The following is a 57,671-nucleotide window of genomic DNA, read 5'->3' on the forward strand; positions in this document are numbered from 1 at the left end:
CTGCTCATCCACACACCATGTATAAAAATAATCGGTCTCCCCTCGCCCTTTTCTTCATAAAACAACCGAACGCCTTCTTCCACCTCAACAAATGCCATTCTAGCCCTCCTTCTCGATATTTTCACCATCCATTCCCCATTATTAATACATTTATTCTATTAACATTCCTTTCTATAAAAAAATATTGTCAAACCCGATTTTAGAGTTGATAATGAAGTATATTTTTATCGATATCTTCATCCTGAAAGGACGGAATTTAAATGAAGAGCTTCATCAAAAACTATCGAACCTCTTTAATACTGCTCACTGCCATCATTATCGGTGGGATAGCGGGCGTGGTTTTCGGGGAGAAAACCTCGGTCATACAGCCGCTAGGGGACTTATTCTTAAATCTGATGTTCACGATCATCGTGCCATTGGTATTTTTCAGCATTGCTTCAGCGATTGCCAATATGAGCGGAATGAAGCGCCTCGGAAAAATCATGGGAAGTATCGTTCTCGTTTTCCTGACAACAGCCGCTTTAGCTGCCGTCATTGGATTTATTGGGACAACCATCGTCAATCCGTTGGAGGGCACAGATACGACAGCCATTAAAGAACTGATGGAAAACAGTTCCCCTGAAGAGACCATCGAAGAAGTTTCTTTCTTCAGTCAACTGGTCAGCACTGTAACCGTTTCCGACTTTCCAGAACTGTTCTCCAGAAGCAATATGCTTCAGCTTATCGTTTTCTCAGTATTAATCGGACTTTCCACTGCACTGGTCGGTGAGAAAGCAAGACCGATTACTGAATTTTTGACAGCAGGTACAGCTGTCATGATGAAGGTCGTCAAAATTGTCATGTACTATGCGCCAATTGGACTTGGTGCTTATTTTGCGGCGATTATCGGGCAGCTTGGGCCGCAGATTTTAGAAGGCTATGCTCGCACTTTCATTCTTTATCTAGCCTTGGCCTTGATTTATTATTTCGGCTTCTTCACTTTGTATGCCTTTATCGCCGGCGGGAAAGATGGAGTTAAACTATTTTGGAAAAATGCCCTGACACCATCCATTACAGCCATCGCAACTTGTTCAAGTGCCGCGTCCATTCCAGTCAATCTGGAAGCAGTCAAGAAAATGGGCGTGCCTAAGGATATAGCGGAGACTGTCATCCCACTCGGAGCCAATACTCATAAAGATGGTTCGGTTTTCGGCGGTGTATTGAAAATCGTTTTCCTATTCAGCTTATTTGGAAAGGATATGACAAGCATTTCAAGCATTTTAAGTATACTTGCTGTTGCCTTTTTGGTTGGAGCTGTTATGGGTGCCATTCCTGGGGGCGGCATGATTGGGGAAATGTTGATTCTTAGTGTATTCGGCTTCCCTGTGGAAGTCCTGCCCATCATTGCCGTTATATCAACGATCATCGATGCTCCCGCTACATTGCTTAACTCCACAGGAAACACGGTTTGTGCCATGCTCGTCACAAGGCTTGTTGAGGGAAAAAACTGGTTAAAACTGGCTTTCGTTAAAGAAGACTCAGCCGTATAACCTGACTGGCTCCTAGTTAAAACAGGAGCCAGTTTTTTTCATTTTCACTACTTTCTTTCAAACAGTTCTTTCATTGACAAGGGGTTCCTTCCCCTTACATAGAATTAAAGAGTGAAGGAGGGAATGGAATGTTAATAAAGTGCCTACCTGCCGCGATCCTTATCACGGGACTATCCTATATTTTTCTTATACCGGAAGAGCCTTTAATCATCAAAATACTGTTCAAGGTAATCCCCATGTTATTGATTTTTCTCTACGCCCGCACAAATGTGGGAATACGCGATCGTTACCAATCCTTGATCCTTCTTGGTTTATTCTTTTGCATGCTTGGAGATGGTTTGTTGATTTGGTTCGTCATCGGGCTTTCCGCCTTCTTGATCGGCCACCTTTTCTATATTTCAGCATTCTTTGGACGATGGAACTTTTCATGGCTCCGATTTGCGACGATTCTTCCGATCAGCATTTACTCCACTTGGATTAGCCGTGAAATTGTACATTCGTTAATCGAAAAAGGTGAACATAACCTCATCATCCCTGTGATTTGTTATGTAACGGTCATCTCCCTTATGGGCTGGGCAGCATTTATGACCGGCAATGCGGCCACAATCATCGGCGGGCTCCTCTTCATGATTTCCGACTCCATTTTATCTTGGAACAAGTTTATCGATGATGTTGCCTTTTCAGGTCCACTGATCATGCTTACCTACTATGCAGCGCAGTTTTGCATCGCTAACAGCATTCGCAGGAAACCTTCCTTTCATGTATCGAGAGGTTTGAAAAGTGAACGGCCTATCCAATGAATCTAATGTCCAATCGTTCCACATGAAACATTTACATTATAAAAAAGGCATTCACAGTTCTGCTTGAACTGTGGACGCCTTTTCTTATCCTTTAATTTTCTTAATGAAGACTACTTTTAAATAATTCCCTTCCTTATACTCAGGAATTGTTTTAAAATCAGCCGGCAATGAGAATTGTTCCATGATTTCATACTTTCCATTCATTTCCCTGAAAGCAACATCAATGAAGTTCTTGAATTTTTTCATGTCGAACGTACTGCAATTAGTAGAGGCGATAATGACCCCGTTGTCTTCCGTAATGGAAATGGTATCCTTCAGTAGATTCGTATAGTCTTTTCCGGCACTGAAAGTAAACTTCTTCGATTTGGCAAAGCTAGGCGGATCAAGGATGACCATTTCAAATTTCAAGGCTTTCTTCACCGCATATTTAAAATACTTGAAAACATCCATAACCACGATATTGTGAGCTTCAGGATCTATGCCGTTCACACTGAACTGCTCGATCGTCTTTGGTAAACTTCGATTCGCCAGGTCGACACTCGTTGTTTTAACAGCACCGCCTAAAGTGGCAAACACGGAGAATGCCCCCGTATAGGAGAACATATTCAACACCGTTTTCCCTTTTGCGTATTCATCGCGGATTTTCCTTCTGACATCGCGTTGATCAAGAAAGACACCGACCATTGCGCCATCATTCAGATAAACAGCAAAACGGACTCCATTTTCCTTTACAAGAAGCGGAAATTCCGGTTGTTCGCCCATGACAAAATCGTCTTCCTCCACGTACTGCCCCTTTGTATCAAAGCGTTTCTTCTGATAAATCGATTTGACCTCGACCGCTTCCTGCAATGCCTTAATGATGTAGTCCTTAAAGGAATATATTCCTTTGCTATACCAGCTAATGACATAATGGCCATCATAATGATCAATGATTAACCCGCCAATTCCATCACCTTCCCCATTGAACATGCGGAAAGCTGTAGTCTCCCCATCTTCAAAAAAAGACTTTCGGAATTCATACGCTGCCTGGATTTTTCCGTTAAAGAAGGATTGATCGATCTTTTCATTCTCTCTTCGGGTCAATATCCAGCCGTAGCCCTTATTCTGTATACCATAATATCCTTTTGCCAGAAAGCGGTTGTTCTCATCCACCAAGCGCACCAAGGACCCCTCTTCCTTAAGGTCATTAAGATTGGCTATCGACTCTTTAACAATCAAGGGAAAACCCTTGCTGATTTTACTCACGAACTTAGCTTTCACTTTTATATCAATTTCTTTTCCCATCTATATCATCCTATCTATGCAAATGCTTTCCTCCCCATTTTACCCTAATCCCCTTATAAATAAAAACCAGCCCGGTCCTTAACCTGGCTGGTTTCCAAGAAAACTTTGATTATGAAACTTCCAAATGAAGATCGCCCGGCTTAACTTTACCCATCATTTTCAATACGCGATGTAAGGCAAGCGTGATCACAGCTGGCAATACCATCCCCACTGCCACATAAACCAAGAATGTGTATAACCCCTGACCTGTTATGATGGCAATCGGGGCAATCATTGAACTTAACCCCATGCCGCCAAGCTCATACGGCACTTGAAAATCGAATGCCAAGGTAGCGATAGGTGCACAGATGATTGCTGCCACAAAAGGCGGAACTACATATAATGGTTTTTTGATCAAATTAGGAAATTGAACTTTTGGCGTTACGACCATCTGTGCCAGGAACCCGCCCATATCATTATCTTTATAAGACATGACAGTGAACCCGACAAACTGAACCGTACATCCGATTAGGGCTGCAGCACTGGAAACTGGATCTAATTGCAGGGCGATCGCAAGGGCCGCGGAAGACGCCGGTGTCATCAATAAAATGCTCCATACCAAGGCTATGACCATGGAACCGATTAAGGGAGAACCCTCGACCGCAGCGGTAGTTTGACTGCTTATCCATGTTAGGAGCGGAGTGGTGACAAGAGCCAGGCCATATCCCGAAACTCCACCGACAAGAACGGCACCCATAGGTATGGCCATGATGTCCAACTTCGTTTTGCCCATTATGCGCTTACCTATATATGTTGCAATCACCGCTGCCAATACAGCACTTAGCGGCTGGCCCGTAACAATCGTGAAGGCACCCTCAGCCGTTTTGTGAATGGCAGCACCTCCAACAGCACTTGAAGCCATGGCGCTAAAGATAATTAATGAATTTCCTCCTAGCTGATAGGCGATTCCTGCTCCTAAAGCTGGTGCCAGCAAGACCTTTGCGGCCCCGCCTATTGCCAGAAAGACCTCCCAGCCTAAATAGCCCCCTATGGACTCAAACAATAACCCGATCCCTAATGTAACCAAGACAGCGTTGGCTATCCCTGTTGATGCCTTGTACATTCGATCGCTGATGTATTCTTTCCTGCTCACTTTATCTCCACTCCTTGTTAATTATCAGAATATTCAATTTAACAGAATCAAAAAAAAAATAAAGGTCTTCATTTAAAAGCCTATTAAGTATAGCGTACCACTACCTGAATGTCTGTTAATGTCTGTTCGTATAATAACATGAATTTTCTGATAATGTAAGGGATGATTTTATTCTAATAAAATAAAAGCGCTTTCAAAAATAAAGGTTTAATACATTACTATCAAATAAAAGCTAATAATTTATTATTCTAAAATAAATTACCCCTTTTAAGGATGTACTACATGGAGATACTTCCGTACTTTTGCGACAAAAAAAAGAACCCGATTAAGGATTCTCTCATTAGCTGGATATATGACTTTTCTAATAGATATCATCCTATTTTTGAAATCCTTCCAATTTGGCAAAAGTGTCCTTCAAATATTGGTAGAACAATTTCTCCGTCGGCATCAGTTCCCTATCAGTCGGAACGATGACCCCTACAGCCCTGGTTACAGATGGATTCTCCAGCGGCAATTTAACAGTAAAACGCGGCAAACTGTCAATCAAGGAAATCTCAGGAATCAAGGTTATACCCAGACCTGCTGCCACCAGCCCTTTTATGGCATCAGTATCTTTCCCTTCAAATGCAACTTCCGGTTCAAAGCCATGCAATTTGCAGGCGTTCATGACGAGATCCCTTAAAACATAACCCTTTGGAGATAAAATGAACGGATTCCCTTGAAGCTCATTCAAGGATAGTGATATCTTCAGGGCCAAAGGATGGCTTTCTGGCAAAAGGGCAACTAAGTTCTCAATAAACAGCGTTTCCCCTTTGATTTTCTTTTCATTCACCGGCAGCGGGCCGATCAAGGCCATGTTAATGTTACCTTTAATCACGGAATCTATCAGGTAGCGATAGGAACCTTGTTTCAATGTGAATTTCGCCTGCGGGTAACTTTCCCTGAAGTCGGAAATGACCCTTGGCAATACATAAGAAGCCAAACTGCTGGGAAAGCCGATGCGGATTGTCCCTTTTTCCGGTTCCAGACTTTCAGCCATCTCACGCCTGGCACGATTGATTATATCCATAGCTTGTTCCATATGAGCTAAAAATGTATGTCCTATAGGCGTCAATCTAATCTTTCGGCCTTCCCTGATAAATAAGGGCACACCCAGCTCTTCTTCTAAATTGTAAATTTGGCGACTGACTGCAGACTGGGCAACATGCAAATCCACTGCTGCTTCCGTCATATGTTCACGTTTTGCCACTTCAATGAAATATTCGATTTGCCTTAATTCCAATCTAAGCTCCCTCTTTCATATCAAAACAGCATGTTATTTATCTAATATTCAGATTGTTCGTTTCATTTTTAAATTATATCATGAAAGTATCATATAAAAATCGATAGACTTACCCTATTTAATATTTTATGACTTTAACTAAAGGAGAGAGAACAATGACCACTTCACAGGAAGTCGAGCATGAGGAATCGCAGGTTGCCAGAGAGTTCGTAAGTCAAGTATACGCGCAGGTAAAGGAACGTAATCCTCACGAAAGTGAATTCCATCAAGCCGTAAAGGAGATATTCCTTTCATTGGTCCCGGTGTTTGCAAAACATCCAGAATATATGAAAAGCGGGATATTGGAAAGGCTGGTAGAACCCGAGAGAATGATCACCTTCCGTGTCTCTTGGGTTGATGACCTGGGCAATGTTCAAGTAAACCGTGGTTTCCGGGTGCAATTCAACAGTGCAATCGGACCATTCAAAGGCGGTCTCCGTTTCCACCCCACTGTCAATTCCAGCATCATAAAGTTTCTTGGTTTCGAGCAAATCTTTAAAAATTCGCTTACTGGCCAGCCGATCGGTGGGGGTAAAGGCGGTTCGGACTTCGATCCAAAAGGAAAATCGGACGCGGAAATCATGCGTTTCTGCCAAAGCTTCATGTCGGAACTAGCTCGCTATATCGGCCCTGATACAGACGTACCGGCTGGTGATATCGGAGTCGGTGCAAGGGAGATCGGTTACTTGTTCGGTCAGTATAAAAAGATGCAAGGCGGCTACCATGCCGGTGTTTTAACCGGTAAAGGCATAAGTTATGGCGGAAGCCTGGCCCGTACAGAGGCGACTGGATATGGGACGGTTTACTTTGTCGAAGAAATGCTAAAAGACAAAGGGCTTCAATTCCATGGCAGCACTGTCGTTATCTCAGGGTCTGGCAATGTATCCATTTATGCCATTGAAAAAGCTACACAGCTAGGCGCTAAAGTTGTTGCATGCAGCGACTCCAATGGCTACATATATGATGAAAATGGCCTGAATCTTGATACAGTTAGACGTCTTAAAGAAGTGGAACGAAAACGTTTAAGCGAGTATGTCGATGCGCACCCGGAGGCTGTATACCATGAAGGAAGCTATGGCATCTGGTCTGTACCATGCGACATCGCCCTGCCTTGTGCCACTCAAAATGAAATCGATGAAGAAGCAGCAAAATTACTGGTCAAAAATAATGTGAAGGCAGTGGGTGAGGGCGCTAATATGCCTTCAACACTTGAAGCCATTGATGTATTCCTTAATAACGGCATCCTTTTTGGACCAGCAAAAGCAGCCAATGCAGGCGGCGTAGCCGTGTCTGCACTCGAAATGGCCCAAAACAGTGCCAGGATGCCTTGGACTTTCGAAGAAGTCGATGCCAAGCTGCATGAAATCATGAAAAATATCTATAAAAACAGCATAGAGGCCGCCGAAGCATATGGTGCGCCTGGCAATTTAGTTGTCGGTGCCAATATTGCCGGATTCCTTAAAGTGGCGGATGCGATGCTGACTCAAGGTGTACTCTAGCAGTCAATAGATGTAGGGCGGTTCCGACACGTGGCCGCCTTAAAAGAATGAATTCACTTTTCTATCTCCTCTTTTTCATATCAATTCAAGCTGAATATCAACTCTTAGATAACATCAATGAGATCGAAACATTTCTGTCTCCCAAACAAAAAAGAGTGTCGGAAGATTTCCGTCACTCTTTTTGTTTGGGAGACAATCACTCTTTGGTGACCAATTTCAATGGAACGGATATTGTGTCATCCACTTTGTCGCCTTTTAAGATCTTTTCAGCCGCATTAACCGCTTCTTCACCGATAAGTGCCGGTTGTTGGGCGATTGTGGCTTTTAGTTCACCGTTTTCAACTGCTTTCAATGCATCATCGTTTCCGTCAAAACCAACGACGATGATGTCTTTTCCAGCTGCCTTGATTGCTTCAATGGCTCCTAGTGCCATTTCATCATTATGGGCGAAAACCGCTTGGATGTCTTTATCGCCTTGCAGGATATTTTCCATGACGTTAAGCCCCTTTGTCCGGTCGAATTCCGCCGTTTGGCTTGTCAGGACCTCTAACTGCTTGTCCGCAATATTGTGGAAACCTTTCCCGCGTTCACGAGTTGCAGATGCTCCGGATACCCCTTCAAGTTCCACTACTTTCGCTTTTTCGCCAAGCTCTTTAACTAAAAATTCTGCAGCCATTTCCCCGCCAGCCACATTGTCGGAAGCGATGAACGTTTCAATGTCTCCTTCGTCTGAAGAGCGGTCAATCGTGATAACGGGAATGCCCGCTTCATTAGCTGATTGAACGGCTGAAGATATTGCCGAAGAGTCAGTAGGATTCACAAGAAGGACATCAACCTTTTGAAGGATTAGATCTTCAATTCCGCTGATTTGTTTTGCCGTATCATCTTGGGCGTCAACAACTGTGACTTTCATGCCCTTTTCTTTTGCCTCTTTTTCAATACCATCTTTTAAGGAAACGAAGAATGGGTTGTTTAAAGTAGAGATGCTGACCCCGACTTTCACGTCTTTCATCGAGTCTTTCTTTTCTTTTTTATCATCTGTTAGACCAGAATCCATTGAACAGGCAGCCAAGACCATTAAAGAAAGAACCATGATGATCGATACTATTTTTTTCATTGATTACACCTCTTCTTATGATTTTTTACGGTCAAGTAAGACCGCGATTAATATAACTGCACCTTTTACCACTTGCTGGTAGAAAGAAGATACACCAAGTAAATTCATGCCGTTATTCAAGGTACCGATGATCAGGACACCGACCAGCGTACCGAACAAGCGCCCTTTACCGCCTGAAAGGCTCGTTCCGCCCAGCACCACGGCTGCGATGGCATCCATTTCATAGGATTGCCCTGCCGTCGGCTGTGCCGAATTCAGACGGGATGTCAAAATGGCACCGGCAATGGCCGCCATCGTACCGGCCAGACCATAGATGGCCACCTTGACCCGGTCAACTTTAATCCCAGAAATACGGGAAGCCCTTTCATTTCCGCCGATTGCATAAGTTTTACGGCCAAAGGATGTTTTATGAAGCAGGAACCATAGAATTAAGAAAGCGATGATCATCACAACCGCCGGTACTGGCACTCCAAGGAAGTAACCTCTCCCAAGCATCTGGAACGTAACGGAATCGCCAATTCCGGTAATCGGCTTTCCATCCGTATACACAAGCGTTAATCCCCGGAAAATCGTCATGGTGGCCAGTGTCACGATGAAAGGGGCCATCTTACCCTTTGAAACGAGTATCCCATTGATTACACCCATTATTGCACCTAGTAGAATGCCTACCAATATTGCTAAAATCGGATCCAATCCCGAGACCATCATACCAGCCATGAGTGCGCTGGATAGAGCTAAAATGGAACCGACGGATAAGTCGATGCCGCCTGTCAATATGATAAAGGTCATTCCAAATGCGATAAGTGCATTGATGGAGGTTTGACGCAATAAATTCAAAATATTATTCGGTTCCATGAATGATGGATTTAAAACGGTTATTACGATAAATAAAAGTACCAGGGCGAGTAACGGACCGAATTTCTGCCAAATCCCGCTTTTCCCTGCAGCCTCAAGTTTCATCCTAGTTCCCTCCTGTCGCCAATGCCATAATTTTTTCTTGCGTTGCTTCCTGCTTTAACAATTCCCCAGCAATCTCACCTTCGTGAACGACAAGGATTCTATCACTCATTCCAATAATTTCCGGAAGCTCTGACGAAACCATGATGATGGCGATGCCTCGCTCCGTCAATTCATTCATCAATTCGTAAATTTCACGTTTTGCACCAACATCTATCCCCCGGGTCGGTTCATCCATAATTAGAACTTTAGGGGAAGTGCCGATCCATTTGGCGATTACCACTTTCTGTTGATTTCCTCCGGAAAGGTTGCCGATGACCGTCTCAGCAGAAGATGTCTTTACATGAAGTCGCTTAATCATCATTTCGGCAAAGTTCATCTCATCTTCCGTTTTCACGATTCCGTTAGGAGCAAAACTCTTGAGATTCGGCAAGCCGATATTTTCCCTTACAGAAAAGTCCAGGATCAATCCCTCTTCTTTACGATTTTCCGTAATGAAAGCCAGGCCGTGCCGAACTGCATCCGTTGGTTTTCGTATGGAAACTTTCTTGCCTTCAATGGTGATTTCACCCCTGTCTATTTGGTCGACACCAAAAAGGGCGCGCATTATTTCCGTTCTGCCTGCTCCCATCAATCCGGCGACACCGACAATCTCACCTTGGCGAACCGCGAAATGGATATCTTCAAAAAGCCCCTTTCTGGTTAAACCTTTCACATCAAGGACTATGTCGCCAGCATTCGCTTCACGATGAGGAAAACGATCCTCCAGCTCCCGCCCTACCATCTTTTGAACGACTTCATCGAAATTTGTATCTGCAATTCTTTTCGTATCGACTGTCTTTCCGTCACGCATTACGGTGATCCGGTCACAAATGGCGAATATTTCTTCCATCCGGTGAGAAATATAAACTAGGGATACACCCTTTTTGGTGAGTCCCTTCATCACTTCAAAGAGCTTCTCTATTTCCCTCTCAGTTAAAGCGGCCGTTGGCTCATCCATGATGATGACTTCGGCATCCGTCATGAGCGTCTTGGCAATTTCAATCATTTGCTGTTCCCCGACAGAACACAATCCAGCTTCCTTATCATAAGGAAGGGAAATATTAAGTGTTTTAAAAATCTCGTTTGCACGCGCTTTCATTTGTTTCGTCTTCAGGACACCGAAGCCATTGACCATTTCCCTGCCGATAAATAGATTCTCCAGCACGGTCATTTCGGGCCAAATATTCAATTCCTGACGAATAAAGGCCATTCCCGCCTCTTCGGCCTCCTTTGAATCCTTGAATGATGTTTCTTTACCGTTAATCTCGATCGTTCCTTGATCTTGTTTATGCAGCCCGGTCAAAATGTTCATCAAGGTTGATTTCCCCGCACCATTTTCCCCCATTAGTGCATGTACTTCCCCAGCCTCTAAAGAAAAATGAACACCTTCCAATACCTTGTTTTGACCAAATGCTTTATAAATATCGCGCATTTCGATTTGCATGCTCATCATCTCATTTCTTTAAAAGAATACTCCAGACTGCAATATGCAATTTGAATATGGCGTGGTCTCCCCGGTCCGGATAATGGCTTTCGCGTTACTTGTCAGCCTTTTAAAATCCTCATGGGAGACATATTCAATCGCTGCTCCGAATTGCTGCTCCATGTATTGATGCTGTTCCGGGTTTTTAACCTTCACTTCTGTGGCAGCGATAACCTTTTCAACAACCATATCTTCGTGAACCGCCCGGACGACATCTTGAAATGATGGCGTCCCAGGCGTCAATGCTAAATCAATCTTGCAAACTCCGGGCGGCACCGGCAGCCCGGCATCACCTACGACAATATAATCGGTATGACCAAGGTCAACCAGGACCTTGGCTATTGAACTATTGATGATTCCTTGACGTTTCATGCTTCAAAGCCCCTCTCGACCTCTAACCTTTGCGGCATGCCGCCTTGAGCACCTAATTTCGTCACGGAAATGGAAGCTGCCCGGTTCGCGAACAACAAACTTTCGTCCAAACTCTTTCCTTCTGCAACAGCCACCGCAAAGGCAGCATTGAATGTATCCCCTGCACCTGTTGTATCCACAGCTTCCACTTCAAAGCTTGGAACAACCTTTTCTTCATGTCCATCAAAGTAACGGACTCCATTTCTTCCTTCGGTAATGAATAATTTATTTGGATACTCAGTCAAGACTTCCGTTCTATCTCTCCCATCGAATAGTATCTCGAATTCATGTTCATTCGGAGTAAGGAATGATGCCTGTTGAATGACAGCCTCGCTTAGTCTGCGGGCGGGAGCTGGGTTCAATAGTAATTTCTTTTGAAGCATGTTGCACAAGGCAGCCAGATACTCCACAGTTTCCTCAGGTATTTCCTGCTGGACCAACACGATATCCGATTCCTCTATCACCTTTTTCGCCTTTTGTACATATTCAGGAGTAATGAAATCATTCGCACCTTTTACGACAATAATGCTGTTATCACCTTCCGAAAGGGTAATGTGCGCTGTCCCGGAAGCAGAATCTGTAACCGGTTCCACATACTTCGTATTTACATGATTTTTTTTCATGTTATCTAAGATGATCTCTCCATAGACATCATCTCCTACACATCCAACCATCGACACTTCTGCACCAAGACGTGCCGCTGCCACAGCCTGATTGGCTCCCTTTCCTCCAGGAACCGTGATAAAGGACTCTCCTAAAACCGTTTCCCCCGCCATTGGGCGTTTGGCTGATGTCACCACTAAGTCCATTGACGAACTTCCCACTACTGCAATTCTAATCATGTCTTCTCCGCCTTCCTTCTCGTTGTTTGTCTCTCCACAAAAGAAACAGGGAGCTTTTTATGTGTTACTACCATTTTTTCTTGATTGATCCTTTTAATTAACATTTCCGCCGCTTGTGCCCCCATTTCATAGGCTGGCTGCCGAATTGTCGATAACGGTGGGTGCAATAACGATGTGAAGGAGATATCATCATAGCCGATTAATTGTATGTCTTCCGGTATCCGTATTCCCCGTTTTAAAATCTCTTGAAGTGCTGCGGCTGCAACAATATCATTACATGCAATGATTCCATCCGTTTCCGGATATTGCTCGAAAAGCTGCTTCACGCATGTTTGGCCGCCCTGAAGAGTCAGGGATGAATCCATGACATGCACGCTCACTTTTGCTTGTTTCAATTCTTCCAATGCTGCCATGTACCGTTCATATACAGGCTTTATTTCGACTGGCCCCCTAATGAGGACGATATTCGTACTGCCTCTATCCAGCAATACGCGTGCCGCCAGCTTACCGCCTGTTTTTTGATCGGAATAAACAGCTGGTAATTTCTCCGCTGTACGGTCGAGAAGGACAACTGGAATATCCAGATTATCGAAATTCTCATTGGCTTCTTCACTAGTCGAAGCAATCATGCCCACTACATTGTTTTGCAGGAAAGTGTCAATATATTCTATTTCTTTATCTCGCTTTTCATCACTATTTCCAAAAATCAACCGATAACCAAACTGCTGAAGATAATCCTCGACACCCCTTGCCATTTCTGGGAAGAAGGGATTCGTAATGTCCGGCAAAATCAAACCAACCAATTTGGATTTACGTTTGTAGAGGGATCTTGCCACTTCATTCGGTTTATAATTCAATTTTTCAACAGCTGCCATGACCACCTTTTTTGTGTCCTCATGTGCATAACCACTGCCATTCATAACTCTGGAAACCGTTGCCACAGAAACTCCAGCTTCCTTTGCCACATCCCGAATAGTTGCCAAAATATCACCCTCTATGCTTTTGTGTAACCGTTTACACATAGCTTATCACCAATTTAAATGAACGGCAAGCCCTCCCCAAATATAATTTTTTGGGAATTGACCTAAAACTGAAGACAGCAGGAGTTCTACCTAACCGTTATAATTAAGTTGAGTTGAGTGGAGCGGAAGGGGCAAGACTCCTGCGGAAAAGGCGAGTCAAGGGACCCGCAGGAGCAAAGCGCCGAGGAGTCTCACGGACCGCCCGCGGAAAGTGAGTGCCTCGAGCGGAAATCAACGGTCAAATTGTTAAAACCATAAGAAAACTGGCTCAAAAGTCTGAGCCAGTTTAACTTTATAGCGATTTTGCAGGTAACTTTTCATAAAGGGCATTATTCACATGCCCAAACTCAGAGGCATGCGGACGGTCTTCACCATCGCTATATCCATATTGAAGCATCCGATTTCTATTCAGGCAGAGCTTTGTTAATTTTGGCGCAAAGAAATTGAACGTATCGAAACGATCCTGCAGCATAGGGAATTTTTTCTGATGTGTCAGGATTGTTCGGGCGACGCCTTCCCAAAAAGCATTCTCATCCAAAAGGGACCGCTTCATCATAAGTGTTGACAAGTATCGGAAATGACAGATGAACAGTCCCGTGAAAATGAATTGAACCAGCCCCTCGGGAGTCTCACTTCTTAGTACTTCCCTTAAATCATCAGGAAGGCTGCTTAATTCAGGAAGCGGCTGATCACTGACGTTTACATCATCTACAAAATCCTTGATGGCCAAGCGGTGAGGCTTGTAATCCTTCAAAACTAAAATGGTATTTTGACCATGCGGCGAGAAGACCAATCCATACTGATAGATAAAATGAAGTAATGGTGATAGGATGACGTCGAATAATTGAGCTGTCCAGGCTTCTGCAGTCAATCCCGATTTTTCAATAAGGCTTTCCACATATGGTTTCCCTTTGCTGTCGACATGTAAAAGGGACGCAAGCGTAATGGGCTTTTCGCCTTCTTCCATATAACTGTAAATGCTTTCTCTCCAAATCCCCCCCAGCATCTCCAAATATTGATACGGTACATTCTCTAGCTTGGAATAATACGGGTGATCAACATTTAAACTGGCCACTTCACCAGGAAGCACTACTTTGCATTGTTCTTTCAAGAATGAATCATTTTCATAAATGTTCTTTATATACGTTGTGATTTTTGGGGCAATGACCGTGCGTTCAGCTGGCAATCCACGGTAGACTAGCGTATTTAAAATGCTCATCGGCAGCTTGACGTGGTGTTTATCCTTATTCGATACATTAACAAATGTCCGGATGGATTGCTGCGGCAGATACTTATCAGGACCATTTCCCAAAGCTACGATCAGCCCTTTAGCCAGGTCATCGGTAAAGTTCTGGATGATTACATTCTTCCACTGCCATTCATGAACCGGAAGGTAGTAATAGTTTTCTGCGTTCAGCCCTTTTTCCGTCAATATCTTTGCAAATGATTTTTGGGTTTCCCCATCCAGTTCATTCTCCATCAATTGCTTATAAGATAACGTTTCGACTGAATTGAACTCCCCCCTCGTTTTATGGACGGCAATCCAGGATAACTGAACTTCCTTCTGGTTTTCTGGAGCGAACTGCAAATAATCATCATAACCGAAACCGATTCTTCCCTTGTTATAAGCAATCCAAGGGTGACCGCTCATTTCTCCTTCAAGTAATGCATAATCCAATTCGACTAAATCAGCCGCATCTTGTTCAGGTTTGGATAGCAATTGGAGATCCGCAAGCAGCGTATGATGGAATTCTTTGATTAAATGTCCTGTTGTTTCTGCAGTCATCCCAATTAACGGCTGGATGTCCAAAATGAATTGAATAGCATCCTTGGCCTGTGTAAAACCTTCCGTTTCACATACCTGGATCGACTCGGCCTGTACTTCATAGCTGTCAAAAAGACGGGGCGACGCTAAAAATCGATAAGATTTCCCCTCATTTATCTTTAACTCATATAAGTTTCCTGCTGTATTTTCATTCAGGACAGCTGGATGGATCATATCTTCATACATATACTCAGAAATCATCTTGGCCAGCAGGTTTTGGTTTACTTTCGACCAATTCGTTTCTGAAACTGCCTGTTCCACTTCATTTATGAACTGCATATAATTCTCCCCTTCCCTTCTCTTAGTAAGCCATGACGGGTGATTTTACACGGAATGACTGAAATGCACCCTTTGGCTTCGATGGATAAACTTCTTTACCTGCCAATTGATTGATGATAATCGAATTTCGGAATGCTCCTAAGCCTAGATCCGGAGCACCCACCCCATGTGTATGTATTTCGCCATTTTGAATAAAAAGGTGATTCGGTGTAGAGATGGCCGTTCCTACCCGATAGTCTTTCGTTATTGCAAGACGGCCCAAGTCATCGCGGACTAAATGGTCCTCCATGGTTTCAAGGAATGCCGGAAGGGTTGATTTATAGCCCGTCCCAAAAACGATCGCCTCTGTGTCCACATCAAATTCGCTATCTTCAACCCACTGTCGACATTTCAATTGCCAGCCATTTTCAGCGGGGGTAACTGCCGCAACTTCCGTCATGGCCCGAAGTTCAATGGCAAGTTCGGCATTTCCAATCGATTTTTCATACATCTTATCAAAAATTGCTGCAATGGTCGTAGCGCTGATCCCTTTATACAATAAATCCTGTTTCGGCAGGATTTCATCCTTCTTTTCCTGAGGCAGCCGATAAAAGAAATCAAGGTAATCCGGCGTGAAGTATTCCAATCCGAGTTTTGAATATTCCATAGGGAAAAACCCCTTGGATCTTGTATACCAGTTTAGCTGGTAGCCATATTCCTCCTGCTCATTAAGCAAATCCAGAAAGACCTCGGCTGCACTCTGTCCAGATCCGACAACCGTTACAGATTTTTTCTTTAAGACGTTTTCTTTATTCCGTAAATAATCGGCCGAATGCAGGATGCTCTCTCCCATATATGGTTGAAAGGCCGATGGAACAGTCGGGGAACTGCCGATTCCCATGACTACATGGCGGCTATAATAGACTTCGATCTTTTGTGTTTGTGTATCCCTTACACTGATTTGATAGCAGGGTTCACCTTGATTTCCTATATATTCAACCGCCTCCACCGCTTTACCAAAACGGCAGCTATCAAGTTGATGGGCAGCCCAGCGGCAATAGTCGTTATATTCTTTTCGTGGAATCAAGAATTTTTCAAGGAAGTAGAAATGATAAAGCCGATCATGCTGCTGTAAATAATTCAGATAGCTATATGGGCTTGTCACATCTGCCATGCTAACCAGATCGGCAAAGAACGGCACTTGCAGCGTCGTCCCTTCCAGCAGCATCCCTTCATGCCAATTAAATTCCCGCTTTTTCTCAAAAAAGACGGCATTCAACTCCGGGGTTTTCTCCAAAAGGGCCGCAAGTCCAAGGTTAAATGGACCAATTCCTATCCCTACCAAGTCATAGATAGATTGTTGCTTCTCCATAGTTCCACTTCCTCTCGAAATTCCCCCGTGTGCATGACATGAGCAATGCTGTTTTGTCAGGGAGTTCTATCTCTTTAATTGGGGTAAACCCGCATTTTTCAAATAAATGAATCATCTTTGCATTCCTGATATCCGGTTCAGCCATCACTTTGTTTGTGGTTGAAGTCAGTAGTTGGAATTTCACCATTGCACGTAAAAACGGCAAAGCCAGGCCTTTCCCTAAATAATCCGGATCACCAATGAGTAAATGAATGCCTTGATCTCCCTCTTCGGATTCATAATAATCTTCGATGATATCGCCTTTTACCCAATACGATTCCCAATAGCTCATGGGAATGGAATCCAGACAGCCTAAATAAAGTGTTTGGTGCGTATCAGCCAATGCCTTTTTTAAATGAACAGCGAATTTTTCTTTTGTGAAATTCAAATTCCAATAGGGTATCACATGATCTTCATGCATCCATTCATGCAGTGTATCCAAATCCCTCTCAAATTCAACTTTGACAAATGAAAGCTGTTTATTGCAGTCCTTGAGCATTTCTTCATAACTATTTTTCATGGACGGCCATAACCCCCTGCGCGAACGGATTATCAATCGTTGTATAAACGGATTGTGTCTCAAGTGAACCAACAAGCTCATCCATATCATGGAATCGTGTCAGTAAATTAGCCTTACAAGTTAATTCCCGGGCATGAAGCAACTTTGAAACAACTCGATTCACCCCTTCATCTTCGCTATCCCTGCTGCATGTTTCCAGTTGTTCCTGAACGAGCTGTAACAGTTTGTTTTCTGATACTAATCCTTCCGTTCCAAAATTATTGATTAAGCCTAATAAGTGATTAAAAAAGAAATAGTATTGCAGTCTTTCTTCAGCGACTTCATCAGAACAAATCGTAAAGCTTTTTTCACTTAGTTCCGGCATGATCTTTTGCAGCCTGTCCACTTTGGACTCACAATAGTAATACCCTTGATTATCACGATAATAAAAAGCGGCTGGATACCCATCTTGAAGTTGAATGATGGAATTTTGTTGATGGGCTTCCAAAACGATTCCATACTCTTCAAATAGCCAAAGCATCGGTTTCAATGTCCTTGACAGATAGGTTTTGAACCAATCCTTACTTACTTCTTCGGTACTGCGGTCTTCATCAGCTGATAATTTGCGGATGATCGCTCCAAGCCTTGATGGTGCACCATAGGCATTATCCTGACATAAGCCGGCAATCAGGCTTGCTTGTTTATCGTTTTCATAAAAAGGATTTTCCCGGATATCAACATCGAATCCCGATTCTTGCTCGGTCGTTTTGATCGTTAAGTAAGCAGGGTCCTTGATGATACGGAAGGTGGGGTGCCGTTCTTTTAGATCGTCGCCCACTTTAGAATCTATTAATTTTGCAATTTCGACACCGCGATCTAATTCCTTTTGCAGATTTGCACGTAAGGAATTAGTGATTTTAACCGGAACTGAAAATTTGTACATATATCTTGATGTGGGACTATATACCGTTCTAAATGAAGAAGTCGCCGTGAACTTTTTCCCAAGCGGCCCTGCATAAACTAGTGTCCCTTGCTCGATTAGCTTCTTGACCTCTTCTTTTTCGATAAGGGCTTTTGCCTGGAGCGGGTGTGCCGGGATGATGGTATATCGGCTTTCCTCTTGGCAATACGTTCGACGGAATTCACTGGATATCTCCAAGTCACCGGCTAATTCCTGTTTGATGATCTCACTTGCCGATCGGTCTTCACTGGAATCCTGGATGACAATCGAAGGTTCTGCCAGGAAGTAGTGCAGCTGAAACTGCCCTTTTAATTCGGGTGAATAGATCCATTCATCTTTTTCCGAAATGCCTTGCTTGCTTTTAGGTGTCGGATGGAACAGGTGCCCGAATAAAAGTGACTGCTCAGCTTCGATATAGGTGAAATCGGGACTTTGAAGGGCATCAGCGTCTTCGGTCCTGGCTTCTACATAACGTTGAATATTTTGGCTGCTTAGGATGACACGCAGCATCAATTCATCTTCACTATCCGTCCGGCCCTGCTCATTCAATAATTCTTTAGAAACAATCGAGACCATTGTCACGTAATCTAATTCATGTACTTGTTTGGATCCCGTTTGATAATAAACCGGGAAGTGGAAAATATGACGCCCCGTTTTCGACCAATATTTAAGCGGAACAAGCAATGCAATGTCTTGGGATGTGAGCTTACTGACCATTAATGAATCCGGAATGGACCCCTCCAAATCCGGCCAGTTTTTCGTTTCTTCTAACCTGCAATTTCCGGTTTCCCGGAAATAGCAATTCAGAAAGCTTTGCATCGTCGCCCTTTCAGCTATTTGCTTACCATTCATCTTCATTCCTCCATCATCTTGAACATTTCACCTAATACTCGAATTTCGTCTAAAATGTCCTCTATGTGTTCAAGCCTCGTCATCGGGTTCAATAGTGTCATTTTTAAATATACCTGTCCTTCAAAACGTGTTTTTGCTAAAAATGCCCGTCCGCTTTTCAGTAACTCTTGCTGAATCTGTTTATTTAATAGATTGACTAACTGATCACTTTCTCCTTCGGGATTATAACGGAATACAACCGCATTCAATTCAGGGGCTTTATTCAACACTGTGAATCCTTCCTCCTTATCGATCTTCACAGCTACCTCACGTGCAAGGTGACAAGTATAATCGATCATTTCGGCAAAGGTTTCCAGTCCAACGACCTTCAATGACATCCAGAGCTTCAGTGCGTCGAACCTTCTCGTCGTTTGAACCGATTTATTGACTAAGTGAACCATGCCCTCCGCTTCATCTTCCTGTGGATTCAAGTAATCTGCGTGATGCTGGATATATTGGAATGAGTTGCTGTCAGAGACAAGAAAAGCACCACAGCTGATGGGTTGATAGAATAATTTGTGAAAATCAACCGTAATCGAGTCGGCTCGTTCAATACCGCTGATTAAGTTTTTGTAATCCTTACTTAAAATCATCGCGCCTCCATATGCAGCGTCCACATGCAGCCATATCCCATTCTTCCTTGCAGCTTCGGACAACTCATGTAATGGATCGATTGAACCAAAATCCGTTGTTCCGCAAGTTGCAACGATGGCAAATGGCAGTAAACCCTGTTTTTCCAAAAGCAGCATTTGATGATTTAATTCTTCTATGGACAAACGGTGATTTGCATCCGTTTTGATCGTTATTACAGCCTGTTCTCCAAGTCCCAGCTGTGCCGCCGACTTCCGAACCGTAAAGTGGGCAGCCTCTGAGCATAAGATCCGCAATTTATTCGCCTCGACCGGCAAGCCATGCTGTTGAACGTCAACACCCCAGAATTTCTTACAATATGCGTCCCTAGCCAATAGCAGGCCCATATAATTAGATTGGGTTCCACCGCTTGTGAAAATCCCATCCGATTGTTCCGGTAACCCTACCTGGCTGCAAAGCCAATCTATTAAACGCTCTTCAACGAAGGTTGCCGACGAGCTTTGGTCCCATGAATCCATGGATTGATTCAACGTACCGATAACCATTTCAGCAGCAACGGCAGGTATTAATGTCGGGCAATGCAAATGTCCGATACAAGCGGGGCTATGTACATTGATGCTGTCATTAATAACAAACTCTGCCAGCTCATCCGCCACCGCTTCCAGTGTCTCCCCTTTTAGGGAAGCAGGGGGCAGCCCGCTTAATCTTGCTTCGATTTCATACGGTTTTTTCCCAGAGTATGGTGAATTATTCCCTTTTAAAAAGTTGGTCAGCTTTTTTTCAATGATTTTCAATGACTGGCTGTAGTTATTGAAGCCTTCTTCGTTATTCAAGAACATCCGAGAATAAGCAAAGTCCGTTTTATTTATCGTTTCGATCATTGATCATTCACCCTCTTGCAACAGCTGCACGAACAGCTTGTTCAAAAATTGCAGTGGCCTCGCGAAGCTGGGATTCCGTTACGATCAATGGAGGCAAGAACCTCACTACACTTCCATGTCTGCCGCCAACTTCCAGAATCAACCCTCTTTGAAAACATTCCTGTTGAATGGCACTGGCAAGTTGTGAATCAGCAGGATGGCTTCCATTCGCATTTTGCGGTTCTTCATGATTGATCATTTCCACACCGACCATTAATCCCCGGCCCCTGACATCGCCGATCTGCTTAATATCTTTTTGCAAATCTTTAAGAATATCCTTTAAGATTTCTCCCATTTTAGCGGCATGCTCCACAAGATTCGTCTCTTTCATGAATTTTAAAGTCGCTGTTCCTGCTGCCATCGCCATTTGATTTCCGCGGAATGTACCGATATGTGCACCTGGTGACCATAGGTCAAGCTCTTTGTTATAAATCACCACCGATAATGGAAGACTTCCGCCTATTGCTTTGGATAGGACAAGAACGTCCGGGACGATTCCTGCATGTTCAAAGGCAAACATCTTCCCTGTACGGCCGATACCTGATTGAACTTCGTCGATAATAAGCGGAATACCCTTCTCCTTCGTTATTCTCCTGATTTCCTTAAGCCATGGAATTGGAGCTGGAATGGATCCTCCCTCGCCTTGCACTGCCTCCAAAATCATCCCTGCAGGTGCCAATAATCCTGATTCGGGATCATTCAATAGATTTTCGATATACTGGCTGCTGATTTTATGGCTTTCTTCTCCGCCTACTCCGAAGGGACAGCGATATTGATACGGATACGGCAGGAATTGCACATCTGGCATTAACCCTTGGATTTTTTCCTTTGGTTTTGTATTGCCGCTGATTGACATCGTTGCATGCGTTGCCCCGTGGTAAGCTCCCTGGAAAGATAAAATGCTTCTGTTGCCTGTCGCTGTCTTAACCAGTTTAAGTGCTGCCTCGATGGCATCTCCGCCAGTAGGACCACAGAATTGAATTTTTGCATTTTTCCTGAATTCCTCAGGCAGGCATTCAAAAATTTCATCGACGAACTGCTCTTTAATTGGCGTCGTAAAGTCCAATGTATGCAAAGGACGCTTATCCTTAAGAATTTTTTCCATTGCTTCAAGCACTGCCGGATGATTGTGTCCAAGCGCTAATGTTCCAGCCCCGGCAAGAAAATCAATATATCGTTTTCCATCCATGTCTGTTAAGTAAATTCCCTCCGCATGATCGATCGCCATGGGTAATCTTCTAGGATATGATCGGGCATTTGATTCCCTTGTATTTTGTTGTTCCAGTAGTTGATCATTTTTCGTAAGCGTGTTCGTTATCATAGTGAACCTCCATGTATTGAATTAATTGAGAACAATTATCATTATCATGAATCTTATTTTACTGATAATGATAATTGTTCTCAATGAGTAAATCCACTCATTTTTCTTCTAGTAAATTCCAATAAAATTAAGAAAAGGTTAAAACTGGGGCCTATTCTCTATTTATCTATTGAATATAAAAGTTTGTGGAAGCCGAGACAGAAAACAGGATGGGCTGCATCTCCAGGTATAAACGGGAACATGGGCCAAAAGGGGGCAGGTAACAGCAGCTCCTCCAAAGATATGATCATTCTATCTTCCATGTTCCGAATCTTATTATTAGGTGCAATGGCTTTCGCCCCCTTCTTTAGACGAAGAGGTAAAAAAAGATGAGGACGATCCCTTCCAATATGAACAAGGCATCCCAAAATATTCGGGATGCCTTATTTTATAGGCAAAAGAGATTCTATTAAATTTCATAACAACGTGGATTGAAACGGAGGGTCGAGACTTCCATGTACGCGGAAAGCGAGTGGCCGCAGTGGAAAGAAACGATTGATATCCACCCACTCCCCCAAAATTATTGAATGGGCGCCTACACCTTTTCCCGGTTATTCCTACACATTTGAATTATTTTTAGCTGCCAATCAATATAAAATATCCTTATTTGGTATAAAATAGTAAAATAGAGGAGTAAATGAACCTCACTCAAGAGGGTTATTCACTTGTTTATCATTTGAATTTATGGGGTAAAGATTTTCATTATTACTTTATCCGATCGTACAGTTTCACTTTTGTTAAAATCGGGTCGGTGTCAGGGGGGAAACGGATGAAAAGAAATCATACGATGATGCAATTTTTTGAGTGGCATCTTGAGGCAGATGGTTCTCATTGGGAAAGATTGAAATATGCAGCCTCCAAGTTGAAGGATATAGGAATTGATTGCGTTTGGCTTCCGCCAGTTACCAAAGGGCAATCCGTTGGGGATAATGGATATGGAATATATGACGGTTACGACTTGGGGGAATTTGACCAAAAAGGAACAGTTCGTACCAAATACGGGACCAAAGATGAATTGCTGCAAGCAATAGCCACTTGCCATAACTACGGACTTTGCGTTTATATCGATTTAGTCATGAACCATAAAGCAGGAGCTGACGGAACCGAAAAATTTGAAGTGATTGAAGTCAATCCAGACAACCGGATGGAAGATATCTCAGAACCATTTGAAATGGAAGGCTGGACAAAATTCGATTTCCCGGGCCGTAAAAATAAATACTCTGACTTTAAGTGGAACCATACCCATTTTAACGGTACAGACTATGATGCCGAAAACGACAAAATGGGTGTATTTCGAATCACAGGCGAAAATAAGCACTGGAATCCGCATGTCATCGATGAATTCGGAAACTATGATTATTTGATGTTTGCCAACATTGATTACAGCCTGCCGGAAGTTCGTCAGGAAATGATTAGCTGGGGAAAATGGATGGTTGATACGTTAAAGTGTGATGGTTTTCGTTTGGACGCCGTTAAGCATATCGATTATGAATTCATCAATGAGTTTCTCCAAGAACTCATTCCTTATACAAAGGAACATTTCTTCATGGTCGGCGAATTTTGGAAGGCCGATGTTAAAGCTTGTCAAACATACTTAGAGCAAACCAATCATGACCTCAACTTGTTCGATGTTTCCCTGCATTATAAATTTCATGAGGCCTCAAAAGCAGGAGCAGACTTCGACCTCTCAACCATCTTTGATGATACCCTCGTCCAAACCAATCCGGCACAGGCCGTCACTTTTGTCGACAACCATGACTCCCAGCCTCATGAATCACTGGAATCTTGGGTAAAGGACTGGTTCAAACCATCGGCATATGCACTTACCCTCCTTAGACTTTGCGGTTATCCGTGTGTCTTTTACGGGGACTATTATGGAATCGGCGGACCTTCTCCCGTGCCTGGGAAAAAGGATATCCTGGATCGTCTACTATATGCCAGGTATGAAAAAGCTTACGGAGAACAGACCGACTACTTTGATGATCCAAATACGATAGGATGGGTCCGGCACGGAGTTGAAGAGCTAGAAGGCTCGGGGTGTGCCGTCATTATCTCCAATGGAGATCACAACAGTGAAAAAAGGATGTTCGTCGGCGAACATCGTGCTGGTGAAATCTGGATTGATTTAACTTGTCATAAAGATGACCACATTACCATTGAAGAAGATGGTTTCGCGACATTCCCCGTTCATGGGAAAAGCGTATCCGTATGGGCCTTGAATAATCCTCTCTAAAAAGGAATATCAAAGAACGGCATGTCGCCTTCAGATATGCCGTTCTTTGATGATGACACCGCTCTTGAAGATTTGAAAAAAAGATAATTTTTCCATTTTAATTAATCATGGTAAGATAAGTGAGAAAGGAGTTGAAGGAAAAGTGAAAAATGAAATCATTGAAAGATTCACTTCTTATGTGAAAGTGGATACCCAATCGAATGAGGAAAATCCCTCATGCCCCTCTACACCCGGACAGCTGACATTGGCAAATGCATTGGTCAAGGAACTTCAATCCATTGGGATGGAGGAAGTGACAATGGATCAGAACGGCTATGTCATGGCAACCTTGCCAGCCAATTCAAATAAGGATGTCCCGACAATCGGTTTCTTGGCCCATGTCGATACAGCAACGGATTTCACTGGAAAAGATGTAAAACCGCAAATCGTTGACAACTATGATGGCAAAGATCTTACTCTACATGAAAAATTGGATGTCATTCTTTCACCTGATGATTTTCCTTCGCTTAAGAACTATATAGGGCATACCTTGATTACAACGGATGGGACAACCCTGTTGGGAGCAGATAATAAGGCTGGAATTGCCGAAATCATGACTGCCATGGATTATTTGATCCAGCATCCGGAAATCAGGCATGGAAAAATCCGTGTTGCTTTTACTCCCGATGAGGAAATCGGAAGGGGTCCCCATAAGTTTGATGTAGATGCCTTTGATGCACAATTTGCCTACACCGTGGACGGTGGCCCGCTTGGAGAACTTGAATATGAGAGCTTCAATGCAGCATCGGCCAAAATCCTGATCAAAGGGACGAATATTCACCCTGGAACGGCTAAAGGAAAAATGGTGAATTCGGCGAAAATCGCCATGGAATTCCATAATAAGCTCCCAGCGGCAGAAGCACCGGAATATACGGAGGGTTACGAAGGATTTTATCACCTGCTTTCCTTTCATGGTGATGTGGAAGAGACCAAGCTTTCTTACATCATCAGGGATTTCGACCGCCAAAAATTCAATGAACGCAAGGAATATATAACAAAAGTAATCGAAGATTTAAAAGAAAAATATGGGCAAAACCGTATCCAGCTCGAATTACACGACCAATACTTCAACATGAAGGAAAAAATTGAGCCCGTGAAGGAAATCGTGGATATCGCCCATGAAGCAATGGAGAAACTCGAGATAAAACCGAAAATCTCGCCAATACGCGGTGGTACGGACGGATCTCAATTATCGTATATGGGCCTGCCAACACCCAACATCTTTACGGGCGGGGAGAACTTTCATGGAAAATATGAATTTATTTCCGTTGATAATATGATATTGGCCACTAAGGTGATCGTTGGCATTGCATCACTTTTTGAAGAAAAAGCAAAGTAGCTTGATACGGAATATCTATTGAAAACCCCCAGACTTCAAGTCTGGGGGTTTTCAATAGATATTAAGCGCGTTTCCAGTGACGGTGCTTGGCAATTGCCTCGATAAAGGCAGAACCGCTATTTTTATCCGTAACAGCTACAATGCCTGAAGCTGGATCATTGGAAACGATGCCTGCCTTCGATAAGATCTCGGCCCCTTCTTTTCCCGCACCAATCGCTTTGAAATGATTGTAGGCTTCATCAACAAAGTAAATGGGTTCCTTGGATCCCATTAAAGCATCGACACTCTCCTGCCCCCCTGCCACATATACAGCATCGAAAAGTACCGAATCGGCTGTCAGGAATGTCTGGTTCACCTCGACCTGCTGTCCTTCAGAACTTGTAACCACTCCACGATTATGACTGATGAATTCAGCCGTTATACCTGCCGATTTAAATGATTCCAAGACTTGATTAACCTCTGAACCGTTGAAACCATCTGCAGCCAAGATTGCCACTTTTCTTGTTGCGGCCGTGTTCACTTTCATTTGCTCCTGGCTTAGAGCCGGAGAAGCCAAGTCCATTTTAACCTCACTTTTGTTGACTGGAGGATTCACGCCCACTCCCATGGCGATCGTTTTAGCCAGTTCAACATCCACATTGCTGAACATCTCGACAATTTGCTGCTGAACATCCTTACTTTTCACTTTTCCCACTTCAAAGTGGAAAGCCTGAATAATATGCTCCTTCTCCACTTCAGTCATGCTATTCCAAAATAGTTTAGCCTGGCTGTAATGATCCTTGAAGCTTTCACTGCGCTGCCGGACCTTCCTGCCATCGACCTTCTCCTGGTAATGTGCATAGCCGCCTTCCCCTTCCGAAGCAGGTTCAGGAGAGTTGCCTGCAAGGGAATTTTTGTGGTAGCTGACCGGCCCTGGATTTATTGACATCCGATGCATGCCATCGCGCTGATTATTATGTACGGGGGCAACCGTCCTATTAATCGGTAGCTCATGGAAGTTCGGTCCTCCCAATCTGGATAGCTGGGTATCGGTGTATGAGAATAAACGTCCCTGAAGCAGCGGATCATTTGAAAAATCAATACCTGGTACAACATGCCCCGGATGGAAAGCTATCTGTTCAGTCTCTGCAAAAAAGTTATCAGTATTTTGATTCAAAACCATTTTTCCGATTATTTTAACCGGGATTTGTTCTTCCGGCCATAGTTTAGTAGGATCAAGGATATCAAAGTCGAATTTGAATTCATCTTCCTCCTTAATCATTTGGACGCCAAATTCAAATTCAGGATAATTCCCGGTATCTATCGCTTCCCACAAATCTTGGCGGTGAAAATCAGGATTCTTCCCTGCAATTTTCTGTGCCTCATCCCAGACAAGAGATTTAACTCCCAGGACAGGCTTCCAATGGAATTTAACGAAATGGGCCACGCCTTGTTCATTTACAAAACGGAATGTATGGACACCAAACCCTTCCATCATCCGGAAACTTCTCGGTATGGCCCTATCTGATAGATGCCACATGACCATATGTGCCGTTTCTTCATTGTTGGCGACGAAATCCCAAAACGTATCATGGGCAGATGCGGCCTGAGGTATTTCGTTATGAGGCTCCGGTTTAACCGCATGAATTAGATCCGGGAACTTAATGGCGTCCTGGATAAAAAATACCGGAATATTATTTCCGACCAAATCATAGTTTCCTTCCTCCGTATAAAACTTCGTGGAGAATCCCCTTACATCACGGACCGAGTCTGCCGATCCGCGGGAACCTGCCACCGTGGAGTAACGAACGAATACTGGTGTCTTGACTGAAGGGTCTTGAAGAAACTTGGCTTTTGTATATTCGGTCATCGGTTCATATACCTGAAAATATCCATGTGCTCCAGATCCTCGCGCATGGACAATCCTCTCAGGAATACGCTCATGGTCAAAATGAGTCATTTTTTCACGAAAATGAAAATCCTCCATCAAAGTTGGACCACGGGTTCCCGCTTTCAAAGAATGCTCATCCTCAGAAACACGCAAACCTTGGTTAGTCGTCATCTTTTCCCCATTATCATCCACTCGATATTGATCCAACTGCCGCTGCTTACTTTGCTCATTGATTCTTCCGCTTTCATTTGCTTTCGTCATCCCACTCAACCCCTCCATGTCTAAGAATTCAGATTAAACCGTTGTTTATTGTCTACAGGATCGTTGACTTCCACTCCAGGCACTCGCTTTCCGCGGGCGGTCCGTGAGCCTCCTCTGCGCCTTTGCGCCTGCGGGGTCTCCCCTGGACCACTTTTCCCGCAGGAGTCTCGCACCTTAAGTTCCAATCAACTTTGTTTTAAAATTAGATAAACCCCTTTTTTCTACAAACAGATGATGTATTTATTGTTTCGAAATAATCGCGTTATCCTTCTTCATATACCACTCTGTCTTAATGGATAAACAGAATTTGGAGAAAGAATCTTAACCTCCTCATAAACAAAAAAACTACTATTTCAATGAGGATGGATTATTTCGGGGGATGTCGAATTATCTGTATATAGGTCGAATTTTTCCCCAGTGGGTCGAAAAGTTCTGTCCCAAGTCATATAAAAAAGAAGCGGGAAGACCGATTTTCGGTCTTCCCGCTTCTTTCATTCGACACCTTTATTTCTTAAAGGCCTCTGAAACCTTCAAAAGTTTGCCTTTCACTTTCGTATTTTTCATCACTTTCAAGACAAGCGGTCCCTTTTCATTCAATATTTCCACATAAGAAACATTATCCTGGATCGTAATGATCCCGATATCCTCTGCATTCACTCCATCAATCTTTGCGATGGTTCCGACAAAATCGACAGCCCTGAGTTTCTTTTTCTTGCCGCCATTAAAATACAGCTTCATGATTTGTTTATTCAATTGTTCACTTTTATCTTTTTTGATTTTTGGACGGGCTTCCAGTTTGGCTTCGAATTCCATTTTTTTATTGGAAACTTCCTCTTTAGATGGAGCAGTCATCTTAGGGATTTCAAAACCGATATATCCTTGAATCTCGGTAAGGAATTTGTCTTCGTACGGCGTCACAAAAGTAATGGCCTTTCCTTTTTTACCGGCACGGCCCGTTCTTCCCGTTCGATGTACGTAACTTTCCTTTTCCAATGGCAGGTCATAGTTAATTACATGGGTTATATTGTCGATGTCAATTCCACGGGCAGCAACATCTGTTGCAACCAAATAGCGGAATTCACCTCTTCTGAATTCATTCATCACTGCAAGGCGATCTTCCTGAAGCATGCCGCCGTGTATCATATCACACGGATAGTCCAATTCCAGCAGCTGTTCACATACTTGGTCCACCCTATCTTTCGTCCGGCAGAAAATGATGCAGCTATCGGGGTTTTCCGCGATGGTTACGTCTCTAAGCAGGGAAAACTTATCATCTTCTTTCACTTCAATAAGGGCATGTTCAATTTTCTCCGTCGTTAAACCCTTTGCTTTGATTTCAATATCCAAAGGATCTCTCATATATTGCTTGCATAGTTTTTTTATACTCTCAGGTAACGTAGCGGAGAACAGCATGGTTACTCTATCTTTCGGAAGCTCCTTAATAATGGCTTCCACTTGTTCGATGAAGCCCATATTCAGCATTTCATCCGCTTCATCAATAACTAAATGAGTTAAGCGTTCCAAGGCGAATGTCCCTTTCTCGATATGATCCAGAACACGACCCGGGGTTCCGACGACTACATGGCTTTTTTGTTTCAATTCGGCTTTTTGCATTGCGAATGGATGTTTTCCATAAACTGCAGTAGCCTTTATCCTCTTAAATCTGCCAATATTCGTAATATCCTCTTTTACCTGCACGGCGAGCTCACGAGTCGGTGTTAAAATAAGCGCCTGAGGCTTATTCTCTTCCCAATCGACCATTTCGCAGATCGGTATGCCGAATGAAGCGGTCTTGCCGCTTCCTGTTTGCGATTTAACGACAAGATCCCGCTTTTTCAGCGCCACTGGAATCACTTCACGCTGCACTTCGGTTGGACGTTGATATCCCAAGCTTTCTAATGCCCTAACAATTTCATCGCTTAATGTATAATCAGTAAAACTCAATTCATTCATATAAAACAGCCTCTTTTGTTGTTTAGTATGTTGCTTTATTGTTCCCATAATAATAATTTCCTTATACAGAGTTCTATTATACGCGATATGCATCGATAAACCTTGTAATATCCAAATTCAATTGTTCTATTTCAATATAATGATACGTCCGTCTTCATTTAAACAATGTCTTCAGGGCCTGATGTTTGTAGTTAATCAAAATGGACCCTGCTTCTTTCAATATGCTAAAATATGTATGAAATTGCCGAAATAAAGGGTGTATATTCCAAACCGATGGCCAAAAGGAGGACTCATTTATGATAATCGTAACGAATAGAATCAGAGTCAAAAAAGGGATGGGTGCAGTCATGGCCCCAGGATTTACTGCACCAGGTCCACTTGATACGATGGAAGGCTTCGTAAAAGTTGAAGTATTATTAACGCAGAATTTGACGGATCACGATGAACTGAGCGTTAATATGTACTGGGAAAACCTTGATAACTTTACGGCTTGGAGAAATAGCGATGCATTCAAAGCTGCACATAAACGGCCTGAACCAGGTTCCGGCGAAGCAAAAAAAGAATCTCCAATTCTAGGCAGCGAGCTTACAACGTATGAAGTCGCCTCGGTAAAGGAAATAGCTAAATAATGAAATCACACAAAAAAGAGGCCGCAAAATATGCGTCCTCTTTTTGTTTATTCTTAATGAACTTACTTAGCTTCGGCTTTTTTGATTTGTTTACTTCTAAGCTGACCGCAAGCCGCATCAATATCCGTTCCATGTTCTTGGCGGATTTTACAATTGATGCCTCTCTTTTTCAGCGTATCATAAAACGAGAGAACGGACTCTTTGTCACTTCTTTGGTATTGGCTATGCTCATCTACAGGATTATATGGGATCAGGTTGACATAAAGACGATGTTTTTTGTCATCAAGAAGATCGGCAAGTTGCTCGGCTTCTTCTTTATGGTCATTGACATCTTTCAATAGGATATATTCGATCGTAATTCTCCTATTCGTTTTCTCTAAATAATAATCAAGAGATTTCATCAATTTTTCTATCGGGATGCCTCGGTTTATCTTCATGATTTGTGTCCTAAGTTCATTATTCGGCGCATGCAATGAGATGGCCAGATTCACCTGTAATTGAGTATCGGTGAATTCATAGATCTTATGGGCAAGACCACTTGTCGAAACAGTAATGCGCCTGCCCGCGATAGCAAGACCCTTATGGTCCATGAGCACTTTCAAAAAGTCTAACATATTTTCAAAGTTATCGAACGGTTCGCCAATGCCCATTACAACAACATGGCTTACAACATCACCTTGTTCCAATTTATCCAGATGCAGTTGAACGTTCATGATTTGTTCCACTATCTCCCCGCTGGATAAATCCCGGCTTTTGGCCAATAATCCACTGGCACAGAAACTGCAGCCAATATTACAGCCCACTTGGGTGGTGACACAAACCGAAATTCCGTATTTATGTCTCATCATTACCGTTTCGATAAGGTTGCCATCCTGTAATTTAAACAGGAACTTGATCGTACCATCCGCTGCTTCTTGCTTGACGTGCTCAGTCAAAGTCTGGATGACAAAGTGCTCTTCAAGTAATTTTATGCACTCTTTATTAACATCCGTCATTTCAGAGAAACTCGTCACACGTGTTCTATAAAGCCACTCCCAGACTTGGGAAGCTCTGAATTTTTTATGGCCACGGTCCGAAAGCCACGCTGTCAATTGTTCGAATGTTAAACCATAAATGGACTCTTTATTCATTCGTTACCCTCTTTTCATTACAGTAAGATTTAATACTTTAACCATTACCTTAGGGGAATTCCCCCGGAATCAGTCTCTATCATTTATGATATGGTTCATTTCTATTTATCCGAAAAGCCCGATATATTTGCTCCACAAGAACCAATTTCATTAATTGATGCGGAAAGGTCATTTTCGAGAAGGAAAGGGCATAATCGCTTCTTGATAACACCTCTGTGCCAAGTCCAAGCGACCCGCCAATAATAAAGGCAATTTTGCTCTTTCCATAGGTGGCGAGCTGATCCATATGAGTGGCCAGCTGTTCAGAAGTAAGCTGTTTTCCATTGATCTCAAGCGTTATTACGTAGGTGTCCGGGCTGACTTTTGCCAGGATTCGTTCACCCTCCTTTTGCTTTACAATGTCCATGTCCGCTGTGCTCAGGTTTTCCGGAGCCTTTTCATCCGGTACTTCGACAAGTTCTATATTAGCATAGGCGCTTAACCTTTTTGTATATTCAGCAATTCCTTGCTTTAAGTATTTTTCCTTTAGCTTGCCAACAGTAATAATCGTTATTTTCATATATATCCTCTAGCTTTCATTATGTTTTTACTATCAATTGTTGGATTTGCCTACCTATTATCATACCTTACAGTGACCTATAAGCAAAACAAGCATATCCTTTCCAATTTTTAATGCTTTTAAAATAAGGCTGTTTTCACATACTTTGTTGCTATTTACCAGGTAGTGAGTTGTGGTTGATTTCCCCTCCAGATGCTCGCTTTCCGCGGGGCGGGCGGTGAGCATCCTCGGCGTAAACGCCTGTGGGGTCTCACCTGTCCCGCTGCTCCCGCAGGAGTCTCGCACTTCCGCTCCAATCAACCTTAAATAGTTTCGTTTAAAAACAACATTCTTTACGAAAAGAGCCTAAAATAAAAACCGCTGCCCCTGAAAGCGGCAACGGTAACTTTCATTATTGAAGAAATTTCAGCTGGACTTCGTTCCAATCCGAACAATTATCTTGATTATTCGTATATCAAATGCTTGATTCTAAACCATTCCACCCTCCGGATTAATCTTCGGAAAATGTTAAGAACAGGTTACAAACATGTTATCCACAAAAGTTATCCACATATCCACAAAATCTATCCACATCTTGTATGGGAATATTAGTTCCCTACTAGATATATTGCCACGTTTCGACAATATTCACAGGTTGTTGATAACTGATTCTCTTCGGGAACAAGCGTTAAAACAGGGTAGGTTTCACATTCGTATACGACTTCATCCAGCGCCATGTCCACGTGTTCCTGACAGCAATATAATTTCATCTTTCATATCTCCTTTCCCAATCATTATTCCCAGTACTTCCATTCCCAATTATCCACAAGTCACTTGAGATTTTTAATTTCAGTATATATCCACAGGTAATCGTAACAAAAAATAAGAAAAGCGCAAGGAAATAGAAAGGACAGGAGGCATTTTCTGCCCCCTGTCCTTTTGTAATTTAAATTTCGCTGCTTGAAAGCGTGACTTCCGTTGTTTCTTTCTTTCCGTCACGGTAATAAGTGATTTTAACTTTATCACCGACTTGTTTATCATTGTAAAGGTATTTTCTTAATTCCACCACATCATGGATTTTTTCATTATCCATTCCCACTACGACGTCAAATTCCTTCAATCCTGCTTTGGATGCCGGAGAGTTGCTTTGAACGCCTGTTATTGCAACGCCAGAAGTAACTTTCCTTGGCAGCTTTAATGTATTTTGTTGATGATATTGGGAAATTTCTTCTACAGATGCCAGGTTAACACCCAAGAAGGGACGTTTCACTTCACCAAATTCCTCTATATCATTAATAATCGGGATAACAGAATCGATCGGAATGGAAAGACCGATTCCTTCCACTGCATTTTCTGCAATCTTCATCGAATTTATTCCGATGACCTGCCCTGACATATTAACGAGTGCCCCTCCGCTGTTACCTGGATTAATCGCCGCATCGGTCTGGATGACCTCCGCATTCCAATCCACTTGTCCGTCCTCATTGATATCCACCTCTATCGTGCGCTCCAACCCGGAGATGATCCCTTGTGTGATCGACCCGGAGAATTGAAGGCCTAATGGATTACCGATGGCAATGACGGGCTCACCAGGTTTCAATTTGCTGGAGTTTCCGAATTCAGCAATGGTTTTGATTTTTTCACCCTTAACGACAATGACGGCTAAATCTGTCCATGGGTCACTGCCTTGTAGTTCAGCTGGCAATTTAGTGCCATCACTTAATGTCACTTCAAGTTCATTAGCTCCTTCAATGACGTGATTATTCGTGACGATATAGGCCTTGCCGCCATCTTTCTTATAGACGACTCCAGATCCTGTGCCGGCTTCTGCCGAACTTTCCTCGGCGTTGCTCCCTTGACCCCAGAAGTTCGTTTCCTGAATGTTAGTGATGCCGACCACTGCGTCGCTGGCTTTATCAACAGCATTGGTGACGGCACTTGTTACATCAAGAGTAAGGTTTTGCTGGGACTGCTCCGTGGCCTTTCTCTCCGTTGATTTTTCCGTTGTCATTTCGTTTTCATCGTTATTTAACAGTCCGCTTCCCGAAAAGGCTAATAAAATAAGTAACGCCCCGATGATGGCGCCCCCCAAGCCTGTTAGAAAATAGCTCGTATTGCTTTTTTTCCGTTTATTTTGGTTCTCATCATTCTGATCATAATAACCCAAGACCGCCCCATCCTCTCATTTTAGGAATGTATTATAGCAATTCTATTGTTTGGTATCCTCCCTCAATTATACTCAATTACCGAAATTTTTCTAAAAAAATGCATGCTTAATTTAAGGCGCTACATTAAATTGACTAGTATCAGCCATTTTCTTTTACCTATACAGTTCTAACCAAACGATACCCCTTTTAATCCGATTCGTAACTTACGAATCGAAATTTTTAAAAATAAAAAAGGAATGGACAAGGTATCCCTCCATCCATTCCTTTCATTTATAATGTAACAAGTTCCGTTGGTCTTTTCGGGTCAGTATCATATAAGGAAAATTGTTCACCCACGATGATCCCCTTTGTCTTTAACGTCTGTTCCACCGACATTCTTGCTAGATCCTTCATATTGTTATCAAGGCTTAAGTGGGCCAAGTAAATCCGCTTGGTCTTATCACCGGCCACTTCGCCCATTGCAAGGGCAGCGTCTTCATTACAAACATGTCCGACATCACTTAAAATCCGGCGCTTGATGCTCCATGGATATTTTCCCATCCTCAGCATGGACACATCATGGTTACTTTCGAATACATAGGCATCGGCGTTTGAGATGATTCCTTTCATCCGATCGCTTACGTACCCTGTATCGGTAATGACCACAAGTTTCTTATCTTCATGATGAAAGACGTAAAACATCGGTTCTGCCGCATCATGTGAAACGCCGAAAGATTCTATATCAAGGCTGCCGAACGTTTTGACCTGTTCCATTTCAAATGTGAATTTTTGTTCGGTTGCAATTTCACCGATCGATCGCTCCATGGCATTCCATGTTTTTGCATTCGCATATATCGGGAGTTTATGTTTTCTGGCAACCACGCCAAGACCTTTAATATGGTCGCTGTGTTCATGGGTAACAAGGATACCGGATAGCTTCGACATATCACGGCCTATATCCTGAAACAATGCTTCCAGGGCTTTACCGCTTAAGCCGGCATCGACGAGGAATGATTGATCCTCCGTTTCCACGAAAAAGGCATTTCCTGTACTCCCGCTTGCGAGAACACTAAAATGCATTGTCATCTATACTCACTCCAGTATTTTTTCTTCTGTATTCAATTCAATGACCTCTCCATCAAAAGCATTCACGAAGAGATCGGTTTCGTCATCAATGACCACCCACCATGTTGGCACAAGTAAATGTGACACAGATGTCGTCTGCAGCGAATTGTAAAAACCCAATTTTACATTCGTGACTTTACTTTTGGGATCAATATCACCATTGTCATACAATGCTCCAATAGCAGATAAAGCCGATACCAATTCTTTAGGTTTGTTGAATTTTTCGATCACCTTTAAATACATTTGTTCATAGGAAACGATTTCACCCTTCTTGTTCAGATATAAAGTGACCTTTCCCTTACTATTATTATAAAACATCTTTTTATCTGCCACTTGATAGCAGGTGATGGTCTGGCTGATTTCATCAAAGCTCCAAAAATGATACTCACTTCCATTTAATATATACTCCTTCAGGAATATATCAAGGTCTGCAGCATTAATTTCCGCTTTCATGCCAACCGGTATCTTAAATGTGCCCACAAGCTTCTTATCATCGATGATTTTTGCTTTTTGATTTTTCAGGTACTGTATATCTTTCTTCTCGAAAGTCTTGCTTTGGGCAATCAGGAATTGATCCTTCAACTTTTGTTTCGGAAGAGGGGTTTCTATGGAAATCTCATCTTCTTTTAAAAGTTCATCAGTAAGAGGCTCCGTAAAACTTTCTAATTGGGAGTCATTAATCTTTTCCAGGAATTGATAAAGAAGAAAAATATTCAAAACGAAGAAAACCATGATGAATATCGACTTTGTATTATTCCAATCCACTTTGACCGCCTCCTTCAAAAGGCACAATAAACCATTTATCGCCTACACGATAATACCAAGTGGGATCGAGTGTAACTAGAGTTACAAGTTTGGAATCGAGGGATTTATTCAATCTATAGCCAATCGAGATGTCCTCCACGCTTTTGAAATCGATATTGTCTTTCGATTTCAGCTGTTTCAATACTTCTTTTCCGCTTGCTAAGGTCACTTCCGCTCCTTCTGACGGAAGGACTGAGTCAAGTGAAAAGTATGGGCGGTCATAGCTATAAATTTCTTCTTTCCCCCAAATTTGCTCGATTTCCGTCATTCCGTAATCATTGAAGGCCGGATAACCATTCACGAATAAGCGGAATACCACCCGTTGTTCATTCTCGGACATATAGGCAAAGCGGTAATTGTTATCTTCCCAACCAGCATGATCATTGATGAAATCGATGCTTTTTTGCAGAAGGTCACTGGAACTGTTAAATAACTTGTCCTTTTGTGCCGGATTGATATAAGAAATTAAGTAATTCTCTTTATTGACCGTCATAAGTCTTGTTCCATCCGTATATTCCTCACCGGCCGAAACCGATTCCTGGCGTACGAACTTCGGATAATTAAATAACGCATTTTTCAAGTTTCCAATATCCAAATAGTCAATATAATATTCAAGTTTGTTGATTTTCACTGGGTTTTCCGGGACGAACAGCGTCCTTTTGCTGTTTATCGTCTCGGCCATGTATTCAGGGTGCTTATCATAGGAACCCCTATAAAATGAATCCATGAAATTCCTTAGCTTTTTAGAGTCGACCATACCTTGATAAATCTTCTCTTTATCGTAGGAAACAAAATAAACGGCAGATTCATTACCGCCGATATCCTTTTGTTTAATGATGATTCGATCAAACGAAAATTCAGGCACTTCCTTATCCGTTATATTCAATACCGTTTTATAAAGAGAGATGGGGATATCATCGGAGAATTCGATTTCAATCGACCCATCTTCATGGACAAAATCGTCAAATTTCCTTTGCAGCCTTTTTACGGATACCTCTTTTAGGCCCCTGAAACGCCATTGTGAAAGTTCTTTTTCCATTTCATTGATTTCTGCCGGATTGGAAGTCTGGAAATGCTGCCCATTGCCATGGAAAAGGATACTGACTGGTTTAATGACATCACTGACAATCTGGACATCGCTTTTAATCTTTATAAGTTCCGACGATTGTTCAAATGGATCATATTCAGGCTCGTACGTCCAAATGCTCCATGTCAAAAAAATGCTTGTCCCAACCAAAATAATCAGTATTATACTTTTTGCACGTTCAAAATTCATGACCAATCATCCTCTTCTTCCTGTTCGTAAGGAAGTGTAAAGAACACGGTAGTTCCTTTTCCATCCACACTTTCCGCCCATATTTTCCCGCCATGCGCCACGACCATCTCTTTTGCAATCGCTAAACCAAGCCCTGTCCCGCCTAAGTTACGGGCCCTTGCTTTATCCACACGGTAGAAGCGGTCGAAAATTTTATCAATGACGTTTTTCGGGATACCCACTCCTTGATCTGTAATGCTCACAATGATAAAGCCATCGGATGCCCTGACGCGGAAAGTCACTTGTCCCCCTTCAGGTGAGTACTTTAATGAGTTGGAGATTACATTATAGAGAACCTGGGTGATTTTATCTTCATCAATATCCACAAAATAAGCTTCCTTCGGCAAATCACGCTTAAACGTGATGTCATCATTTTTCGACATTTCAAATCGATCGATGATGTGGTCATAGAATTTATTGAAATTCACCCAGCCGGTTTTAAGCCTGTAATCTTTACTGTCCATTTTCGAAAGCTGTAACAGATCATTAACAAGCCTGATCATTCGCTCCGTTTCATTTTGGGTCACACTTAAAAACGATGGAGCGATTTCCTCGTCCTTCCATGCACCCTCAGCCAATGCCTCCAGGTAACTTCTCATCGTCGTTAGCGGAGTTCGCAGTTCATGTGATACATTGGCAACGAATTCCCTGCGTTCACTTTCGATTTTTTCCTGCTCTGTTATATCATGCAAAACAGTGATCAAACCATTAACGAATCCCGTTTCCTTTTGAATGACCGAAAAATTCCCCCTCAAAATGAAAGGCCTATTTTTTTTGCTGTAATCAAGGATAATGGACTCTCGCTCTTCCAGTAAATCCTCAAATTTATATTCTTCTTCAAGACCCAGAACCTCAATGATCGGTTGGTTCATGACGGTTTCACTCGAGACATTCAATAATTGTGCCGCCGGTTCATTAATCAAGTTCACCCGACCGCGCCTGTCCGTTGAAATTACGCCATCCGTCATATTGGCAAGCACAGATGATAGCTTTCGCCGCTCTCCTTCTGTGCTTGATTGCGACTCTTGGAGTTTTTTGGTCAAATTATTGAAAGTGACGGCAAGCTGGCCAATTTCATCATCGCCATATACCCTGACTTTTCTGGAGAAATTCCCTTTTGCCATCACCAGGGCCTGTTTTCTCATATCAGACATGGGTCTAGTGATCGTTCGTGCGAGCAGGATCCCCAATATGGCCGTAATGACCAAGGCGATGGCCGTACCCGTCATGAAAATGCTATTGATTTCATCCATCTGCTCAAAGACATTCTCCATCTCGGCTATTACAAAGACGGCGCCAATGACCTCCTCATTTGCTTCAATGGGTGTCGAAAGGACCCAGAGCCGCCTGCCTGTTTTATCGCGAAATATATCATGATCTTCTTTTCCATAAATGAGGGTATTCTTGATAAGGACCTCTGTCGTCTTCTTCCCTACAATATCCTGGTTACCTTGGGCTGAAGTTCCGATCACACGTCTGCTGCGGGTGTCGATGACACGTACTTCCGAAATATCATTCGATGAATTATCCCGGTCTTTCAATATCGCATCTATCGCTTCTTCGAGGGTCGGATCTTCCTCTCCCCGCTCTTTTTCCATTTCTTCACCAATACTGTAGGTCAGCAGGTTAACGTGACCTTTTATTGATTTCGTAAAGTTCCCGACAAGATTTTCTTCCAATTCCCCAACAAAATATACCCCGATTATTTGCATCGCCACAAAAATGAGCAATACATAAATCAGAACAAATTTAAAATGAATTGAGCGAAAAAAACCAACCTTTTTCATAGAAACTACTCCTGTTCAGGGTTACGCAGGTAATAACCGACCCCTCTTCTAGTTACAATCCAGCCAGGATGGCTTGGATTGTCTTCAATCTTCTCACGAAGACGTCTGACCGTTACATCGACCGTCCGCACATCACCAAAATAATCATAGCCCCACACGGTTTGTAATAAGTGCTCCCTTGTCATGACCTGACCGATGTGCTTCGCTAAGTAATGAAGCAACTCAAATTCGCGATGCGTCAATTCAATCGTATCCCCCCGCTTGGATACCACATAGGCATCCGGATGGATCGTGAGCGTGCCTATCGTAATTTCCTTCGGTTCATTTTCTTGATCGGGAACCGGAACAGCCTGCTGACGTCTAAGGTTGGCCTTAACGCGGGCAATTATTTCCCGGGTACTAAATGGCTTTGTCACATAGTCGTCTGCACCAAGCTCCAATCCTAACACCTTATCTATCTCCGAATCTTTTGCCGTTAACATGATGATCGGAGTTTCATACTTCTTCCTTACTTCCCTGCATACTTCCATCCCATCGCGCTGCGGCAGCATGATATCAAGTAAAATCAAATCAGGTTGCCGTTCTTCCACCATTTTGAGGGCTTCATTGCCATCATAAGCACAAAAAACTTCGTAGCCCTCCTTTTTTAGATTGAATTGTAATATATCAGCAATTGGCTTTTCGTCATCCACTACCAGAATCTTTTTATCCATGAACTTATCTCCTTTTTAATAACTGAACTGAATCTATTAAAAACCGTGTCCTTATCCGGGACCTTATTCACTTTTCCTTCTGCTTGCACAAAACTTCGCAACCTAGTTTCAGCAAAGTTACATATATATACCCAATAAAAGGCGCTGAACACCGGAATGAAAGCAAATTGTCTCTATTCTACTTTATCATTTTATAGGCATTAAATCACCTTTTTCCTATTATTCTCATCTATTAATGAAGCAGAAGAAGTCTTCGAATAATTTTCGAAGACTTCCATCGATTACTGACTTATATAGTTTAGCGGATTGACGAGAGACCCGTTTTTATATATCTCAAAATGGAGGTGGACACCGGTCGAGTGACCTGTTGAACCCATCATGCCAATTTTCATGCCTTTTTCAATCTTTTGTCCCGCTTTAACATCTATTGAATCCAAATGGGCATACACTGTCTTATACCCATTATTATGATTGATCGTTATCTTATTTCCATATCCTCCGGAGTTCCCGGCAATTTCGATTATCCCATGATCTGCTGCCGTTATGGTCCTGGTGGCTGGCCGTGCAATATCGATACCTTTATGAAGTTTCCCCCAGCGCTGGCCCTGTTTACTGGAAATATAGCCCCCATCTGCAGGCCATGAATATGTACCGCTGCCCTGTGAAGGTATGACCTTGGTGCCTTTTCTGGTGATTTCCGTTTTAGCTTTTTCCGTGACTTCTTTTTTTACGATTGTTTCACTGATTTTCTTTCCATTTGTTTCAGATACATTATAGGTGAACGCAAGAATCCCCTCATTCCCCATTTGTTCAGTAATGAGTTCGCCCTTTGGAAGTTCGTCATCCTCCTCCACTTTCTTTTCAAAAGGAATCCTCTCTTCCTTTAATACTTCTCTTTCTACCATTACGTTCACATAGGGGGTACGCTGGGTCACATAGAGACGCTCGCCCTCTTTAACACCTTTGTCCTCATCCTGTCCCGGATTCAGCTCCAGCAGTTGATCCAGGTCCATATCATGGTTAGTGGCAATGGCTTCAAGATCTTCATCTTCCTTAGCCTCATAGATTGTCGTCTCTTCCTTTCCTTCTTCTATCATGGAAAGGGTTTTATCGACACTCTTGATTTCGTCTGGATATACCATTTTCTCTTTAAACGTAACGGGAAGTGAAAATTCGATGTCCAGAATTCTGCTTCCTGGCTCTTTTAACGAATCGGCATCTTTTTTACCTGATTCGTATTCAGCGTATTCCTCTTCATTTACATATAATAAAGTGATTTTCTCCAGAACGTCCTCTGCATCTTCCTTTGAAGCAACATAAGCGACTGCCTGATTATCTATGTCGATTTCATACGCCTCGGCCTTCACATTCAACTGATCTTGAATTACCTTAACAGCCTGATCCTCTTTAACATCTTCATCGAATACCTCTTCAGGTACGAACTTCAGCTGTGTATCCTTATCGAATGTATAGTCAGGATATTCTTCCTGTGCTTCTTCTACCTTATCGGCTACGATTTTTTCGATTTCCGTTCCATCCGTCACACTGCCGACGAACTCATCGTTAAGATAAACATGCTGTATGGTTGTAGTTTCCGATATACCAGCAGCAGTTACCCGATTGCCCGCAAGCACCAAAATGACGGAAACCATCAACAGGATGACCCCCTTGCCTTTTGAGCTAAACATATATTGTCCTCCTTAACGGCTCAGTCACCAATTAAGAAACTAATCAAATTTATTTGAGATTTATTAGTCCAATTTAAATATCCAGATGCTTATGACTGATTTCTAATGATTTTTATCACTCATAACTCTACCATATTAAGAAAAAAAACAAGAAATAGACTTCATAATGTAATAGAACTGTATAAATGGTGACAACTTGTACCAATAGATATGGTAATGGGGACAGTTCAATAAACTGCGGAAAAAGGAGTGGGCCTAAGCCCAGCAAGGGTAAAAGCGAGTTATATTCCGAATTGGCCGAAAATGGTATGTTACAAATCGATAACAATCTATTAACAGGATTTCATTCATAATCCTCTGGACGCATAACAAAAAAACGCCCTAAAGGAAAGGCGTTTATACAAGGATGGCTCAGGACGGAATCGAACCGCCGACACAAGGATTTTCAGTCCTTTGCTCTACCGACTGAGCTACTGAGCCAAATATTCTATTTTAGAATAAAAAATAAAATGGCGGTCCCGACGGGAATCGAACCCGCGATCTCCTGCGTGACAGGCAGGCATGTTAACCGCTACACCACGGGACCAGTAAAGCATCTATATAAAGAAGTGACCCATACGGGATTCGAACCCGTGTTACCGCCGTGAAAGGGCGGTGTCTTAACCGCTTGACCAATGGGCCGGAAAAAATGGTGAGCCATGAAGGATTCGAACCTTCGACCCTCTGATTAAAAGTCAGATGCTCTACCAACTGAGCTAATGGCTCGTTCTAATGAAATGTTTCTTTGCTGGATGTTAACTTACCATCTGCAGCTTGTTAATGGCTTGTTCTATTGTGACGACGCTTTTGATAATATCATGGTTCTTATAGTTTAGGCAATAGTTTTTTGAAATAAAATTATTTTTTTCTATCTTTTTTATTTTCCCTACAGTTTTATCCACATTCATTCGGTATCCCGGACCTCCCGAACGTGACATATAATGCATCGGTCATAAAAATGAAAGAAGAGCCGGCAAAAAAAGCCAGCTCCTTTTTCATGAATTACGCTAGACGCCAAGGGCTTCTCACGACATTTGTTTGGTTACGGTCAGGACCGACAGAGAAAGTGGTCAAAGGAATGCCTACCAATTGAGATACGCGCTCTACATAGTGGCGAGCGTTCTCTGGAAGCTCATCCAATGATTTGCAGCCTGTGATATCTTCTGACCAGCCTGGCAGCTCTTCATAGACTGGTTTACATTCGCCAATCGCTTTCAAAGTCGCTGGTACCTCATGAATGATTTCGCCTTTGTACTCATAGGCCACACAAATTTTGACCGTATCAAGACCTGATAATACGTCAATCGAGTTCAATGATAAATCGGTAATCCCGCTGACACGGCGAGCATGGCGAACGACAACAGCGTCAAACCAGCCTACACGGCGCGGTCTGCCTGTAGTTGTACCATATTCACGGCCAATTTCCCGGATTTGGTTACCGACTTCATCATGTAATTCTGTAGGGAAAGGACCATCGCCCACACGGCTTGTGTATGCTTTACATACTCCAACCACATGATTGATCTTCGTAGGACCTACACCCGAACCGATTGTCACTCCACCTGCAACCGGGTTGGAAGAAGTGACGAATGGGTATGTTCCTTGATCGATATCAAGCATGACACCTTGTGCCCCTTCGAATAATACCCGTTTTCCTTCATCAAGTGCGTCATTCAATACAACGGATGTATCACAAACATATTTCTGCACTTGTTGTCCGTACTCATAGTATTCTTCCAAGATATCTTCGATTTTGAAACCTTCCGTTTCATAGAAGCGTTCGAACATACGGTTTTTTTCGACAAGATTTTGAGACAATTTTTCCTCGAAAATTTCACGGTCCAAAAGGTCTGCCATGCGGATTCCATTACGAGCAGCTTTGTCCATATATGCAGGGCCGATTCCCTTTTTAGTCGTTCCAATTTTGTTGGCGCCTTTACGGTCTTCTTCGACTTCATCCAATTTGATATGGTAAGGAAGAATGACATGTGCACGGTTCGAGATACGAAGATTATCCGTACTCACCCCATGGCTATGTAAATAAGCAAGCTCCTCTACAAGAGCTTTTGGATCAACTACCATACCGTTTCCAATGACACAAATCTTATCACTATAAAAAATCCCTGACGGAATTAAATGCAGTTTATAGGTAACGCCGTTAAATTTAATTGTATGCCCTGCATTATTCCCACCTTGATAACGAGCGATGGCTTCCGCATTCTGGGATAGAAAATCTGTTATTTTACCTTTACCTTCGTCTCCCCATTGTGTACCGACTACTACAACTGATGACATCTGAATAAAGCACCTCCAAAGGTTCACGTAATACCGATCATTAACCGGTTCTTATCAAACAAACCTATTTTATCAATAATCCAAACTGGAAGTCAATACAAAATCCGAACAATACACTTTTTAAAAAATTCTTTGTTCGTAAATATGAGAAATTTCTTTCCGGTTTTTTTAGGATTGTCAAAGATTATTGTACCCTCTGATTTCTTTTTCTATTATCATTAGTACCTTTCTTTTTCCCGAAACAGAGAAAGCCCGCCATTGCATGAATGGCAGGCAGTCCCCTATGCGCCGGGAGACATCGAATCATCATCGAAGCGGCGTTCGAGATTAACGAATTTATTATATTCTTTTACGAATGCAAGCGAAACCGTGCCCACGGGACCATTACGCTGTTTCGCTATAATGATTTCAATGATATTTTTATTCTCGGATTCTTTATCATAATAATCATCACGGTATAAGAATGCGACGATATCAGCATCTTGCTCGATACTCCCGGATTCCCGGATATCAGACATCATCGGGCGCTTATCCTGACGCTGCTCCACTCCACGCGATAGCTGGGAAAGGGCGATGACGGGCACTTTAAGTTCACGAGCCAGCGCTTTAAGTGAACGTGAAATCTCGGATACCTCTTGCTGACGGTTGTCGCCTGAACGGCCATCGCCTTGAATTAACTGCAGGTAATCGATCAATATCATGCCAAGGCCATGTTCTTGCTTCAAACGACGGCATTTTGAACGGATTTCACCAATCCTGACACCTGGCGTATCATCGATATAAATGCCGGCATTCGACAAGCTTCCCATCGCCATCGTCAGTTTACGCCAATCCTCATCAGTTAAGGAACCTGTCCGTAAATTCTGGGCGTTGATATTCCCTTCAGCACAGAGCATACGCATAACGAGCTGCTCTGCACCCATTTCAAGACTGAAAATCGCTACATTCTCCTCCGTTTTGGTGGCAACGTTTTGAGCGATGTTCAATGCAAAAGCGGTTTTACCAACCGAAGGGCGGGCACCAACTATGATGAGGTCATTACGTTGGAACCCCGCTGTCATTCGATCCAGTTCAGCAAACCCTGTCGGTATTCCCGTGACATCCCCTTTACGGGTAGTCAAAATTTCTATGTTATCGTAAGTCGCAACCAATACATCCTTAATATTTTGAAAAGACCCGGAATTCTTACGCTGGGCCACTTCCATGATCGTTTTTTCTGCTTCACCGAGCAGCTCCTCGACCTCGTCCTCGCGACTGTAGCCTTCCTGAGCGATGTTCGTCGCAGTCCTTATCAAACGGCGCAGCAATGACTTCTCCTCGACGATGCGGGCATAATATTCAATATTGGCCGCGGTAGGCACCGATCCGGCCAATTCACTTAAATAAGAAACCCCGCCAACTTCTTCAAGGTTTTTTGTCGCAGCCAATTCCTCTGTCACCGTAATCAAATCGACAGCTTTTCCTTCGTCATTCAATTTAAGCATCACATTAAAGATCTTTTGGTGAGAGCTTCTATAAAAATCCTCCGGAATCAAAACTTCCGATGTTACGGTCAATGAAGAGGGCTCTAGAAAAATGGCTCCTAGCACAGCCTGTTCGGCTTCTATATTTTGAGGTGGAATCCTATCCTGAAATTGTTCTATCATATCTTAAAACCTCCCATTCTAAGAGGATACCTTTTATATGTTTCTAGTAAAAAAGAAAAAAGTGAAAGGACAACGTGCCCAATCACATTTTTCGTCTATCTCTATTTTATCAATTTTTCACAGATATGAAACAGCTAAAATTAGTTAATTTCTTTCACATGCACAGTCAGTGTCGCAGTGACTTCAGGATGAAGCTTCACTGGAAGCTTTGTATGCCCTAAAGTGCGGATGCCTTCAGCAAGCTCCATTTTACGTTTATCAACCTTGATACCGTGTTTTTTCTGAAGCTCAGATGCAATTTGTTTAGTCGTGATGGAACCGAATAAACGCCCGCCCTCACCGGCTTTGGCAGATAGTTCAACCGTTAATTTCTCCAGTTGAACTTTCAATTCTTCAGCCTGCTGCAGCTCTTCTGCTGCAAGTGATTCTTCTTTATTTTTCTGTGCTTCCAAGGTTTTCACGTTTGAATTATTTGCTTCAACGGCCAATCCTTGTTTAAGCAGGAAATTATGTGCATAACCATCCGCAACATTTTTAACTTCCCCTTTTTTTCCTTTACCTTTAACGTCTTTAAGAAATATCACTTTCATTCTTTATGTCCCCCTTCTAAATATTCATCAATAGCTGCTTTCAATCGACTTTCGGCTTCATCAATGGAGCATACCTGTTGAGTGGCGGCATTCGTTAGATGTCCGCCTCCATTCAACATTTCCATGATCACCTGTACATTGATATCACCAAGAGAACGCGCACTAATACCCACCGTATCATCAGACCGCTTAGCCATTACAAAGGAAGCTACAACGCCATCCATGGTCAATAGGGTGTCCGCAGCCTGAGCAATGAGCACCTGATTATGAACCTGATCGGTTTTTGCCGCGGCAATGGCAATTCCCTTTTTGTAAAAGATGACTTCTTCAATGAGCTTCGATCGTTTGATATAGGTGTCCACGTCTTCTTTTAAGAATTTCTGGACCAGTACCGTATCAGCTCCATGTGCCCTTAGATATGAGGCTGCATCGAAAGTGCGTGATCCTGTTCTTAAGGTGAAGCTTTTCGTATCGACGATGATACCTGCAAGAAGCGCCGTCGACTCCAGCATATCAATTTTTGAGCGTTTCGGCTGATATTCAAGCAGTTCGGTCACAAGCTCTGCCGTTGAAGATGCATATGGCTCCATATAGACGAGCAATGAGTTCTTGATGAACTCCTCACCCCGCCGATGATGGTCGATGACCACAACCTTATCGATTCTATTCAATAACCGCTCTTCAATCACCATGGAAGGTTTATGGGTATCGACCACAACCAGCAAGGTCTCATCCGTAATCATTTCTAATGCATCATCAGGTGTTATGAAACGGGCATACAGCTCTTCTTTATTTTTGATCTCTTCCATTAAACGAATGACACTGCTGTCGAGCTGCTGGGTGTTTATGACAATATAACCTTCACGTTCATTCATTTGGGCAACTTTCAAGATGCCGATCGCTGAACCGATTGCGTCCATATCCGGGTTTTTATGCCCCATGACAATGACTTTATCGCTATCAAGGACTATATCCTTCAATGCATGGGATATCACACGGGCACGGACCCTCGTGCGTTTTTCCATCGGATTGGTTTTGCCGCCATAGAATTTCACTTTTCCATTCGCTTGCTTTATGGCTACCTGGTCACCGCCCCGCCCTAAAGCGAGATCCAAGCTGGACTGGGCAAGCGTACCTAGTTCCGGCAAGGATGACACGGCCGAGCCGACCCCGATGCTCAAGGTCAGTGGTACATTTTGCTTGGCCGTCGTTTCCCTGATTTCATCCAAAATCGAGAATTTCCCCTTTTCAAGCTGCTGAAGGATATGCTCATTAAAGACAGCGATGAATCGTTCCGAGGAAACCCGTTTAAAGAAAACGCCATTATCCCTTGCCCACTTATCGAGAAGTGAGGTAACCAAGCTATTAATGCTGCTTTTACGCTGATCATCCATACCCTGTGTCAAATCATCATAATTATCAAGAAGAATGATCGCAATTGCCGTTCTCTCATCTTCATATAATTTCTCAATTTCCACTTGCTCCGTCACATCAAAAAAGTAAAGAAGCCTTTCTTCGCGCTTATGGACCACCTTGAATTTCCGATCGTGGAGCGTAAGTGTCTCTGTCTCGATCTCTTGCTTGATTAACGGTACTATCGAGTCCGCAACATCGTATAGCGATCTTCCTGCCAAGGAGTCTTCACTAAAACAAGAAGCCAGGAATGGATTGGTCCATTCAATGTAATAATCCTCATTAAAGAGCATGATCCCAATCGGCATTTCCAATAACGCTTCCTCGCCCACCTTCTTTAAACGGTAGGATAAAGTCGTTATATACTCTTCTGTCTTCCGTTGCTTTTTTTCTACCATTCTTAATGTTAAATAAAATAAACCAGCAAGAATCAATAGTCCAACAAGTGCAATAACCCAATTATAATAAGCCAGTACGCCCAAAAGTAAAACGACTGCGGCCAGCACCCCATACAATGGGGACTTAATCGAGTATTCTTTCAAATAAGATGGCATAGTTTCAGCTCCTAAAAGCATCTGTTTTACAAAAAAGTCTTCTATTCCTTTTTCTTGATTGTCTCCCTAAAAGGAAAGCCTAAATCTATTATACCTAAAAATCGGACGGCCGTCGTTATAATCGGAATCGGCAGAAGCAAAGAAAAAACCACAATTAAAACAGGTATCGCCTTAACCCATGACTTAACATGGGCGATATAGAATATCAGGGAATATCCTTGTAATAATATGAAGAACTGCAGTATGAAAAATAGGTTCGTTATGGCCATATATACAAAACTGTTCTTGTCCGTATTCACAAAAAGAGCAAGAAGCATCGTAATTAAATAATACCATAAAAGACTTTTCGGGAGTCGCAGATCTCGAAAATGAGGCCATTTTAACGCCTTATCACTGAACCTCTTCACAATGGGATGCGCTGCAAAGAAAATTAATAAAACCATGATGACGGACATCAAGACGAACAAACTTGGCATCAGCGTGTTGATCATGTCGATCGATTCATACATCCGCTTTTTGACTTGTTCCGTCGGTGCCTGTCCAACAGAATCCATGATGCCGATTGTATATTCAAGGGACTCCTCGACCATGTTCATCGATTCCTCTATGTAATTAACATCCGTTATCAACACTGAAGCTGCATATATTAATAAAATGCCACCCAGGAAGACAAGTACTGCGCTTATGAACATAGGTGCCATCGGTTTGTCCTTTTTCAAAAAAAAGCCGATCGCAATTCCCGTTGCCCCCATGAGCAATGTCAGCGGAACGGACAATACCGTCCCGATTAGGATCGACAATAACGAGGCTACAATTAAGTAACCAAGGCTCCACGATAACTTTTGTTTGATTGTGACCAGAATGAATGGAATGGGTAAAAAGAAAGTAGTGAATATACCCAATAGTGGGATTTGAATGGTGATGAACAATAAAATGCAATATAGTGCCAGAAGTGCTCCGCCCTCGGCAATTCGTCTCCCGCTATTCATCTTTATTTCACCCCCTGTTATGATTGATGTCTTATCTCCATCTTTATATTGTATCCGTTACGGCCAAGATATTTCAAACATCACAGTCTTTTTTGGGATATGATTATTTTTTCTGAGGAAAACACCCCTTCTGAAATAAAAAAAAAACCATTCAGCGGTTTTCAGGCATAAGTGACAACTTATTAAAAAAGGCACATTAAGGATTGCTCCTCAATGTGCCAATTTATTATTCACCAGATACATATGGTAGTAATGCCATAGTACGTGAGCGTTTAATAGCAATCGTTAATTTACGTTGATATTTAGCGCTTGTGCCAGTTACACGACGTGGTAAAATTTTACCGCGTTCTGAGACGAATTTTTTAAGAAGATCTGTATCTTTGTAATCAATTTTAGTGATTCCGTTAGATGTGAAATAACAAACCTTTTTACGCTTACCGCGTCCTTTACGTCCACCCATTGCCATAATAAATTTCCCTCCCTGCATTTTTGATTTTTCATTTTAAACGGCTGTTTAAAACGGAAGATCGTCATCTGAAATGTCGATTGTCTTACCGTCATTTGCAAATGGATCATCATCTACACGAGTGTAGTTGTTATTGCTCCGTTGATTCTGATTAGGATTTTGTCCATACGAATTGTTGTCATTTCCGTTATTACCATAACTTCTTTGACCTCCACCGTAAGAACCGCCTTCATTTCTTTCACCCGCTGAACTGCTTCGTGGTTCAAGGAATTGAACACTCTCAGCCAGAATCTCCGTCACATATACGCGTTTGCCGTCTTGTCCTTCATAATTACGTGTTTGGACACGTCCATCCACGCCAGCTAAACTGCCCTTTTTCAAGAAGTTAGCTACATTTTCTGCCGGTTTACGCCAAACTACACAGTTAATGAAATCCGCTTCACGTTCACCTTGCTGATTCGTAAAACTACGGTTCACAGCTAAAGTAAAGGTAGCTACGGGAACTCCATTAGGTGTATATCGTAATTCAGGATCTTTAGTTAAGCGTCCTACCAAAACTACGCGATTCATCATCAGAATCAACCCCTAGGTTTCAAGCTTGTTTCATGTGAAACAAGATTAGAATTTATATTAAATATCGAATTATACTTCTTCTCTAGTAGCCATGTGGCGAATAATGTCTTCACTGATTTTAGCTAGACGATCGAATTCTTGAATCGCAGCACTTTCAGCGTTAACTTTAAGAAGCATGTAGTAACCATCGCGGAAATCATTGATTTCATATGCAAGACGGCGTTTACCCCATTCTTTTGCTTCTACTTCCGCACCATTATCAGAAAGGATTGTGTTGAAACGTTCAACTAAAGCTTTTTTAGCTTCTTCCTCAATGTTTGGACGGATGATATACATAATTTCGTATTTTCTCATCACTGTCACCTCCTTTTGGTCTAAGCGGCCCAATTGGGCAAGGAGCAATTATTTATAATTACTCACAAGATAAAATTATAGCATAGTTAAATAGGCTTTGCAACGAACGGTTCGACTTATTACAATTAATTGTAATCTAATGATTTAAGTCTAAAAAAAGACCCTACATATGGAATGGTAGGGTCTTTGATTCTTATACGTTAAAACGGAAATGGATAACATCGCCATCGTTAACGATGTATTCTTTTCCTTCCAAACGAACCTTACCCGCTTCTTTTGCGGCCCCATGACTCCCCGCTTCAAGTAAATCGGTATAGGAAACCGTTTCGGCACGGATGAAACCGCGTTCGAAGTCCGTGTGTATGACGCCGGCACATTGAGGGGCTTTCATTCCTTTGCGGAATGTCCAAGCCCGCACTTCCTGTACACCAGCTGTAAAGTATGTTGCCAATCCAAGCAGATTATAAGAAGCACGGATCAACTGATCTAGACCTGACTCCTCGATGCCAAGTTCAGATAGGAACATTTCCTTTTCTTCACCTTCAAGCTCAGCAATTTCTTCCTCGATTTTGGCACAAATCACGATTACTTCGGCATTTTCCTTAGCGGCATATTCACGAACTTGCTGTACATATTCATTATCGTCAGCATTCGCCACTTCATCTTCGCTCACGTTCGCCACATAAAGCGTCGGCTTAGCTGTAAGTAAATGCATGCCCTTCACGATTTTTTGCTGTTCTTCGGTAAACTCGACGGAACGTGCAGGCTTTTCATCTTCCAATGCTTCTTTTAAAGCCACAAGGATTTCATGTTCTGCCACAGCGGCTTTATCTTTTTGCTTGGCCATTTTTCCGACACGGTCGATGCGTTTGACAACAGATTCCAAATCGGCAAGGATCAATTCAAGATTGATGACCTCGATATCATCAATTGGATTCACTTTTCCGGAAACATGGGTAATGTTATCATCCGCAAAGCAACGGACGACTTGACAAATTGCATCCACTTGACGGATATGGGAAAGGAATTTATTACCCAATCCTTCTCCTTTACTTGCTCCTTTTACAATCCCGGCGATATCCGTGAATTCAAATGCTGTCGGAACCGTCTTTTTCGGTTTTACCAATTCAGTCAATTTTTGCAGACGGTGATCTGGCACTTCCACAATCCCTACATTCGGGTCGATCGTACAAAAAGGGTAGTTGGCAGATTCCGCACCTGCCTGAGTTATTGCATTAAATAAAGTGGATTTACCTACGTTAGGCAAACCGACTATACCAGCTGTTAAAGCCATTTATATTTCACTCCTTCAAGATGATTCGTACATATGGGAAAAGAACTGATCTTCTTCTATAAAGACCCTCCAATTACCTAAACCTTTCCCAATTATAGATTTCGCTTCCTAAAAAGACAAGTAAATCATGAGAAACGCCGGACCACTTTCATTCCCCAAAAAAAAGCATGATCACTCCTCATGCTTTTGCAGAACTTTTTTCATTTTCTTCGCGAATTCACGTCGAGGCAGCATCACGCTATGGCCGCACCCTTCACATTTTATCCGGATATCCATACCGAGCCGTATAATTCTCCACTTATTCACTCCACACGGATGTGGTTTCTTCATTTCCACAATATCCTTAAGTGCAAATTCCTTTTCTTCCATAACCATGAGCCCTCCTAATTCCTATGACTCGCTGCCATTGTACGTAGATTTAATCCCACTTGAATCAAGCGCAGCACTTATTTCAATTCTTAATATCCTACTGATTTCAATGTGATGCATCGGCTTTGTTTCCGCTTTGATCCGAAAGACGATTTCTTCAGGACTGATTTTTTCAATTCCTAAAAATTCAGGTGCTTTGATCAATGCATCGTATTTGCCTTCCATACTGTTTAAAAGATCAATCAACACCTTCTCAGCACGCTCGACCGATCCATCGTTAGGTATGGTCACATCAACAACAGCCATACTATTTAAAATGGAATAATTCGTGACCTGGATGATGCTGCCGTTAGGTATGAAGTGCAATTCACCTGCACCGCTTTTAATTTTCGTCGTACGAAGCCCTATCTCAATGACTTCCCCTTCAAAAGTATTGATTTTAATATAATCCCCAACCGAGAAATGATCTTCAAAAATAACGAAAAATCCGGTAATTATATCCTTGACCAAACTTTGAGCACCAAAACCAACTGCCAAACCGAGAACACCGGCACCAGCGAGTAATGGCCTTACTTCAATTCCAAAAATCTCCAGAATCATTATCAAGGCAATGAAATTGATGACATAGGTAATGATATTTTCGAGCAATTTAATGAGTGTCGCTTCCCTGCGCTCCGATACCCGAATGGGACTCCTTAAACGTGCTTTGAAAAATTTATTCAGAATAGTCTTTCCTATTCTAATAATAATACGCGATAACAGCAGAACAAGGAAGATTTTAATAATACCCTCGCCCATCAGCAGCCATATCTTTTCATCCAATATCTCTTTTGTAACGTTATCATAAATGCGATCCATATTTTCCTCCTGCCTAATGCAAATTACAGCAAAACTATTATATCTTCGAACGTATTCCTCTACCCTCCATGCATGGAGGTAACCATGTAATAGAGAGATTTTCTCCATTTTATCAATAAATAATGGTTTCTGTACAAAAAAATTATGGGTATATAGTTAATAGAATTAGAAGTTTTTACCCAAATATTCAAGTGATCATTTACTAGAAAGTATAGATGAAAGCAATTGGTAGAAGATAGCGTCGTTTCATATCCCCTTCACCAGTTTGCATGTTCTACAAAAAATTCCCTCATCCATCATGTTAAATACCGTATATTTTCCCCTTTTTATCCGTATACTGTAATACCAAATAAAGTAAAGGAGTTGAGCCGATGAATCTGAATTCTAGTCTATTTAATAATAATAAAAATAGATTGAGTCGCATCCTGCATGAAGATACGGATGCATCCAAACAAATTTCCCAGGAATTAATCAACCTCCTCCCAACAGGAAAGCTTCAACCAATCGTCATCGTCTGCATAGGCACAGACCGTTCCACAGGCGATTCACTCGGACCACTTGTCGGCACTCTGCTTAGTGAAAAGGCTGAAAACGGTTCTTCTTCATTCCATGTGTATGGTACTCTGGATGACCCTATACATGCGATGAATTTACAGGAAAAATTAAATGAAATTAAAAAGCTACATGCCAATGCCTTTATAGTCGGAATCGATGCTTGCTTGGGGAAAATGAAAAGCGTCGGTATCGTTCAGATCGGCCAGGGACCAGTTAAGCCAGGTGCCGGGGTCAATAAAGACCTTCCTTCCGTCGGAAATGCCCATATTACAGGCATCGTGAATGTAAGTGGATTCATGGAATTCATGGTCTTGCAGAACACGCGTCTTAATCTTGTACTAAAAATGGCCAAAACCATTGCCGAGGGGATTTATGAAGCACAAAATCATTATCCAATAAAACCTGCCATCACTCCTTTCACATGGTCATTCAAGCAAGAAAAAACCCTTTGATCGGTTTTTTCATAAAAAAGAAGGAAGGGGCCAGCCCCTTCCTTCTTTTTTATACATAATACATGAAAGTAACCAGAATGGCAGTGATCATTATGCCCGGAAGCAGATTCGCCACCCTGATTTTGGTGACACCGATAATATTCAAACCAATCGCCAAAATCATGACTCCACCAGTTGCCGTCATTTCCAATATGAAGGAATCCATTAATGCAGATGGGATCATCGTATTGATCTGCCTTGAAAAAACCGCCAGGAATCCCTCATAAAGAATGATCGGAAATGCTGAAAAAAGTACCCCTATGCCTAACGTGCTGGCGAGGACAAGTGCTGTGAATCCATCGATTATCGCCTTTGTTATCAAAACGTCATGGTCATTCCGGATACCGCTATCCAGGGCACCTATAATGGCCATCGCCCCAATTCCAAATATGAGGGTAGCCGTTACAAACCCCTGAGATATCGAGGTTCCTTCCTTCGCCTTCATCCTGCGTTCAATCCAATTCCCTAAAGAATTAAGCCTGCCCTCAAGATTCATCCATTCACCGAGGACCGCCCCGCCGACAATGCTTAAAATGACAACAAGGAAATTATCACTTTTAAACCCCATCTGCAAACCTAAAACCATCACGGCTAAACCGATACCGCTCATGACCGTTTCTTTGATCTTCTCAGGTATATGTTGTAAAAACCTTCCTAGAATCGAGCCGATTAAAATGCAGGCACCGTTCACCAAAGCCCCTATTAATACCATCTCATCCACCTAATTTTCTGCATATGCCTTCTTGATCTTTTCATAAGGGGATCTAAGAGGAAAGATTCTCTTGATCGATCAAGTTCAAAATTCTCTCTAAATCTTCTTTTGAAAAGAACTCTATTTCTATTTTTCCTTTTTTCTTGCTTTGTTTTATCGTTACGCTCGTACCTAGTCTTTCACGCAGACTTGTCTCCCTTTGCTTTATGAAGATATCTTTTTTCTCTTGTTTCTTAGGTTTGGTTTCACGTGAAACGGTATCATTCAATTGATGTATATACTGCTCCAGCTGTCTGACATTCATACCTTCCTTGAGGATTTTATCAGCTACCGGCTTGAGCATTTCTTTTTTCTTTAAACCTAGCAATGCCCGGCCATGTCCCATGGAAATTTCCCCGTCGGAGATATATCTCCTAATTCCTTCAGGCAAAGATAGTAATCTAACATGGTTCGCAATATGGGGTCGGCTTTTTCCCAGCCGGTTGGCCAGCTGCTCCTGGGTGAATTCCAATTTTTCAAGAAGCGTTTGATAAGCGGCAGCCTCCTCGATCGGATTCAAATCTTCCCGTTGCAGGTTTTCCAAAATGGCCAGTTCCATCATCTGCTGTTCACTCAATTCCCTCACAACGACTGGAACTGTCTCTAAACCAGCTTCCTTGGCAGCACGATAACGCCTTTCCCCAGCCACGATTTCATATCCCTTAATACTTTTCCGGGCAATAATCGGCTGTAGTATCCCATGCTCCATGATGGATTGTTTTAATTCCTCTATAGCTTCTAGCCGAAAGCTCTTTCGGGGCTGATAAGGATTTGGCCTTAATTCCCTTAATTTGATTTCGCGCACGATTTCATCTTTACTGATCTCCCCACTATTGAAAAGTGCGTTAAGTCCTTTGCCAAGCCCTTTAGCCATTTGATACCACTTCCTTTGCCAATTCTAGATAGACCTCCGCCCCTCGTGACTTTGGATCATATATAATTATCGGTTCTCCATGGCTCGGTGCTTCACTCAAACGGACATTGCGGGGAATGATGGTTTGGTAGACTTTATCCTGAAAGTATTTTTTGACTTCTTCTATGACCTGGAGACCTAAATTTGTTCTTGCATCCAACATCGTCAATAGCACACCCTCGATTTTCAAATCATGGTTCAAGTGCTTTTGGACGAGGCGGACCGTATTCAATAGTTGACTCAAACCCTCCAATGCATAATATTCACATTGTACCGGGATCAAAACAGCATCGGCAGCCGTTAAGGCATTAAGCGTGAGCAAACCCAATGATGGAGGGCAGTCAATCACAATGTAATCATACTGGCTTTGCACCTCTTCTAACGCCCTTTTTAATCGGACTTCCCTTGAGATGGTTGGAACAAGTTCAATTTCTGCACCTGCAAGTTGAATTGTCGCAGGTATAGCATATAGGTTTTCTACCTTTGTTTCCATGATAACGGTACTGGCCTCAACATCATCAACCAGCACATCATAAATACATTGTTCCACATCTGCTTTGTCAATACCTGCACCGCTTGTCGCATTTCCCTGCGGGTCAATATCGACCATTAAGACTTTCTGTCCAATGTATGCAAGACAAGCACTTAAACTGACAGAAGTTGTCGTTTTTCCAACACCGCCCTTTTGATTGGCAATGGCGAGAATCTTACCCACGAATTCACCCGCTTTCAACTATCTTCATGACGCTATATCTACTGATTTTTACCGTGAATCCAATTATTTCTTCTATTTTATCATGAATGTTACTGGAAGAAATCGTTTTCTGAAATTCACCTTAAAATTTGAAATACTTCTAAAAGCATTAAAAACCCAGGAAAAGTTGAATGTTTTAAAGTGGAAAATGCCAGTTTTGGAGAGAACATAAAAAAAGCCTGGTAATCGGAGACTACCAAGCGGGCTAAGGATGGGGAATCAAGTTTTTTTCTTGGGTATTTTAATCGTGAACTGATAATACTCCTCGAATTCTTCTTCCTCTGCATCCAGATTTATTCCATTGTCTGTAACCATACTGAGTGATTGGCGGATGGTATTCACGGCAATCCTCATGTCTTTACTAAACGCTTTTCGCTTAGGTTTAGGCTTCTGTACAGTACCCGTTAAGAGCTTGACGACCTGCTCTTCGGTCTGCTTGACGTTTAACCCTTTTTCGATGATTTCCAAAAGCAGTTTCAACTGCTTTTCAGGACTCTTTAACGGTATCAACGAGCGGGCATGGCGTTCCGTAATTTGCTTTTGAAGAAGTGCATCCTGAACCTCCTGCGGCAGCTTAAGCAGCCGAAGCTTATTCGCCACGGTAGATTGACCAATTCCCAGTCTTTGTGCCAGGGCTTCTTGGGTTAAACTATGCAGCTCCAATAGTTTTCCGTAAGCCAAAGCTTCTTCAATCGGTGTCAGTTCTTCACGCTGAAGGTTTTCTATCAGCGCAACGGAAGCCGTTTCTGTATCGGTGAAATCTTTGATTATAGCAGGTGCCAATTCCCAGCCAAGCTTTTGCATGGCCCGGAAACGACGCTCACCTGCAATGATTTCATATTTTCCCTGACCATAAGCCCTTACTACAATTGGTTGAATGATCCCATGTGTATGGATCGTTTGAGCCAATTCGGCAATTTTATCGTCATTAAAAACGGTCCTTGGTTGAAATCGATTAGGCACAATGTCAGAAATGGAAATTTTTCTTATTTCTTCATTATTATTGCTAGGTGTCTCCATCTCTAGTTGCTCTTCTTCTTT

General features: G+C 42.5%; 50 protein-coding genes and 4 tRNA genes (2 of these 54 cut by a window edge). 7 read left to right on the forward strand and 47 right to left on the reverse strand.

Annotated elements, in window-relative coordinates; genetic code table 11:
- A protein-coding gene (locus J7I90_RS14600) for an alpha/beta fold hydrolase (RefSeq protein WP_214772532.1) crosses the window boundary here: on the reverse strand, positions 1 to 98 show its 5' end (the start). It extends 709 nt beyond the left edge of the window; 98 of the gene's 807 nt are visible here — the first part of the coding sequence; its start codon is at positions 96 to 98; the stop codon falls past the left edge of the window.
- Between the two features lie 162 nt (positions 99 to 260).
- On the opposite strand from J7I90_RS14600, the gene J7I90_RS14605 reads away from it, so the two are divergent.
- Together J7I90_RS14605 and J7I90_RS14610 are read left to right on the forward strand one after the other, a co-directional pair.
- Positions 261 to 1,529 carry a dicarboxylate/amino acid:cation symporter gene (locus J7I90_RS14605; RefSeq protein WP_214772534.1) on the forward strand — a complete coding sequence of 423 codons (1,269 nt, stop codon included), beginning with the start codon at positions 261 to 263 and terminating at the stop codon, positions 1,527 to 1,529.
- Between the two features lie 128 nt (positions 1,530 to 1,657).
- Positions 1,658 to 2,329: a lysoplasmalogenase gene (locus tag J7I90_RS14610; protein ID WP_214772536.1), complete on the forward strand. Its 672-nt coding sequence runs from the start codon at positions 1,658 to 1,660 to the stop codon at positions 2,327 to 2,329.
- A gap of 84 nt (positions 2,330 to 2,413) precedes the next feature.
- Here J7I90_RS14610 and J7I90_RS14615 read toward each other — a convergent pair whose 3' ends face one another.
- The 3 genes from J7I90_RS14615 to gltC all read right to left on the reverse strand — a co-directional run bounded on the left by J7I90_RS14615 (position 2,414) and on the right by gltC (position 6,027).
- A complete protein-coding gene (locus J7I90_RS14615; protein WP_214772538.1) occupies positions 2,414 to 3,613 on the reverse strand; it encodes a class I SAM-dependent rRNA methyltransferase in 1,200 nt (399 codons plus the stop codon).
- Positions 3,614 to 3,722: 109 nt separating this feature from the next.
- On the reverse strand, positions 3,723 to 4,715 hold the full coding sequence (locus tag J7I90_RS14620) for a PTS sugar transporter subunit IIC (protein ID WP_214772642.1): 993 nt from the start codon (positions 4,713 to 4,715) through the stop codon (positions 3,723 to 3,725).
- A 406-nt stretch (positions 4,716 to 5,121) separates the two neighbouring features.
- Positions 5,122 to 6,027, reverse strand: coding sequence for a glutamate biosynthesis transcriptional regulator GltC (gene gltC / locus J7I90_RS14625; RefSeq protein WP_214772540.1), 906 nt, complete (start codon positions 6,025 to 6,027; stop codon positions 5,122 to 5,124).
- A gap of 155 nt (positions 6,028 to 6,182) precedes the next feature.
- Here gltC and gdhA point away from each other — a divergent pair, with 155 nt between their 5' ends.
- Positions 6,183 to 7,565 (forward strand): NADP-specific glutamate dehydrogenase, encoded by a 1,383-nt coding sequence (gdhA, locus tag J7I90_RS14630; RefSeq protein ID WP_214772542.1) that lies wholly within the window; start codon positions 6,183 to 6,185, stop codon positions 7,563 to 7,565.
- A gap of 196 nt (positions 7,566 to 7,761) precedes the next feature.
- On the opposite strand, the gene rbsB is transcribed toward gdhA, so the two are convergent.
- From rbsB to J7I90_RS14690, 12 genes are all read right to left on the reverse strand, one after another.
- Complete coding sequence (rbsB, locus tag J7I90_RS14635; RefSeq protein WP_214772544.1) at positions 7,762 to 8,682, reverse strand: ribose ABC transporter substrate-binding protein RbsB; 921 nt, start codon at positions 8,680 to 8,682, stop codon at positions 7,762 to 7,764.
- Between the two features lie 15 nt (positions 8,683 to 8,697).
- Positions 8,698 to 9,642, reverse strand: a complete 945-nt coding sequence (locus J7I90_RS14640; protein WP_214772546.1) for an ABC transporter permease — start codon at positions 9,640 to 9,642, stop codon at positions 8,698 to 8,700.
- A 1-nt stretch (position 9,643) separates the two neighbouring features.
- Positions 9,644 to 11,125, reverse strand: a complete 1,482-nt coding sequence (locus J7I90_RS14645) for a sugar ABC transporter ATP-binding protein (protein WP_214772643.1) — start codon at positions 11,123 to 11,125, stop codon at positions 9,644 to 9,646.
- Between the two features lie 18 nt (positions 11,126 to 11,143).
- Complete coding sequence (gene rbsD, locus J7I90_RS14650) at positions 11,144 to 11,536, reverse strand: D-ribose pyranase (RefSeq protein WP_034316088.1); 393 nt, start codon at positions 11,534 to 11,536, stop codon at positions 11,144 to 11,146.
- Positions 11,533 to 12,417, reverse strand: coding sequence for a ribokinase (gene rbsK, locus J7I90_RS14655; protein WP_214772548.1), 885 nt, complete (start codon positions 12,415 to 12,417; stop codon positions 11,533 to 11,535). Before rbsK ends, rbsD begins: the two co-directional genes overlap by 4 nt.
- Entirely contained in the window at positions 12,414 to 13,400 is a 987-nt protein-coding gene (locus J7I90_RS14660) for a LacI family DNA-binding transcriptional regulator (protein ID WP_214772549.1), read from the reverse strand. Before J7I90_RS14660 ends, rbsK begins: the two co-directional genes overlap by 4 nt.
- A gap of 331 nt (positions 13,401 to 13,731) precedes the next feature.
- Entirely contained in the window at positions 13,732 to 15,543 is a 1,812-nt protein-coding gene (locus tag J7I90_RS14665) for an IucA/IucC family protein (RefSeq protein ID WP_214772551.1), read from the reverse strand.
- A 22-nt stretch (positions 15,544 to 15,565) separates the two neighbouring features.
- Positions 15,566 to 16,894 (reverse strand): lysine N(6)-hydroxylase/L-ornithine N(5)-oxygenase family protein, encoded by a 1,329-nt coding sequence (locus J7I90_RS14670; protein ID WP_214772553.1) that lies wholly within the window; start codon positions 16,892 to 16,894, stop codon positions 15,566 to 15,568.
- Positions 16,869 to 17,453: a GNAT family N-acetyltransferase gene (locus J7I90_RS14675; RefSeq protein ID WP_048685635.1), complete on the reverse strand. Its 585-nt coding sequence runs from the start codon at positions 17,451 to 17,453 to the stop codon at positions 16,869 to 16,871. The genes J7I90_RS14670 and J7I90_RS14675 overlap by 26 nt, the downstream gene beginning before the upstream one ends.
- Complete coding sequence (locus J7I90_RS14680; RefSeq protein ID WP_214772555.1) at positions 17,443 to 19,245, reverse strand: IucA/IucC family protein; 1,803 nt, start codon at positions 19,243 to 19,245, stop codon at positions 17,443 to 17,445. Before J7I90_RS14680 ends, J7I90_RS14675 begins: the two co-directional genes overlap by 11 nt.
- A gap of 2 nt (positions 19,246 to 19,247) precedes the next feature.
- Entirely contained in the window at positions 19,248 to 20,756 is a 1,509-nt protein-coding gene (locus J7I90_RS14685) for a pyridoxal phosphate-dependent decarboxylase family protein (protein WP_251025292.1), read from the reverse strand.
- A 7-nt stretch (positions 20,757 to 20,763) separates the two neighbouring features.
- Positions 20,764 to 22,116 (reverse strand): aspartate aminotransferase family protein, encoded by a 1,353-nt coding sequence (locus J7I90_RS14690; RefSeq protein ID WP_214772557.1) that lies wholly within the window; start codon positions 22,114 to 22,116, stop codon positions 20,764 to 20,766.
- An 808-nt stretch (positions 22,117 to 22,924) separates the two neighbouring features.
- Here J7I90_RS14690 and J7I90_RS14695 point away from each other — a divergent pair.
- Positions 22,925 to 24,388, forward strand: a complete 1,464-nt coding sequence (locus J7I90_RS14695; RefSeq protein WP_214772559.1) for an alpha-amylase — start codon at positions 22,925 to 22,927, stop codon at positions 24,386 to 24,388.
- A gap of 142 nt (positions 24,389 to 24,530) precedes the next feature.
- Positions 24,531 to 25,766, forward strand: coding sequence for a peptidase T (gene pepT, locus J7I90_RS14700; protein ID WP_214772562.1), 1,236 nt, complete (start codon positions 24,531 to 24,533; stop codon positions 25,764 to 25,766).
- A gap of 61 nt (positions 25,767 to 25,827) precedes the next feature.
- On the opposite strand, the gene J7I90_RS14705 is transcribed toward pepT, so the two are convergent.
- Together J7I90_RS14705 and J7I90_RS14710 are read right to left on the reverse strand one after the other, a co-directional pair.
- Complete coding sequence (locus J7I90_RS14705; RefSeq protein WP_214772563.1) at positions 25,828 to 27,897, reverse strand: catalase; 2,070 nt, start codon at positions 27,895 to 27,897, stop codon at positions 25,828 to 25,830.
- 504 nt (positions 27,898 to 28,401) lie between these two features.
- Entirely contained in the window at positions 28,402 to 29,850 is a 1,449-nt protein-coding gene (locus J7I90_RS14710) for a DEAD/DEAH box helicase (RefSeq protein WP_214772564.1), read from the reverse strand.
- A 296-nt stretch (positions 29,851 to 30,146) separates the two neighbouring features.
- Here J7I90_RS14710 and J7I90_RS14715 point away from each other — a divergent pair, with 296 nt between their 5' ends.
- Positions 30,147 to 30,479, forward strand: coding sequence for a heme oxygenase (locus J7I90_RS14715; protein WP_057278265.1), 333 nt, complete (start codon positions 30,147 to 30,149; stop codon positions 30,477 to 30,479).
- 62 nt (positions 30,480 to 30,541) lie between these two features.
- Here the strand turns inward: J7I90_RS14715 and rlmN are convergent, their stop codons facing one another.
- The 25 genes from rlmN to J7I90_RS14840 form a co-directional block, all read right to left on the reverse strand.
- Positions 30,542 to 31,609 carry a dual-specificity RNA methyltransferase RlmN gene (gene rlmN / locus J7I90_RS14720; RefSeq protein ID WP_214772565.1) on the reverse strand — a complete coding sequence of 356 codons (1,068 nt, stop codon included), beginning with the start codon at positions 31,607 to 31,609 and terminating at the stop codon, positions 30,542 to 30,544.
- 79 nt (positions 31,610 to 31,688) lie between these two features.
- On the reverse strand, positions 31,689 to 32,168 hold the full coding sequence (gene rlmH / locus J7I90_RS14725) for a 23S rRNA (pseudouridine(1915)-N(3))-methyltransferase RlmH (RefSeq protein ID WP_034316119.1): 480 nt from the start codon (positions 32,166 to 32,168) through the stop codon (positions 31,689 to 31,691).
- Between the two features lie 587 nt (positions 32,169 to 32,755).
- The gene (locus J7I90_RS14730; RefSeq protein ID WP_065310847.1) at positions 32,756 to 32,917 is read right to left on the reverse strand and encodes a CxxH/CxxC protein; all 162 of its coding nucleotides are present in this window, start codon (positions 32,915 to 32,917) and stop codon (positions 32,756 to 32,758) included.
- 176 nt (positions 32,918 to 33,093) lie between these two features.
- Positions 33,094 to 34,314, reverse strand: a complete 1,221-nt coding sequence (locus J7I90_RS14735; RefSeq protein ID WP_214772566.1) for a S1C family serine protease — start codon at positions 34,312 to 34,314, stop codon at positions 33,094 to 33,096.
- 271 nt (positions 34,315 to 34,585) lie between these two features.
- Positions 34,586 to 35,380: an MBL fold metallo-hydrolase gene (locus J7I90_RS14740; RefSeq protein ID WP_214772567.1), complete on the reverse strand. Its 795-nt coding sequence runs from the start codon at positions 35,378 to 35,380 to the stop codon at positions 34,586 to 34,588.
- Between the two features lie 6 nt (positions 35,381 to 35,386).
- On the reverse strand, positions 35,387 to 36,184 hold the full coding sequence (locus J7I90_RS14745; RefSeq protein WP_214772568.1) for a two-component system regulatory protein YycI: 798 nt from the start codon (positions 36,182 to 36,184) through the stop codon (positions 35,387 to 35,389).
- Positions 36,171 to 37,499: a YycH family regulatory protein gene (locus J7I90_RS14750; RefSeq protein ID WP_214772569.1), complete on the reverse strand. Its 1,329-nt coding sequence runs from the start codon at positions 37,497 to 37,499 to the stop codon at positions 36,171 to 36,173. Before J7I90_RS14750 ends, J7I90_RS14745 begins: the two co-directional genes overlap by 14 nt.
- The gene (walK, locus tag J7I90_RS14755; protein ID WP_214772571.1) at positions 37,496 to 39,325 is read right to left on the reverse strand and encodes a cell wall metabolism sensor histidine kinase WalK; all 1,830 of its coding nucleotides are present in this window, start codon (positions 39,323 to 39,325) and stop codon (positions 37,496 to 37,498) included. Before walK ends, J7I90_RS14750 begins: the two co-directional genes overlap by 4 nt.
- 5 nt (positions 39,326 to 39,330) lie before the next feature.
- Positions 39,331 to 40,038, reverse strand: coding sequence for a response regulator YycF (yycF, locus tag J7I90_RS14760; protein ID WP_034316131.1), 708 nt, complete (start codon positions 40,036 to 40,038; stop codon positions 39,331 to 39,333).
- 281 nt (positions 40,039 to 40,319) lie between these two features.
- Entirely contained in the window at positions 40,320 to 41,726 is a 1,407-nt protein-coding gene (locus J7I90_RS14765) for a peptidoglycan DD-metalloendopeptidase family protein (protein WP_214772573.1), read from the reverse strand.
- Between the two features lie 407 nt (positions 41,727 to 42,133).
- Positions 42,134 to 42,206 (reverse strand) — tRNA-Phe (locus J7I90_RS14770).
- 30 nt (positions 42,207 to 42,236) lie between these two features.
- Positions 42,237 to 42,312: transfer RNA gene (locus J7I90_RS14775), tRNA-Asp, on the reverse strand.
- A gap of 23 nt (positions 42,313 to 42,335) precedes the next feature.
- A tRNA-Glu gene (locus tag J7I90_RS14780) sits at positions 42,336 to 42,407 on the reverse strand.
- An 8-nt stretch (positions 42,408 to 42,415) separates the two neighbouring features.
- Positions 42,416 to 42,491, reverse strand: a tRNA-Lys gene (locus J7I90_RS14785).
- 276 nt (positions 42,492 to 42,767) lie between these two features.
- Entirely contained in the window at positions 42,768 to 44,060 is a 1,293-nt protein-coding gene (locus tag J7I90_RS14790) for an adenylosuccinate synthase (RefSeq protein ID WP_034316136.1), read from the reverse strand.
- 281 nt (positions 44,061 to 44,341) lie between these two features.
- Positions 44,342 to 45,706 carry a replicative DNA helicase gene (gene dnaB, locus J7I90_RS14795; protein ID WP_034316139.1) on the reverse strand — a complete coding sequence of 455 codons (1,365 nt, stop codon included), beginning with the start codon at positions 45,704 to 45,706 and terminating at the stop codon, positions 44,342 to 44,344.
- Positions 45,707 to 45,846: 140 nt separating this feature from the next.
- The gene (gene rplI / locus J7I90_RS14800) at positions 45,847 to 46,296 is read right to left on the reverse strand and encodes a 50S ribosomal protein L9 (RefSeq protein ID WP_034316140.1); all 450 of its coding nucleotides are present in this window, start codon (positions 46,294 to 46,296) and stop codon (positions 45,847 to 45,849) included.
- Entirely contained in the window at positions 46,293 to 48,263 is a 1,971-nt protein-coding gene (locus tag J7I90_RS14805) for a DHH family phosphoesterase (protein WP_214772574.1), read from the reverse strand. Before J7I90_RS14805 ends, rplI begins: the two co-directional genes overlap by 4 nt.
- A 41-nt stretch (positions 48,264 to 48,304) precedes the next feature.
- The gene (locus J7I90_RS14810) at positions 48,305 to 49,252 is read right to left on the reverse strand and encodes a YybS family protein (RefSeq protein ID WP_214772576.1); all 948 of its coding nucleotides are present in this window, start codon (positions 49,250 to 49,252) and stop codon (positions 48,305 to 48,307) included.
- A 226-nt stretch (positions 49,253 to 49,478) separates the two neighbouring features.
- Complete coding sequence (gene rpsR, locus J7I90_RS14815; RefSeq protein ID WP_053348323.1) at positions 49,479 to 49,718, reverse strand: 30S ribosomal protein S18; 240 nt, start codon at positions 49,716 to 49,718, stop codon at positions 49,479 to 49,481.
- Between the two features lie 48 nt (positions 49,719 to 49,766).
- Positions 49,767 to 50,291 carry a single-stranded DNA-binding protein gene (ssb, locus tag J7I90_RS14820; RefSeq protein WP_057278276.1) on the reverse strand — a complete coding sequence of 175 codons (525 nt, stop codon included), beginning with the start codon at positions 50,289 to 50,291 and terminating at the stop codon, positions 49,767 to 49,769.
- A gap of 69 nt (positions 50,292 to 50,360) precedes the next feature.
- Positions 50,361 to 50,645, reverse strand: coding sequence for a 30S ribosomal protein S6 (rpsF, locus tag J7I90_RS14825; protein ID WP_034316153.1), 285 nt, complete (start codon positions 50,643 to 50,645; stop codon positions 50,361 to 50,363).
- Between the two features lie 193 nt (positions 50,646 to 50,838).
- Positions 50,839 to 51,939 carry a redox-regulated ATPase YchF gene (gene ychF / locus J7I90_RS14830; RefSeq protein ID WP_034316156.1) on the reverse strand — a complete coding sequence of 367 codons (1,101 nt, stop codon included), beginning with the start codon at positions 51,937 to 51,939 and terminating at the stop codon, positions 50,839 to 50,841.
- A 171-nt stretch (positions 51,940 to 52,110) separates the two neighbouring features.
- Entirely contained in the window at positions 52,111 to 52,308 is a 198-nt protein-coding gene (locus J7I90_RS14835; protein ID WP_034316158.1) for a DUF951 domain-containing protein, read from the reverse strand.
- 21 nt (positions 52,309 to 52,329) lie between these two features.
- A complete protein-coding gene (locus J7I90_RS14840; RefSeq protein ID WP_214772578.1) occupies positions 52,330 to 53,166 on the reverse strand; it encodes a mechanosensitive ion channel family protein in 837 nt (278 codons plus the stop codon).
- A 371-nt stretch (positions 53,167 to 53,537) separates the two neighbouring features.
- On the opposite strand from J7I90_RS14840, the gene yyaC reads away from it, so the two are divergent.
- The gene (gene yyaC, locus J7I90_RS14845) at positions 53,538 to 54,173 is read left to right on the forward strand and encodes a spore protease YyaC (RefSeq protein ID WP_214772580.1); all 636 of its coding nucleotides are present in this window, start codon (positions 53,538 to 53,540) and stop codon (positions 54,171 to 54,173) included.
- A 49-nt stretch (positions 54,174 to 54,222) separates the two neighbouring features.
- Here the strand turns inward: yyaC and J7I90_RS14850 are convergent, their stop codons facing one another.
- The 4 genes from J7I90_RS14850 to noc all read right to left on the reverse strand — a co-directional run.
- Positions 54,223 to 54,924: a DUF554 domain-containing protein gene (locus J7I90_RS14850; RefSeq protein ID WP_214772582.1), complete on the reverse strand. Its 702-nt coding sequence runs from the start codon at positions 54,922 to 54,924 to the stop codon at positions 54,223 to 54,225.
- A 52-nt stretch (positions 54,925 to 54,976) separates the two neighbouring features.
- Positions 54,977 to 55,837, reverse strand: a complete 861-nt coding sequence (locus J7I90_RS14855; RefSeq protein ID WP_214772584.1) for a ParB/RepB/Spo0J family partition protein — start codon at positions 55,835 to 55,837, stop codon at positions 54,977 to 54,979.
- The gene (locus J7I90_RS14860) at positions 55,830 to 56,591 is read right to left on the reverse strand and encodes a ParA family protein (RefSeq protein ID WP_034316249.1); all 762 of its coding nucleotides are present in this window, start codon (positions 56,589 to 56,591) and stop codon (positions 55,830 to 55,832) included. The genes J7I90_RS14855 and J7I90_RS14860 overlap by 8 nt, the downstream gene beginning before the upstream one ends.
- Before the next feature lie 258 nt (positions 56,592 to 56,849).
- A protein-coding gene (gene noc, locus J7I90_RS14865; protein WP_034316169.1) for a nucleoid occlusion protein crosses the window boundary here: on the reverse strand, positions 56,850 to 57,671 show its 3' portion. It continues 39 nt past the right edge of the window; the window shows 822 of its 861 coding nt (coding positions 40–861); its start codon lies off the right edge, out of view; it ends in the stop codon at positions 56,850 to 56,852.

Source organism: Bacillus sp. ISL-57, assembly GCF_018613135.1.
Taxonomy (GTDB): Bacteria; Bacillota; Bacilli; order Bacillales; family DSM-1321; genus Peribacillus; species Peribacillus frigoritolerans.

Bases quoted from the DNA above. Each gene is read 5' to 3' on its own strand.
- J7I90_RS14605 (WP_214772534.1), top strand. From the start codon at position 261: ATGAAGAGCTTCATCAAAAACTATCGAACCTCTTTAATACTGCTCACT.
- J7I90_RS14610 (WP_214772536.1), top strand. From the start codon at position 1,658: ATGTTAATAAAGTGCCTACCTGCCGCGATCCTTATCACGGGACTATCC.
- J7I90_RS14615 (WP_214772538.1), bottom strand. From the start codon at position 3,613: ATGGGAAAAGAAATTGATATAAAAGTGAAAGCTAAGTTCGTGAGTAAA.
- J7I90_RS14620 (WP_214772642.1), bottom strand. From the start codon at position 4,715: ATGTACAAGGCATCAACAGGGATAGCCAACGCTGTCTTGGTTACATTA.
- gdhA (WP_214772542.1), top strand. From the start codon at position 6,183: ATGACCACTTCACAGGAAGTCGAGCATGAGGAATCGCAGGTTGCCAGA.
- rbsB (WP_214772544.1), bottom strand. From the start codon at position 8,682: ATGAAAAAAATAGTATCGATCATCATGGTTCTTTCTTTAATGGTCTTG.
- J7I90_RS14640 (WP_214772546.1), bottom strand. From the start codon at position 9,642: ATGAAACTTGAGGCTGCAGGGAAAAGCGGGATTTGGCAGAAATTCGGT.
- J7I90_RS14645 (WP_214772643.1), bottom strand. From the start codon at position 11,125: ATGCAAATCGAAATGCGCGATATTTATAAAGCATTTGGTCAAAACAAG.
- rbsD (WP_034316088.1), bottom strand. From the start codon at position 11,536: ATGAAACGTCAAGGAATCATCAATAGTTCAATAGCCAAGGTCCTGGTT.
- rbsK (WP_214772548.1), bottom strand. From the start codon at position 12,417: ATGATTAGAATTGCAGTAGTGGGAAGTTCGTCAATGGACTTAGTGGTG.
- J7I90_RS14665 (WP_214772551.1), bottom strand. From the start codon at position 15,543: ATGCAGTTCATAAATGAAGTGGAACAGGCAGTTTCAGAAACGAATTGG.
- J7I90_RS14670 (WP_214772553.1), bottom strand. From the start codon at position 16,894: ATGGAGAAGCAACAATCTATCTATGACTTGGTAGGGATAGGAATTGGT.
- J7I90_RS14675 (WP_048685635.1), bottom strand. From the start codon at position 17,453: ATGAAAAATAGTTATGAAGAAATGCTCAAGGACTGCAATAAACAGCTT.
- J7I90_RS14680 (WP_214772555.1), bottom strand. From the start codon at position 19,245: ATGAATGGTAAGCAAATAGCTGAAAGGGCGACGATGCAAAGCTTTCTG.
- J7I90_RS14685 (WP_251025292.1), bottom strand. From the start codon at position 20,756: ATGATCGAAACGATAAATAAAACGGACTTTGCTTATTCTCGGATGTTC.
- J7I90_RS14690 (WP_214772557.1), bottom strand. From the start codon at position 22,116: ATGATAACGAACACGCTTACGAAAAATGATCAACTACTGGAACAACAA.
- J7I90_RS14695 (WP_214772559.1), top strand. From the start codon at position 22,925: ATGAAAAGAAATCATACGATGATGCAATTTTTTGAGTGGCATCTTGAG.
- J7I90_RS14705 (WP_214772563.1), bottom strand. From the start codon at position 27,897: ATGACGAAAGCAAATGAAAGCGGAAGAATCAATGAGCAAAGTAAGCAG.
- J7I90_RS14710 (WP_214772564.1), bottom strand. From the start codon at position 29,850: ATGAATGAATTGAGTTTTACTGATTATACATTAAGCGATGAAATTGTT.
- J7I90_RS14715 (WP_057278265.1), top strand. From the start codon at position 30,147: ATGATAATCGTAACGAATAGAATCAGAGTCAAAAAAGGGATGGGTGCA.
- rlmN (WP_214772565.1), bottom strand. From the start codon at position 31,609: ATGAATAAAGAGTCCATTTATGGTTTAACATTCGAACAATTGACAGCG.
- rlmH (WP_034316119.1), bottom strand. From the start codon at position 32,168: ATGAAAATAACGATTATTACTGTTGGCAAGCTAAAGGAAAAATACTTA.
- J7I90_RS14730 (WP_065310847.1), bottom strand. From the start codon at position 32,917: ATGAAATTATATTGCTGTCAGGAACACGTGGACATGGCGCTGGATGAA.
- J7I90_RS14740 (WP_214772567.1), bottom strand. From the start codon at position 35,380: ATGACAATGCATTTTAGTGTTCTCGCAAGCGGGAGTACAGGAAATGCC.
- J7I90_RS14750 (WP_214772569.1), bottom strand. From the start codon at position 37,499: ATGAATTTTGAACGTGCAAAAAGTATAATACTGATTATTTTGGTTGGG.
- walK (WP_214772571.1), bottom strand. From the start codon at position 39,325: ATGAAAAAGGTTGGTTTTTTTCGCTCAATTCATTTTAAATTTGTTCTG.
- yycF (WP_034316131.1), bottom strand. From the start codon at position 40,038: ATGGATAAAAAGATTCTGGTAGTGGATGACGAAAAGCCAATTGCTGAT.
- J7I90_RS14765 (WP_214772573.1), bottom strand. From the start codon at position 41,726: ATGTTTAGCTCAAAAGGCAAGGGGGTCATCCTGTTGATGGTTTCCGTC.
- J7I90_RS14790 (WP_034316136.1), bottom strand. From the start codon at position 44,060: ATGTCATCAGTTGTAGTAGTCGGTACACAATGGGGAGACGAAGGTAAA.
- dnaB (WP_034316139.1), bottom strand. From the start codon at position 45,706: ATGATAGAACAATTTCAGGATAGGATTCCACCTCAAAATATAGAAGCC.
- rplI (WP_034316140.1), bottom strand. From the start codon at position 46,296: ATGAAAGTGATATTTCTTAAAGACGTTAAAGGTAAAGGAAAAAAAGGG.
- J7I90_RS14805 (WP_214772574.1), bottom strand. From the start codon at position 48,263: ATGCCATCTTATTTGAAAGAATACTCGATTAAGTCCCCATTGTATGGG.
- J7I90_RS14810 (WP_214772576.1), bottom strand. From the start codon at position 49,252: ATGAATAGCGGGAGACGAATTGCCGAGGGCGGAGCACTTCTGGCACTA.
- rpsR (WP_053348323.1), bottom strand. From the start codon at position 49,718: ATGGCAATGGGTGGACGTAAAGGACGCGGTAAGCGTAAAAAGGTTTGT.
- ssb (WP_057278276.1), bottom strand. From the start codon at position 50,291: ATGATGAATCGCGTAGTTTTGGTAGGACGCTTAACTAAAGATCCTGAA.
- rpsF (WP_034316153.1), bottom strand. From the start codon at position 50,645: ATGAGAAAATACGAAATTATGTATATCATCCGTCCAAACATTGAGGAA.
- ychF (WP_034316156.1), bottom strand. From the start codon at position 51,939: ATGGCTTTAACAGCTGGTATAGTCGGTTTGCCTAACGTAGGTAAATCC.
- J7I90_RS14835 (WP_034316158.1), bottom strand. From the start codon at position 52,308: ATGGAAGAAAAGGAATTTGCACTTAAGGATATTGTGGAAATGAAGAAA.
- J7I90_RS14840 (WP_214772578.1), bottom strand. From the start codon at position 53,166: ATGGATCGCATTTATGATAACGTTACAAAAGAGATATTGGATGAAAAG.
- yyaC (WP_214772580.1), top strand. From the start codon at position 53,538: ATGAATCTGAATTCTAGTCTATTTAATAATAATAAAAATAGATTGAGT.
- J7I90_RS14850 (WP_214772582.1), bottom strand. From the start codon at position 54,924: ATGGTATTAATAGGGGCTTTGGTGAACGGTGCCTGCATTTTAATCGGC.
- J7I90_RS14855 (WP_214772584.1), bottom strand. From the start codon at position 55,837: ATGGCTAAAGGGCTTGGCAAAGGACTTAACGCACTTTTCAATAGTGGG.